Source organism: Teichococcus deserti (assembly GCF_001982615.1).
GTDB lineage: Bacteria > Pseudomonadota > Alphaproteobacteria > Acetobacterales > Acetobacteraceae > Pseudoroseomonas > Pseudoroseomonas deserti.
This window is the reverse complement of the sequence record NZ_MLCO01000031.1, coordinates 1-56,805: the sequence shown is the minus strand read 5'-3', so window position 1 is coordinate 56,805 and position 56,805 is coordinate 1. Positions and strand designations below refer to the sequence as shown.

48 protein-coding genes (1 of these 48 only partly in view) are annotated in these 56,805 nt (G+C 70.8%); 23 read left to right on the top strand and 25 right to left on the bottom strand.

The window, feature by feature from the left end:
• The 15 genes from BKE38_RS05085 to BKE38_RS05015 form a co-directional block, all read right to left on the bottom strand.
• On the bottom strand, positions 1-810 hold the 5' portion of the coding sequence (locus BKE38_RS05085) for a serine hydrolase domain-containing protein (protein WP_076956278.1). Its footprint begins 765 nt before the window's first position; only the first 810 of its 1,575 coding nucleotides appear in the window; it begins with the start codon at positions 808-810; the stop codon falls past the left edge of the window.
• 165 nt (positions 811-975) lie between these two features.
• Positions 976-2,121, bottom strand: coding sequence for a ribonucleotide-diphosphate reductase subunit beta (locus BKE38_RS05080; RefSeq protein WP_207553493.1), 1,146 nt, complete (start codon positions 2,119-2,121; stop codon positions 976-978).
• Between the two features lie 12 nt (positions 2,122-2,133).
• Positions 2,134-5,058, bottom strand: a complete 2,925-nt coding sequence (locus BKE38_RS05075) for a ribonucleoside-diphosphate reductase subunit alpha (protein WP_076956286.1) — start codon at positions 5,056-5,058, stop codon at positions 2,134-2,136.
• 357 nt (positions 5,059-5,415) lie between these two features.
• Positions 5,416-5,784 carry a winged helix-turn-helix domain-containing protein gene (locus BKE38_RS05070; protein ID WP_207553492.1) on the bottom strand — a complete coding sequence of 123 codons (369 nt, stop codon included), beginning with the start codon at positions 5,782-5,784 and terminating at the stop codon, positions 5,416-5,418.
• Between the two features lie 46 nt (positions 5,785-5,830).
• On the bottom strand, positions 5,831-6,898 hold the full coding sequence (locus tag BKE38_RS05065) for a sulfate/molybdate ABC transporter ATP-binding protein (protein WP_076956276.1): 1,068 nt from the start codon (positions 6,896-6,898) through the stop codon (positions 5,831-5,833).
• Positions 6,895-7,731: a sulfate ABC transporter permease subunit CysW gene (cysW, locus tag BKE38_RS05060; protein ID WP_076956275.1), complete on the bottom strand. Its 837-nt coding sequence runs from the start codon at positions 7,729-7,731 to the stop codon at positions 6,895-6,897. Before cysW ends, BKE38_RS05065 begins: the two co-directional genes overlap by 4 nt.
• Positions 7,728-8,537, bottom strand: a complete 810-nt coding sequence (cysT, locus tag BKE38_RS05055; RefSeq protein ID WP_076956274.1) for a sulfate ABC transporter permease subunit CysT — start codon at positions 8,535-8,537, stop codon at positions 7,728-7,730. The genes cysW and cysT overlap by 4 nt, the downstream gene beginning before the upstream one ends.
• A 7-nt stretch (positions 8,538-8,544) precedes the next feature.
• Positions 8,545-9,534, bottom strand: a complete 990-nt coding sequence (locus tag BKE38_RS05050; RefSeq protein ID WP_076956285.1) for a sulfate ABC transporter substrate-binding protein — start codon at positions 9,532-9,534, stop codon at positions 8,545-8,547.
• A gap of 198 nt (positions 9,535-9,732) precedes the next feature.
• Complete coding sequence (locus BKE38_RS05045) at positions 9,733-10,746, bottom strand: isopenicillin N synthase family dioxygenase (protein ID WP_076956273.1); 1,014 nt, start codon at positions 10,744-10,746, stop codon at positions 9,733-9,735.
• Between the two features lie 90 nt (positions 10,747-10,836).
• Complete coding sequence (locus BKE38_RS05040) at positions 10,837-12,153, bottom strand: O-acetylhomoserine aminocarboxypropyltransferase/cysteine synthase family protein (RefSeq protein ID WP_076956272.1); 1,317 nt, start codon at positions 12,151-12,153, stop codon at positions 10,837-10,839.
• 19 nt (positions 12,154-12,172) lie between these two features.
• A complete protein-coding gene (locus tag BKE38_RS05035) occupies positions 12,173-12,916 on the bottom strand; it encodes an ABC transporter ATP-binding protein (RefSeq protein WP_207553494.1) in 744 nt (247 codons plus the stop codon).
• 38 nt (positions 12,917-12,954) lie between these two features.
• The gene (locus BKE38_RS05030) at positions 12,955-13,950 is read right to left on the bottom strand and encodes an ABC transporter permease (RefSeq protein ID WP_076956270.1); all 996 of its coding nucleotides are present in this window, start codon (positions 13,948-13,950) and stop codon (positions 12,955-12,957) included.
• Positions 13,950-15,029, bottom strand: a complete 1,080-nt coding sequence (locus BKE38_RS05025; RefSeq protein ID WP_076956269.1) for an ABC transporter substrate-binding protein — start codon at positions 15,027-15,029, stop codon at positions 13,950-13,952. Before BKE38_RS05025 ends, BKE38_RS05030 begins: the two co-directional genes overlap by 1 nt.
• 203 nt (positions 15,030-15,232) lie before the next feature.
• Complete coding sequence (locus tag BKE38_RS05020; protein WP_076956268.1) at positions 15,233-16,669, bottom strand: NAD(P)-binding domain-containing protein; 1,437 nt, start codon at positions 16,667-16,669, stop codon at positions 15,233-15,235.
• A gap of 96 nt (positions 16,670-16,765) precedes the next feature.
• Positions 16,766-17,440, bottom strand: a complete 675-nt coding sequence (locus BKE38_RS05015) for an RraA family protein (protein ID WP_076956267.1) — start codon at positions 17,438-17,440, stop codon at positions 16,766-16,768.
• Between the two features lie 141 nt (positions 17,441-17,581).
• Here BKE38_RS05015 and BKE38_RS05010 point away from each other — a divergent pair, with 141 nt between their 5' ends.
• The gene (locus BKE38_RS05010; protein WP_076956266.1) at positions 17,582-18,295 is read left to right on the top strand and encodes an IclR family transcriptional regulator; all 714 of its coding nucleotides are present in this window, start codon (positions 17,582-17,584) and stop codon (positions 18,293-18,295) included.
• A 36-nt stretch (positions 18,296-18,331) separates the two neighbouring features.
• On the opposite strand, the gene BKE38_RS05005 is transcribed toward BKE38_RS05010, so the two are convergent.
• A complete protein-coding gene (locus BKE38_RS05005; protein ID WP_076956265.1) occupies positions 18,332-19,219 on the bottom strand; it encodes an NAD(P)-dependent oxidoreductase in 888 nt (295 codons plus the stop codon).
• A 16-nt stretch (positions 19,220-19,235) separates the two neighbouring features.
• Positions 19,236-20,822, bottom strand: a complete 1,587-nt coding sequence (locus tag BKE38_RS05000; protein ID WP_076956264.1) for an ABC transporter substrate-binding protein — start codon at positions 20,820-20,822, stop codon at positions 19,236-19,238.
• A gap of 191 nt (positions 20,823-21,013) precedes the next feature.
• Here BKE38_RS05000 and BKE38_RS04995 point away from each other — a divergent pair, with 191 nt between their 5' ends.
• The 4 genes from BKE38_RS04995 (at position 21,014) to ggt (ending at position 25,910) form a co-directional block, all read left to right on the top strand.
• Positions 21,014-21,700, top strand: coding sequence for a GntR family transcriptional regulator (locus BKE38_RS04995; protein ID WP_076956263.1), 687 nt, complete (start codon positions 21,014-21,016; stop codon positions 21,698-21,700).
• Positions 21,701-21,761: 61 nt separating this feature from the next.
• A complete protein-coding gene (locus tag BKE38_RS04990; protein ID WP_076956262.1) occupies positions 21,762-23,381 on the top strand; it encodes an ABC transporter substrate-binding protein in 1,620 nt (539 codons plus the stop codon).
• Between the two features lie 64 nt (positions 23,382-23,445).
• Positions 23,446-24,303: an alpha/beta hydrolase family protein gene (locus BKE38_RS04985; protein WP_076956261.1), complete on the top strand. Its 858-nt coding sequence runs from the start codon at positions 23,446-23,448 to the stop codon at positions 24,301-24,303.
• An 11-nt stretch (positions 24,304-24,314) separates the two neighbouring features.
• The gene (ggt, locus tag BKE38_RS04980; RefSeq protein WP_242662215.1) at positions 24,315-25,910 is read left to right on the top strand and encodes a gamma-glutamyltransferase; all 1,596 of its coding nucleotides are present in this window, start codon (positions 24,315-24,317) and stop codon (positions 25,908-25,910) included.
• A 251-nt stretch (positions 25,911-26,161) separates the two neighbouring features.
• On the opposite strand, the gene aptA is transcribed toward ggt, so the two are convergent.
• Positions 26,162-27,487 carry an omega-aminotransferase AptA gene (gene aptA / locus BKE38_RS04975; RefSeq protein ID WP_207553491.1) on the bottom strand — a complete coding sequence of 442 codons (1,326 nt, stop codon included), beginning with the start codon at positions 27,485-27,487 and terminating at the stop codon, positions 26,162-26,164.
• Positions 27,488-27,735: 248 nt separating this feature from the next.
• On the opposite strand from aptA, the gene BKE38_RS04970 reads away from it, so the two are divergent.
• From BKE38_RS04970 to BKE38_RS04940, 7 genes are all read left to right on the top strand, one after another.
• A complete protein-coding gene (locus tag BKE38_RS04970; RefSeq protein WP_242662212.1) occupies positions 27,736-28,866 on the top strand; it encodes a C45 family autoproteolytic acyltransferase/hydrolase in 1,131 nt (376 codons plus the stop codon).
• The gene (locus tag BKE38_RS04965) at positions 28,863-30,428 is read left to right on the top strand and encodes an ABC transporter substrate-binding protein (protein WP_083747302.1); all 1,566 of its coding nucleotides are present in this window, start codon (positions 28,863-28,865) and stop codon (positions 30,426-30,428) included. Before BKE38_RS04970 ends, BKE38_RS04965 begins: the two co-directional genes overlap by 4 nt.
• A gap of 21 nt (positions 30,429-30,449) precedes the next feature.
• The gene (locus tag BKE38_RS04960) at positions 30,450-31,397 is read left to right on the top strand and encodes an ABC transporter permease (protein WP_076956259.1); all 948 of its coding nucleotides are present in this window, start codon (positions 30,450-30,452) and stop codon (positions 31,395-31,397) included.
• A 7-nt stretch (positions 31,398-31,404) separates the two neighbouring features.
• Positions 31,405-32,217, top strand: coding sequence for an ABC transporter permease (locus BKE38_RS04955; RefSeq protein ID WP_076956258.1), 813 nt, complete (start codon positions 31,405-31,407; stop codon positions 32,215-32,217).
• Complete coding sequence (locus tag BKE38_RS04950) at positions 32,214-33,827, top strand: dipeptide ABC transporter ATP-binding protein (protein WP_242662210.1); 1,614 nt, start codon at positions 32,214-32,216, stop codon at positions 33,825-33,827. The genes BKE38_RS04955 and BKE38_RS04950 overlap by 4 nt, the downstream gene beginning before the upstream one ends.
• Before the next feature lie 51 nt (positions 33,828-33,878).
• On the top strand, positions 33,879-34,748 hold the full coding sequence (locus tag BKE38_RS04945) for a GntR family transcriptional regulator (protein WP_076956257.1): 870 nt from the start codon (positions 33,879-33,881) through the stop codon (positions 34,746-34,748).
• 87 nt (positions 34,749-34,835) lie between these two features.
• Positions 34,836-35,177 (top strand): hypothetical protein, encoded by a 342-nt coding sequence (locus tag BKE38_RS04940; protein ID WP_076956256.1) that lies wholly within the window; start codon positions 34,836-34,838, stop codon positions 35,175-35,177.
• 27 nt (positions 35,178-35,204) lie between these two features.
• Here the strand turns inward: BKE38_RS04940 and BKE38_RS04935 are convergent, their stop codons facing one another.
• Positions 35,205-35,414 carry a hypothetical protein gene (locus BKE38_RS04935; RefSeq protein WP_076956255.1) on the bottom strand — a complete coding sequence of 70 codons (210 nt, stop codon included), beginning with the start codon at positions 35,412-35,414 and terminating at the stop codon, positions 35,205-35,207.
• A 237-nt stretch (positions 35,415-35,651) separates the two neighbouring features.
• The gene (locus BKE38_RS04930) at positions 35,652-37,562 is read right to left on the bottom strand and encodes a putative bifunctional diguanylate cyclase/phosphodiesterase (protein ID WP_083747301.1); all 1,911 of its coding nucleotides are present in this window, start codon (positions 37,560-37,562) and stop codon (positions 35,652-35,654) included.
• Between the two features lie 195 nt (positions 37,563-37,757).
• Between BKE38_RS04930 and BKE38_RS04925 the strand changes: the two genes are divergently transcribed.
• Positions 37,758-38,450: a class I SAM-dependent methyltransferase gene (locus BKE38_RS04925; RefSeq protein WP_076956280.1), complete on the top strand. Its 693-nt coding sequence runs from the start codon at positions 37,758-37,760 to the stop codon at positions 38,448-38,450.
• Here the strand turns inward: BKE38_RS04925 and BKE38_RS04920 are convergent.
• The gene (locus tag BKE38_RS04920) at positions 38,447-40,066 is read right to left on the bottom strand and encodes a GGDEF domain-containing protein (RefSeq protein ID WP_165694112.1); all 1,620 of its coding nucleotides are present in this window, start codon (positions 40,064-40,066) and stop codon (positions 38,447-38,449) included. The genes BKE38_RS04925 and BKE38_RS04920 overlap by 4 nt on opposite strands.
• Positions 40,067-40,261: 195 nt before the next feature.
• On the opposite strand from BKE38_RS04920, the gene BKE38_RS04915 reads away from it, so the two are divergent.
• Both BKE38_RS04915 and BKE38_RS04910 read left to right on the top strand, forming a co-directional pair.
• On the top strand, positions 40,262-41,245 hold the full coding sequence (locus BKE38_RS04915; RefSeq protein ID WP_242662208.1) for a Bug family tripartite tricarboxylate transporter substrate binding protein: 984 nt from the start codon (positions 40,262-40,264) through the stop codon (positions 41,243-41,245).
• 47 nt (positions 41,246-41,292) lie between these two features.
• Positions 41,293-42,567 (top strand): hydroxymethylglutaryl-CoA reductase, degradative, encoded by a 1,275-nt coding sequence (locus BKE38_RS04910; RefSeq protein WP_076956252.1) that lies wholly within the window; start codon positions 41,293-41,295, stop codon positions 42,565-42,567.
• Here BKE38_RS04910 and BKE38_RS04905 read toward each other — a convergent pair.
• The 4 genes from BKE38_RS04905 to BKE38_RS04890 form a co-directional block, all read right to left on the bottom strand.
• Positions 42,564-43,955 carry an aminotransferase-like domain-containing protein gene (locus tag BKE38_RS04905; RefSeq protein ID WP_076956251.1) on the bottom strand — a complete coding sequence of 464 codons (1,392 nt, stop codon included), beginning with the start codon at positions 43,953-43,955 and terminating at the stop codon, positions 42,564-42,566. The two genes, BKE38_RS04910 and BKE38_RS04905, sit on opposite strands and share 4 nt — an antisense overlap.
• 9 nt (positions 43,956-43,964) lie before the next feature.
• Positions 43,965-44,627: a 3-oxoacid CoA-transferase subunit B gene (locus BKE38_RS04900; RefSeq protein ID WP_076956250.1), complete on the bottom strand. Its 663-nt coding sequence runs from the start codon at positions 44,625-44,627 to the stop codon at positions 43,965-43,967.
• Positions 44,624-45,301 (bottom strand): 3-oxoacid CoA-transferase subunit A, encoded by a 678-nt coding sequence (locus BKE38_RS04895; protein WP_076956249.1) that lies wholly within the window; start codon positions 45,299-45,301, stop codon positions 44,624-44,626. Before BKE38_RS04895 ends, BKE38_RS04900 begins: the two co-directional genes overlap by 4 nt.
• Positions 45,302-45,382: 81 nt before the next feature.
• Complete coding sequence (locus BKE38_RS04890; protein ID WP_076956248.1) at positions 45,383-45,817, bottom strand: PaaI family thioesterase; 435 nt, start codon at positions 45,815-45,817, stop codon at positions 45,383-45,385.
• A gap of 118 nt (positions 45,818-45,935) precedes the next feature.
• Between BKE38_RS04890 and BKE38_RS04885 the strand changes: the two genes are divergently transcribed.
• From BKE38_RS04885 to BKE38_RS04850, 8 genes are all read left to right on the top strand, one after another.
• On the top strand, positions 45,936-47,351 hold the full coding sequence (locus BKE38_RS04885; protein WP_076956247.1) for a protein adenylyltransferase SelO family protein: 1,416 nt from the start codon (positions 45,936-45,938) through the stop codon (positions 47,349-47,351).
• 97 nt (positions 47,352-47,448) lie between these two features.
• On the top strand, positions 47,449-48,462 hold the full coding sequence (locus BKE38_RS04880; protein ID WP_076956246.1) for a TRAP transporter substrate-binding protein: 1,014 nt from the start codon (positions 47,449-47,451) through the stop codon (positions 48,460-48,462).
• 62 nt (positions 48,463-48,524) lie between these two features.
• Entirely contained in the window at positions 48,525-50,516 is a 1,992-nt protein-coding gene (locus tag BKE38_RS04875) for a M3 family metallopeptidase (protein WP_076956245.1), read from the top strand.
• A 21-nt stretch (positions 50,517-50,537) separates the two neighbouring features.
• The gene (locus tag BKE38_RS04870) at positions 50,538-51,962 is read left to right on the top strand and encodes a M20 family metallopeptidase (RefSeq protein WP_076956244.1); all 1,425 of its coding nucleotides are present in this window, start codon (positions 50,538-50,540) and stop codon (positions 51,960-51,962) included.
• Positions 51,963-52,075: 113 nt separating this feature from the next.
• A complete protein-coding gene (locus tag BKE38_RS04865; RefSeq protein ID WP_076956243.1) occupies positions 52,076-53,662 on the top strand; it encodes an ABC transporter substrate-binding protein in 1,587 nt (528 codons plus the stop codon).
• A 151-nt stretch (positions 53,663-53,813) separates the two neighbouring features.
• Positions 53,814-55,241, top strand: coding sequence for an aldehyde dehydrogenase family protein (locus BKE38_RS04860; RefSeq protein WP_076956242.1), 1,428 nt, complete (start codon positions 53,814-53,816; stop codon positions 55,239-55,241).
• A gap of 156 nt (positions 55,242-55,397) precedes the next feature.
• Positions 55,398-55,958 (top strand): carboxymuconolactone decarboxylase family protein, encoded by a 561-nt coding sequence (locus BKE38_RS04855; RefSeq protein ID WP_076956241.1) that lies wholly within the window; start codon positions 55,398-55,400, stop codon positions 55,956-55,958.
• Entirely contained in the window at positions 55,945-56,754 is an 810-nt protein-coding gene (locus BKE38_RS04850) for an SDR family NAD(P)-dependent oxidoreductase (protein WP_076956240.1), read from the top strand. Before BKE38_RS04855 ends, BKE38_RS04850 begins: the two co-directional genes overlap by 14 nt.
• The last annotated feature ends 51 nt before the right edge of the window (positions 56,755-56,805 follow it).

Below are 56,805 nucleotides of genomic sequence, written 5' to 3'. Positions count from 1 at the left end.
GTCGCGGTCGTAGAGCGGGCGGAACCCCTCGGGCGTGCGGGCATGCAGGACGGCGCGGTCGGCGCGCGCCAGGAAATCGGCATGGCGGGAGCTGGTGGCGCCCATGCCGAGCGGCCGGTAGAGCGCGCTCTCCGCCAGGCTTTCCCAGTCCTGGCCGGCGGCTGCGGCGGCGGCCTCGGCGCCCAGCGTGAGGCCGAAATTGCTGTAGGCGTAGGAGGCGCGGAACGGCCGCAGCGGCAGCAGCCGCAGCCGCTCCAGGATGGCGCGGCGGCCGAAGCCCAGATCCTCCAGCTGGTCGCCGGCATAGGCGGGCAGGCCCGTGCGATGCGCCATGAAGTCGCCGATGCTGGCGCGGGCGGCGATCCCGGGGTCGGACAGCCGCAGCCAGGGCAGATGGCGCTGCGCCGGATCGTCCCAGGCGCAGCGGCCGGCGGCGACCTGGGTGGCGACGACGCTGGCGGCGAGCGGCTTGGACAGCGAGGCGATCTGGAAGACGGTCTCGGTCGTCACCGGCGCGGCCTGGTCGATGCGGCGCCGGCCGAAGCCGCGGGCGAAGCGCCGCTGGCCGCCGGCGACCACCGCCACCGCGACGCCGGGCACGCCGGCCGGCCCGCGGATCGCCTCGACATCCTCTGGCAGAGCGGCCAGCGCCCGCTCCAGCGCGTCCGGGACCAGCGGCGGCACGTCCTCGGGCGGGCTGTCGCCCAGGCGCAGCCGCGGGGATGCGGCGCCGCAGGCCGCCAGCAGACCGGTCCCCGCCAGGGCGCCGAGCGTCCGGCGACGAGCGGATCCGGGAAGGGGGCGGGCCATGGCAGGGCTTCCTCTCGCGGCAGGGGCGGATGGACTCGTTGCGAGACCGGAGGAAGCAGCATCGACCAGGGCGCCCGCCGGGTCGAGCGCCGGCGGCCAAGGTCACGATCACAGGAACGCCAGGGCCGGCACGGGGCGGCGCGCGGCCGCCCCGCAGCCGCGGCGTCAGTCCCAGCTCAGCGCGCCGCCATTCTGGTACTCGATGACGCGGGTCTCGAAGAAGTTCTTCTCCTTCTTCAGGTCCATCACCTCGGACATCCAGGGGAACGGGTTCTCCGCCTCCGGGAAGACCGGGGCGAGCGCCAGCTGGGCGCAGCGCCGGTTGGTGATGAAATGCATGTACTGCTCGCAGAGCGCGGCGTTCAGCCCGAGGAAGCCGCGCGGCATGGTGTCGCGGCCATAGGCCACCTCCAGCTCGCAGGCCTCGCGCAGCATGCCGCGCACCTCCTCCGCGAATTCGCGGGTCCAGAGCCCCGGATTCTCGGCGCGGATCTGGTTGATCACGTCGATGCCGAAGTTCAGGTGGATGCTCTCGTCGCGCAGGATGTACTGGTACTGCTCGGCGATGCCGACCATCCGCCCGCGCCGGCCCAGCGACAGGATCTGCGCGAAGCCGGTGTAGAACCACATGCCTTCGAAGACGACGTAGAAGGCGATGAGGTCGCGCAGGAAGGCGCGGTCGTTGTCCGGCGTGCCGGTGGCGAAGGCCGGATCCGACAGGTTCTGCGTGTATTTGAGCGCCCAGGCCGCCTTGGCGGTGATCGAGGGCACCTCGCGATACATGTTGAACAGCTCGCCCTCGTCGAGGCCGAGGCTTTCCACGATGTACTGGAAGGTGTGGGTGTGCACCGCCTCCTCGAAGGCCTGGCGCAGCAGGTACTGGCGGCATTCCGGGTTGGTCAGGTGGCGGTAGACGGCCAGCACGATGTTGTTGGCGACCAGGCTCTCGCTGGTGGCGAAGAAGCCAAGGTTGCGCTTGATCGCGCGGCGCTCCTCCTCGGTCAGCGCGTCGCGCGACTTCCACTGGGCGATATCCGCCTGCATGGAGATCTCGGTCGGCATCCAGTGGTTGTTGCAGGCCGAGAGATACTTCTCCCAGGCCCAGCGGTACTTCAGCGGCAGCAGCTGGTTCACGTCGGCGCGGCAATTGATCATCGCCTTGTCGTCGACCGAGACGCGGCCGCCGCTCTCGTCGATGGCGCCGAGGCCGGTGGCATCACCGGCTTCGAGCTTCTGCGCGGGCTGCGGCGCCGCGCCAGGGGCCGGCGCCACGGGCGCCGGATCGGACCAGTCGAGCATGTTGGTGTCCATCAGGTCCGTTCCTTACTGGCAGGCTTCGCAGGTGGGGTCGTCGAGCGAGCAGAAGTTTCCGACCTCGGTCGCCGGCACCGGCTTCGGCGCCGCGTTCACCACGGCGGAGGGGGCCGGCGGCGGCGGGGCCGCGACCACGGCGGCGGGCTGCGGCGCCGGCGCGGCGGCGGGCGCCACCTTCACCGCGTTCAGCTTGCCGTCCGAGGTCTTCAGCGTCGACTTCTCGACATGCGTCGCGCTCTGGGTGCGCAGGTAGTAGGTGGTCTTCAGCCCGCGCCGCCAGGCCAGGCGGTACAGCGCGTCCAGCTTGCGGCCGTTCGGATTGGCCAGGTACAGGTTCAGCGACTGCGCCTGGTCGATCCACTTCTGGCGGCGCGCCGCGGCCTCGACCAGCCAGGAGACATCGACCTCGAAGGCGGTGGCGTAGAGCGACTTCAGCTCTGCGGGGATGCGGTCGATGGCGCCCAGGCTGCCGTCGTAATACTTCAGGTCGGAGACCATGACGGGGTCCCAGAGCTCCAGCGCCTTCAGGTCGCGCACCAGGGACGGGTTCACCACCGTGAAGTCGCCCGACATGTTGGCCTTCACATAGAGGTTGCGGAAGGTCGGCTCGATCGACTGGGTGGCGCCGACGATGTTGGAGATCGTCGCCGTCGGCGCGATCGCCATCACGTTGGAGTTGCGCATGCCGATGGTCTTCACCCGCTCGCGCAGGCCGGTCCAGTCGAGGGCGGCGGAGCGATCCAGGTCCAGGCCGCCGCGCGCCTCGGCGACGAAGTCGACGCTGTCATGCGGCAGGATGCCCTGGCTCCACAGCGAGCCGGGGAAGGAGGCATAGGCGCCGCGCTCGGCCGCCAGCTCCACCGAGGCCTCGATGGCGTGGTAGCTGATCAGCTCCATGCTCTCATCGGCGAAGCGCACCGCCTCGTCGGAGGCCAGCGGCAGGCGCAGCGCATGCAGCGCGTCCTGGTAGCCCATCAGCCCCATGCCGACCGGGCGGTGGCGCAGGTTGGAGCGGCGGGCCTGCGGGATGGTGTAGAAATTGACGTCGATGACGTTGTCCAGCATCCGCATGGCGGTGCGGATGGTGCGCGCCAGCCGGTCGCGATCCAGACCCTTCTCCGTCACATGCTGGCCGAGGTTGATCGAGCCCAGGTTGCAGACCGCGACCTCGCTGTCAGACGTGTTCAGCGTGATCTCGGTGCAGAGGTTGGACGAGTGGACCACGCCGGCATGGCGCTGCGGCGAGCGCAGGTTGCACGGGTCCTTGAAGGTCATCCAGGGATGGCCGGTCTCGAACAGCATGGTCAGCATGCGGCGCCACAGCTCGAGCGCGCGCACCGTCTTGTGCACCTTGATCTCGCCGGCCCGGGCCTTGGCCTCGTAGCGCTCATAGGCTTCGCGGAAGGGGATGCCGTAGAGCTCGTGCAGGTCGGGCACCTCGTCCGGCGAGAACAGCGTCCATTCGCCATCGGCCTCGACGCGCTGCATGAACAGGTCCGGCACCCAGTTGGCGGTGTTCATGTCATGCGTGCGGCGGCGGTCGTCGCCGGTGTTCTTGCGCAGGTCGAGGAACTCCTCGACGTCGATATGCCAGGTCTCGAGATAGGCGCAGACCGCGCCCTTGCGCTTGCCGCCCTGGTTGACGGCGATCGCGGTGTCGTTCGCGACCTTCAGGAAGGGAACGATGCCCTGGCTCTGGCCATTGGTGCCGCGGATATGCGCGCCGAGGCCGCGCACCCGGGTCCAGGCATTGCCGATGCCGCCCGAATATTTCGCCAGCAGCGCATTGTCACGGATCGCGCCGAAGATGCCGTCCAGGTCGTCAGGCACGCTGGTCAGGAAGCAGGAAGAAAGCTGGGAATGCCGCGTGCCGCTGTTGAACAGGGTCGGCGTCGAGCACATGAAGTCGAAGGAGGAGATCAGGTCGTAGAACTCGATCGCCCGCGCCTCGCGGTCGATCTCGCGCAGCGCCAGCCCCATGGCGACGCGCATGAAGAAGGCCTGCGGCATCTCGAAGCGGATGCCCTGGGTCTGCTGCAGGTAGCGGTCGTAGAGCGTCTGGAAGCCGAGATACTGGAACTGCAGATCGCGTTCCGGCTTCAGCGCGGCGCCGAGGCGGGCCAGGTCGAACTGCGCCAGCTCGGGGTTCAGCAGCTGGTGCTCGATGCCGCGGGCGATATAGGCGCCGAAATACTCGGGGTAGCGCGCGGCCATCTCGGCCTGGCTGGTGGCGGGCGTGCCCTCGACGAAGACCAGCGCCTCGCGGCGCAGCTCGGCCAGCAGCAGGCGCGCGCTGACCTGGCTGTAGTTGGGCTCCTGCTCGATCAGCGTGCGGGCGGCCAGGATCGGCGCCTGGGCCAGCTCGTCCTCGCTGATGCCGTCATAGAGGTTGCGCCGGGTCTCGGCCAGCACCGGCTCGGGCGTCACATCGGACAGCCCCTCGCAGGCCTCGGCCACCGCGCGCGCCAGGGCCGCGGCGTCCAGCGGCCGCAGCACGCCGTCGCGGCCCTTGACCTGCAGCGCCGGCGCCGAGGGGGTGCTGACGGCCGCCACCGCCGCCCGCTCGCGCGCCCGGTCCTCGCGGTAGAGCACATAGGCGCGCGCCACCTTGTGGTGGCCGCCGCGCATCAGCGCCAGCTCGACCTGGTCCTGCACATCCTCGATGTGGAAGATCCGGTCGGCGCCGGTGTGGCGCGTCAGGCCGGCGACGATCTGTTCGGTCAGCCCCGCCACGATCTCATGGATGCGGTGCGAGGAGGCGGCGGACTGCCCCTCCACCGCCAGGAAGGCCTTGGTCAGCGCGATGCTGATCTTGCCCGGGTTGAAGGGGGCCGCCCGGCCGTCGCGGCGGATCACCTGCGCGCTCGCCGGCGCGGCGCCGGGCTTGCCGGCGGACGTGGCTTGGGGATCGGCGAGCGTGTCGTATGCGGACATGGCGGTGGCCTTCAACTGGGCTGCGGAGGGCATTTCGGACGACAGGTCCTGGCCGCGCGCGCCCAAGGGCGGCGGGGCCGGAAGCCGGTCGGGAGGGGCGTCACCTCCATGCCTCGGCCCCGAGAATGCCACCCCGAAAACACAATATCTAGGGGCCGGTTGCCCTGCTGACGCTACTTGTTGTGGATGACTTGGGGATAAAGCGGCGCAAGCCGCGGGTGGCGCAGGGGAAATGGGAAGCCCCCGAAGACTGCGCAACAACCCGTGCGCCCGGCCGGCTTGCCCGACTCGCAAGCCAGCGCGCCCGACGCGCGCAGCCTAGCAGCCTTGCGATCGCTCTCAATTGCCACGCGCGGCTCAGTCCTCTTCGGCGGCCGCTGGCAGGCGGGCCAGCAGCGCCGCGAGATGGGGCGCCGCGGCCGCCGCGGCGGCGGCCTCCAGCGCCCGGAACTGCGCCACCACCGCCTCGCCCAGTTCGGTCAGCCGGGCGCCGCCGCCCTTGCTGCCGCCGGTCGCCGTGGCGGCGACGGGGGCGCCGAAGGTGGTGTTCAGGTCCTCCACCAGCTCCCAGGCCCGGCGATAGGACATGCCCAGGCTGCGCGCCGCGGCCGAGATCGAGCCGTCGCGGGCGATCGCCTCCAGCAGCTGCACCTTGCCGGGTCCCAGCCGGCGCGCGCCCAGATCGACGCGCAGGCTCAATCGCGCCTCGGCCATTGCTTCCACCATCACCACCGTCCGGGGAGAGCTATAGTCGATTTTCTCGCGCAATGCCTCAGCCGGTGGCGAAAGGCGTATCGGCCAGGAAGACGCGGGCGGTCAGCGGGTCCAGCTGGCAGGTCTCCCCCGGCTCCAGCAGGCCCGGAGGGATCTCGGCTTCGATCAGCGCCGGCCCGACGGCGAAGACGGCCTGGACCCGGCCGCCTGCGGCCCGCGCCGAGCGCAGCACGGCATTGCCCGGCCCGGGCGTCGCCTGCCATTCATGGGTCCGCACGAACGCCTCGGCAGGCCCCTGCCCGGCTCCCGCGGCGGCCTCGCCCAGCAGCAGGGCGCGCGGCAGCGGGGCCAGGGGCAGGCCTTCGAAGATCAGCTCCTGGCTGGTCAGCCGGCCAGCGAAGCGTTGCGCCTGGCCGATGAAGCCGGCGACGAAGCCATTGGCCGGCTGGTCCAGGATGCGGGCCGGGGTGTCGAACTGCACGATGCGGCCGGCCTGCATGACGGCGACGCGGTCGGCCAGCTCCATGGCCTCGTCCTGGTCATGGGTGACGAAGAGGCTGGTCAGGCCGAGCTCGACATGCAGCGCCCGCAGCCAGTGGCGCAGCCCCTTGCGCACCTCGGCGTCCAAGGCGCCGAAGGGCTCGTCCAGCAGCAGCAGGCGCGGCTCGATGGCGAGCGCCCGGGCCAGCGCGACCCGCTGGCGCTGGCCGCCGGAGATCTGCTCGGGCAGGCGGCGCTCGAGCTCGGCGATCTGCATCCGCTCCAGCAGGCGGCGGACGCGGGCGGCGATCTCGGCCTCGGGCGGGCGGCTGGCGCGGGGGCGGACGCGCAGGCCGAAGGCGACGTTCTCGAAGACCGTCATATGGCGGAACAGCGCGTAGTGCTGGAAGACGAAGCCGATGCGGCGGTGCCGCGCCGGCACCTGGGCCATGTCCTGGCCGTCGATCCGCACCTCGCCCTGGTCGGGGAAGTCGAGCCCGGCCAGGATGCGCAGCAAGGTGGTCTTGCCCGAGCCCGAAGGGCCCAGCAGCGCCACGAATTCCCCGCCATCCACCTGCAGCGCGATGTCGCGCAGCGCCTGGGCGTTGTCGAAGCGGCGGCTGAGGCCGCGGAGCTCGAGGCTCATGCGGCGAGGCTTCCGCGCGGGCCGCCGCGTTCCAGCAGCGCCTTGGCCGCCAGCGTCACCAGGGCCAGCAGCGCCAGCAGCGCCGCCACCGCGAAGGCGCCGACGAACTGGTACTCGTTGTACAGGATCTCGATATGCAGCGGCATGGTGTTGGTCTCTCCCCGCACATGGCCGGAGACGACGGAGACCGCGCCGAATTCCCCCATGGCGCGGGCATTGCAGAGCAGCACGCCGGAGAGCAGCGCCCAGCGGATCTCCGGCAGGGTGACGCGGAAGAAGGTCTGCCAGCCGGAGGCGCCGAGGGTCGCGGCGGCTTCCTCGGCGCTGCGGCCCTGCTCCTGCATCAGCGGGATCAGGGTGCGGGCGACGAAGGGGAAGGTGACGAACAGCGTGGCCAGCACCAGCCCCGGCAGCGCGAAGACGATCTGCAGGTCATGCGCCTGCAGCCAGGGCCCGAACCAGCCATGCGCGCCGAACAGCAGCACCCAGACCAGGCCGGAGATCACCGGCGAGACGGAGAAGGGCAGCTCGATCAGCGCCAGCAGCAGGGCGCGGCCGGGGAAGTCGAACTTGGCGATGCACCAGGCGCCGGCCACCCCGCCGATGGTGTTCACCGGCACGGCGATGGCGGCGACCAGCAGGGTCAGCTCGATGGCGGCGATGGCGTCCGGGTCGGACAGCGCCTGCCAGACCGGGCCCCAGCCGCGGCGCAGCGCCTCGGTGAAGACGGCGGCCAGCGGCAGCACCAGGAACAGGCCGAGCAGCACCAGCGCCAGCACGCAGAGGACAATGCGGGCCCAGCGCGGCTCGGCGATGGCGGGGCGCGGGGTCATGCGCGGCGCCAGAAGCGGGTGGCCAGGTTCAGGGCCAGCAGCAACAGGAAGGACAGCGCCAGCATGGCCAGGCCGACGGCGGCGGCGCCGGCGTAGTCGAACTGCTCCAGCCGGACGACGATCAGAAGCGGGGCAATCTCGCTGACCATGGGCATGTTGCCGGCGATGAAGATGACGCTGCCATATTCGCCGATGGCGCGCGCCGAGGCCATGGCGAAGCCGGCCAGCAGCGCCGGGGCGAGCGCCGGCAGCACCACGCGCCGGATCACCTGGGCGCGGCTGGCGCCGAGGGTGGCGGCGGCTTCCTCGGCCTCCAGCGGCAGGTCGCGCAGCACCGGCTCGACGGTGCGGACGATGAAGGGGAGCCCCACGAAGGCCATGGCCAGGCCGACGCCCAGCGGCGTGTAGGCGACCTTGAGGCCGAGCGCCGCCAGCGGCTCGCCCAGCCAGCCATTCGGGGCGTAGAGCGCGGTCAGCGCCAGGCCGGCGACGGCGGTGGGCAAGGCGAAGGGCAGGTCGACCACCCCGTCCAGCAGGCGGCGGCCGGGGAAGCGGTAGCGGACCAGCACCCAGGCCACCAGCAGCCCGAGCGGCAGCATGGCCGCCGAGGCGGCAAGCGCGCCGAGGAAGGACAGGCGCAGCGCCGCCAGCACCCGCGGCTCGGCGAGCGACCTCCAGACGCCGAGCGGCCCGAGCTCCCAGGGGCGCAGCAGCAGGGCCAGCAGCGGCAGCAGCACCAGCCCGACCAGCCAGACCAGCGTCACGCCGAGGCTGGCGCCGAAGCCGGGCAAGGAGCGCTGCCGCATGCTTTGGCTAACGTCCGGGCTGGTAGAGGCGGTCGAACAGCCCGCCATCGTTGAAATGCGTCGCCTGGGCGGTCTTCCAGCCGCCGAAGGCCGGGTCGTCGATGGTGACCAGCTCCAGCTGCGGGAAGCGCGCCTTATGGGCCGCCAGCACGCCGGCATCGCGCGGGCGGTAGAAATGCTTGGCGGCCAGGGCCTGGCCTTCCGGGGCGTAGAGCGCCTGGAGATAGGCTTCGGCCGCGGCGCGGGTGCCGCGGCGGTCGACATTGCGGTCGACCACGGCGACCGGGGGCTCGGCCAGGATGGAGAGCGGCGGATAGACGATGTCGAACTTGTCGTTGCCGAATTCGGCGAAGGCCAGATGCGCCTCGTTCTCCCAGGCCAGCAGCACGTCGCCCTGGCCGCGCTGGACGAAGCTGGTGGTGGAGCCGCGCGCCCCGGTGTCGAGCACGGGGACGTTCTTGAACAGCGCCGCGATATAGGCCTGGGCGGTGTCCGGGCTGCCGCCGGGCTGGCGCAGCGCCCAGGCCCAGCCGGCCAGATAGTTCCAGCGCGCCCCGCCCGAGGTCTTGGGGTTGGGCGTGATCACCGCGACGCCGGGCTTGGCCAGGTCGCCCCAGTCGCGCAGGTTCTTCGGATTGCCCTTGCGGACCAGGAAGACGATGGTGCTGGTATAGGGCGCGCTGTTCTGCGGCAGGCGGGACTGCCAATTGGCGGCGATCAGCCCCTGCTCGGCGATGGCGTCGATGTCATAGGCCAGCGCCAGGGTGACGACATCGGCCTGCAGCCCGTCGATCACCGCCCGCGCCTGCCGCCCCGAGCCGCCATGCGAGGAGGAGGCGCGGATCGCCTGGCCGGACTGCGCCTTCCAGCGCTCGGCAAAGCCAGTGTTGAACTCGCGGTAGAATTCGCGGGTCGGGTCGTAGGAGACGTTCAGCAGCTGCCCGCCGCCCTGGGCGAAGGCGACGCCGGACGGCAGCAGGGCCGCCGCGCCGAGCATCAGGTCGCGCCGGCGCCAGGCGCGCGCGGCGGCGTGGATCGAAGCCTGTTCGTCGGAACCCGTCATGGGAAACCTCCTGGCAGAGGGAGCATCCGGCGCGGCGCGCCGGGATGCAACAGAAAGCGCCGTGTTCCCGTGGCCAAGCTTCGGCGGTGATGGTCTCCTGCTTCAACGCGAAGCCCGGCCAGTGGGCGCGGATCAGCCCAACAAATCGGCGTGGTAGCGCTGCGCCACGTCGGGATGCGAGCGCAGCCGGCCCTTCAGGTAGTTGGCGCCGACATTGCGGAACAGCGGGTTGTCCGGGTCGCTGGCCGGTCCCTGCGCCTCGGCGGCCAGCGCCGGCGGCAGGGCCAGCAGCGGGACCTCGGCATCGAGGCGGGCGCCGAGGAAGAAGGCGATGGAGAAGCGCTCGCGCCCGGCGGCCGGGCTGACGACGCGGTGGACGGTGGCCTTGAGGTAGCCGTTGGAGGCCAGCTCCAGCAGCTCGCCGATATTGACCACGAAGGTGCCGGGGCGGGGGACGGCGTCGATCCAGCCATCCTCGGTCTGCACCTGCAGCCCGCCGATCTCGTCCTGCAGCACGAAGGTCAGCAGCCCGCTGTCCTTGTGGGCGCCGACGCCCTGGTCGGGCTCGTCCGAGCTGCGGCCGGGGTAGCGGATGATCTTCATGGTCTGGTTGGGGCTGCCGGCATAGATGGCTTCCAGCGCCTGGCGGTCGCCCACCAGCGCCTCGGCGAAGGCGCCGACCAGGCGGATGGCGACCTCGGTCAGGCGGGCCTGCCATTCCAGCAGCGTGGGCCGCAGCGCCGGCAGGGCTTCGTCGGGCCAGAGGTTGGGGCCCCGCAGGCGGGACCAGGCGGGGCTGCCGGCCGTCTGTGGCAGTGGGTCGCGCTCGGCGTGGATGTCGAACTGCTCGCGCCAGTCGGGCTTGCCGCGGGTGAGCTCGAGGCCGGCGCGGTTGTAGCCGCGGAAATGCGGCGAGTGGATCATCTGGACCTTCAGCTTCTCTCCTTCGGGCAGATCGAAGAAGGCGCGCGAGAGGTCGCGCACCTGCTGGGCCAGTTCCTCGGGCACGCCGTGGCCGGCGAGGTAGAAGAAGCCGACCTCGCGCGCGGCGGTGCGGAGCTGATCCAGGAAGTCCTTGTGGTTCGGCCCGTCGAGCTGGCTGATGTCGAGGGTGGGAAGCGTCGCGAGGGTTGCTGTGGTCGACATCGTTGTTCCTGGCTTCTCTTTCACAGACTGACAGAAAAAAGATGGGCGCAAACCTGTACGTTTGCGGGCAGAATTCCTTCCCGCAGCCGTCTATTCTGCTGCCTGAGCTAGATGGCCTGCGGCGCTCAGGCCTCTTTCGATATCGGCCTTGATGTCGTCCGGGTGCTCGAGCCCGATCGACAGCCGCACATAGCCCGGCGTCACGCCGGTCAGCGCCTGCTCCTCGGCCGAGAGCTGGCTGTGGGTGGTGCTGGCCGGGTGGATGGCGAGCGAGCGGGCGTCGCCGATATTGGCCACGTGGTAGAGCAGTTCCAGCGCATCGATGAAGCGCTGGCCGGCCTCGCGCCCGCCAGCGAGCTCGATGCCGACCAGGCCGCCGAAGCCGCCCTGCAGGTATTTGTCCGCCCGGGCGCGCGCGGTGCCGGCCTGCAGCGAGGGATGGATGACGCGGGTCACTTCCGGCCGTTGCGCCAGCCATCGGGCGATGCCGGCCGCGGTCGCGCTGTGGCGGGCGATGCGCAGCGGCAGGGTCTCGATCCCCTGCAGGATCTGGAAGGCGTTGAAAGGCGAGAGCGGCGCGCCCAGGTCGCGCTGCACCGAGGCGCGGACGGCGACCGCATAAGGCGGCAGGCCACGCTTCGGCGCGTCGATGGTCCAGATGGCGCCGTGATAGCTGGCGTCGGGCGTGTTGAGGGCGGGCTGGCGTTCCGGGACCGCGCGCCAGTCGAAATTGCCGCCGTCGATCACCGCGCCGGCGATGCTGGTGCCGTGGCCTCCGATGAACTTCGTCGCCGAGTAGACCACGATCGCCGCGCCATGGTCGAAGGGGCGCGCCAGCAGGGGCGCGGCCGTGTTGTCCAGGATCAGCGGGATGCCGAGCGGCCGGCCGATGGCCGCGACCTCGGCGATCGGAAACACCACCAGCTTCGGGTTAGGGAGCGTCTCGCCGTAATAGGCGCGGGTGCGGTCGTCGGTGGCGCGGTGGAAGTTTTCCGGGTCGGACGGGTCGACGAAGCGGACCTCGATGCCCTGGCGCTTCAGGGTGTTGGCGAAAAGATTCCAGGTGCCGCCGTAGAGATCCGTCGAGGAGACGATGTTGTCGCCGGCCTGGGCCAGGGCCAGGATCGAGAAGGCGGAGGCCGCCTGGCCGGAGGCCAGCGCCAGCGCCGCCGCACCGCCTTCGAGCGCGGCCAGGCGCTGCTCCAGCACGTCGACCGTCGGGTTGCCGGTGCGGGAATAGATGAAGCCGGCCTGTTCCAGCGCGAAGAGGCTGCGGGCATGCTCGCTGCTGTCGAACTGGAAGGAGGTGGTCTGGTAGATCGGCACGGCGACGGCGCCATGGCCGGGCGCGGCGCGCCAGCCGGCATGCAGCGCCAGGGTCTCGGGATGCAGGGTCTTCTCGGTCATGGGCAGGGTTTCCTCGCGCTCAGTCGGCCAGGCCGAGCAGGCCCAGCGCCTCGCGGCGCAGCGCCACCAGCTCCGGGTCATCGCGGTGGCGGGGATAGGGGCGGTCGACGATGAGCTCGGCGGTGATGCGGGCCGGGCGGGGCGAGAAGATGATGACGCGCTGGGCCAGGATCAGCGCCTCCTCGACGTCATGCGTGACCAGGATGGCGGTGAGGCCCGAGCGCTGCCAGAGGCGCACCAGCTCGGCCTGCATGGACAGGCGGGTCAGGCTGTCGAGCTTGCCCAGCGGCTCGTCCAGCAGCAGCAGGCGCGGGTCGTTGACCAAAGCGCGGGCGAGCGCCACGCGCTGCGACATGCCGCCGGACAACTGGTGCGGATAGGCGGTCTCGAAGCCGGTCAGCCCGACCAGGTCGATCGCCTGCTGCACGCGATGGCCTTCGCGCTTCAGGATTCCCCGCGCCTCCAAGCCCAGGGCCACGTTCGCCTTCACGGTGCGCCAGGGGTAGAGGGTGGGGTCCTGGAAGACCAGCACGCGGGACGGGTCGGGCGCGTCGATCGGGGCGCCGTCGCCGGTCAGCGTGCCGCCGGTGGGCGCGTCCAGCCCGGCCAGCAGGCGCAGCAGGGTCGACTTGCCGCAGCCCGAGGGGCCGAGCAAGGCGACGAACTCGCCCGGTTTCACATTGAGAGAAACGTTGTCGAGCACCGGCAGCGGCTGGCCTTCGAGAAGAAAAGCCTGGCTGGCGTGGCGGACATCGACGGCCATGCCGGCGGCATCCTGGGTCGTCGCTGCGACGGCTGCGCTCACCACCGGACGGTCCCCTTCTGCCAGGCGAGCACGCGGTCGCGGCCCTTGAACAGCAGCGTCACCAGGGTCGAGCACATCAGCGCCATGACCAGCAGGGCCGCATACATGTTGCCATAGGCGGCCCAGCCCTGGGCCCATTGCAGGTACCAGCCCAGCCCCGCCTTCACGCCCAGCATCTCGGCCACGACGAGGACCGAGAAGGAGGCGCCGAGGCCCATGAAGAGGCCGACGAAGACCTGCGGCAGGGCGGCGGGGATGGCGACCTTGAGGACCAGGAAGGTCTGCGAGGCGCCCAGCGTCCGGGCGATGTCGTAATAGGCGCGGTTGACGCCGGCGACGCCGGACCAGGTCAGCACGGTGACCGGGAACCAGGTGGCCAGCGCGACCAGGAAGGTGCTGGCGCTGCCGCTGGAGGGGAAGGCGAAGAAGGCGATGGGCAGCCAGGCGGTGGCCGGCAGCGGCCCGACCAGGCGCAGCACCGGATGCACCCAGTAGCCGATGGCTTTGGACCAGCCGAGCGCCACCCCGGCGACGAAGCCGGCCGCGGCGCCGATGGCATAGCCGGTCAGCAGCAGCCAGAGCGAGCGGAGGACGCTTTCGCCGAGGCGCGGCCAGTCCTCCAGATAGACCTCCAGCAGCCCCTGGGGCGAGGCGAAGAAGGGCAGCGGCAGGATGGCCAGCTTGGCGGTCAGCAGCTCCCAGCCGATCAGGGCGAGGCCGAGCACGGTCAGCCAGGGGCCGAGGGTGCGCAGCCGCTGGCCGAGTTGCCCCAGCAGCGGCGCGGCGAGGCCGGCGACGACCAGGGAGGCGCCCAGCAGCAGGGCGAAGGCCGCCAGCTCCTGGGTGCGGCCGACCTCGATCTCGTCGGGGGCCAGGCTGGTGATGGCGGCGGCGGCGAGCCAGGCCAGGCCGGCGACGACCCCGCCGAACCAGGGCCCGGGGCGGGTGGAGGCAGCATCCCCCAACCCACCGGCGATGACGGCGCCGCTCATCAGACGCTCAGCACGTCGGCGGTGACGCGCTCGGCGAAGCGCTTGGGGTCGGTGTTGGCGCGCATGACGCCGACCGATTTCAGCTCCTCGGCATAGAGCTCGATCTCGCGGCGGATGTCGGTGCCGGCAGGGGTGTGGCCATGGGTGTGGCTCTGCAGCATGGCGATCAGGTCGTCGCGGCTGACGCGGCCGGGGGCATAGTCCATGAAGGCGTCGGCGGCGATCTTCGGGTCATGGGCGGAAAGCTGCTGCGCCTCGATCAGCGCGCGGGTCAGGGCGGCGGCCACCTGCGGCTCGTTCTTCACCAGGGAGCCCGAGACGCCGATGATGCAGCAGGCGCGCTGCGCCCATTCGCCGGTCAGGTTGCTGGCGACCTCGACGAACTGCTTGTCGCGGATCAGGGTCCAGGCGATCGGGTCGCCGGCGGCGAAGGCATGGGCCTCGCCGCGCTCGATGGCCAGGCCGAAGACATGCGCCGGGAAGACGCGCCAGGTGACGTCGCGGTCCGGGTCGATGCCACGCCGCTTCAGCAGCATGGAAAAGAAATTTTTGTCGGCGCCGGCCATGTCGCTGACGGCGATGGTCTTGCCGCGGATCGAGTTGATGTCGGTGGTCAGCTGGTTGGCCGCGGGCCCCGCCAGCCGCATGCAGCCGCCATGGGTGCCGCCGGTGATCTTGACGTCGAAGCCCATTTCCAGCGGCTTCAGCCAGCGCAGCGCCATGCCGACGCCGGCATCGGCCTTGCGGGTGGCGATGGCTTCCAGCAGCGCCTCGGTGGAGCCGCCAAAATTCACCAGCTCCACCTCGAGGCCATGCCGGGCCAGGATGCCGGAGCGGCGGGCGACCTCGATCGGCGAGGTGCAGATGGAGGTGGCGTTCCACGCCAGCGTCAGCTTCTTCGGCGCGGCGCCAGGGGCGGCCGTGGGCAGAGGTGTCAGGCATCGGCCCTGCTCGGCCAGCATGGCCTCGAAGGCACGGCGGTCGGCGCCGAGCGGCGCGAAGCCGGCGAGCGGCAGCGCGAGGCCAGCGGCGCCGAGGGCACCCAGGAGACGGCGGCGCGGCAGGACGGGGTCGGACATCGGGAACTCCTGACAGCTTCCCAGCCAGGGGTTTAACGTTGGCTGATCGTCTTATCAGGAATGCACGACTCTTTTCGAGTCAAACGGAAATGTGGCGAAAAACAGTTCTCTGCGCGGCGGGGTGGCGGGGGAGGATGCCCATGCTCCCCGCTGGCCATCGCGGAGAAAAACATCCCCGCGGAAATACCCGCGGCGCAGCGGGTTTAGAGGGCGAAGAAGGGGGTGCCCTTGAGTTCCGGCTCGTCGAAGGCCTCCAGCCGGGCGCGCATCACGTCGATATCCTCGGCGAAGATGGCCGCCGCGATCTGCCGCGCCAGCCGGCCCGCGCCGATCGAGACGCCCGGAACGTCGGAAGCGATGGCGCCGAGGCTCGCCATGGCGGCGTGGTTGAACAGGTGGATGCGCGACAGGCCGGGGGTCGCCGCCGGGTCGCGCGCGGTCAGCTCGAAGCCGGCGTCGAGCCAGGGGAAGCGGGCGATCTCGGCACGCTGCAGCCCGGGCGGCGGGGTGTAGCGGTCGGCCCAGAGGGCGATGTCGCCGGCGAAGGAGGCAAACTCGGCGATGCGGGCCATGTCGATGCTGAAGCCGGTGCCGAAGATCAGGAAATCCGCGGAGGCCGCCTGGCCATCGCCCACGGTGAGCGCGACGCCACCCCCCTGCCCCGCCACCGCGCCCCGCAGCGGCGTGCCAAGATGGACATGGAAGCCCGGCTGGTCGAGAACGCGGAGAATGCTTTCATGCGGCGGCGGCGACTGGACGTCGTGCATATAGGCCAGCAGGCGCCATTTCTCGGCCGCCGGCAGGGAGGGCCAGCCCTCGAAGAAGCCCTGGTTGGCCGAGCCACGGCCCTTGTTGACCTGGGGCAGCACGCGGCGGCGGATATAGAGGTCGACGCGCGCCGCCCCCGCCTCCAGCGCCGCCGCCGCATTGTCCCAGGAGGACGGGCCGGCGCCGATCACCGCGACGCGCTTCGCGCGCAGCGCCGCGAAGTCGATGACGTCGTTGCTGTGGGCGGCCAGCTTCGGGAACAGCGCCGGGTCGACGCCCGGCGGCAGGCTGGGCCCGCCGGTGCCGGCGCGGCCGCTGGCCATGACGAGGCGGCGGGTCGCGACCCGCCGGGTGCCGTAAGCGTCGCGCAGGGTGACGCCGACATGGTCCGCGGAAGGGTGGACGGCCAGCACCTCGACGCCATTGGCGACCGGCAGGCGCAGCGCGCGGCGGACCCAGGTGATGTAGTCCTGCCATTCGGCATTGAGGATCTTGTAGAGCGGGTCCCAGGCCTCGGCGCCGTGGGCCGCCTCGAACCAGGCGCGGAAAGTCAGGGAGGGGATGCCGAGGTCGATGCCCGGCAGGTGCTTCGGGCTGCGGAGCGTCCGCATCCGCGCGGTGGTGACCCAGGGGCCTTCCAGGCCTTCGGGGGCGCGGTCCAGTACCTGGATGTTGCGGATGCCCTTGAAGGTCAGGGCGGCGGCGGCGGCCACGCCATACATGCCGGCGCCGATCACCAGCACGTCGGGCATCGGCGCGCCGTCGGGGCCGTGGCGCTCGGCGGGCCAGGCGGCGGCGGGCAGGGTCAGGCGCTGCAGGTCGCGGGCCAGGTCCGTCTCGAGCGTCGCCAGCCCGGCTTGCTGCCTGTCCATGATGCCCTTCCATGCGCTGCGTTGCAGCACGAGACTAGGCGCGGATCGGCGGCAGGAGAAGCCGGGGGGAAGGCGCCCTCCCCCCGACGATCGGCGTCAGAGACCTTCGCAGCCGTTCCGGCGCAGCGCGGCGTCGACCCAGGCCGTGTCGTTGCTGTCATCGGCGATGGCGGCGATGGTCTTCTGCTCGGCGGCGTTCTTGGCCAGCGTCGCGGCCTCGAGCGCGGCCACGTCGTCGAAGGGGACGCAGAGCAGGCCGTCCTCGTCGCCGACGATCAGGTCGCCAGGCTCGATCACCATGCCGTCGAGGGCGATGGTGACGTTGATCTCGCCCGGACCGTCCTTGTAGGGGCCGCGATGGGTGACGCCGGCGGCATAGACCGGGAAATCCTGGGCGCGGATGGCGCCGCTGTCGCGGATGGCGCCGTTGATGACGATGCCGCCGAGGTTCTTCTTGACCATCTGGGCCAGCATCAGCTCGCCGATCAGGGCGTTGGTCAGGTCGCCGCCGGCATCGACGACGATGACGTCGCCGGGCTGCGCCAGGCCGATGGCCTTGTGGATCATCAGGTTGTCGCCGGGGCGGGTCTTCACCGTCAGGGCCGGGCCGGAGAGCACGCCACCCGAATGCATCGGGCGCAGGCGCGGGCCGCCGGCGGTCATGCGGGACATGCAGTCGCTGATATTGGCCACCGGCAGCGCACGGAAGCGCTCGGCCGTCGCGGCATCGACCTGGCGCGCGCGGGGCAGGATGCGGAAACCGATGGGCATGGCTTTGTCTCTCCGTTCGAAAGCGGCCGGCAGTCTCGCGCCAAAGCGCCGGGCTGGACAGGGGGGCAGGCTGGATAAAACGCAACGCCATTTCGGGGTCGTGCTTGCGGGGAGCCAGCCGGGCCAGTAACTCTCGCGACCATGAAACGAAGCGCAGACCAGGCGCCGGCACTGGAGGGGGTGGCCTCGGCCGAGCGCACGCTCACCCTGCTGAGCGCCTTCCGCAAGGGCGACGGGGCGGTGAGCCTGGCCGAGCTGTCGGCCCGCACCGGGTTGGTGAAGAGCACGATCATGCGGCTGGCGGTGTCGCTGGAGGCGCATGGCTATCTCGGCCGGCTGCCGGACGGCAGCTACCGGCTGGAGGCGGAGCTGCTGCGGCTGGGCGCGATCTACCAGCAGTCCTTCCGGCTGGAGGCACATGTGATGCCGGTGCTGGAGCGGCTGGTGGCGGCGACCGGAGAAAGTGCCGCCTTCTACATCCGGCGCGGCGAGCAGCGGCTGTGCCTGTTCCGCGTCGATTCCCCGCAGCGCTTGCGGCTGCATGTGCGGGCTGGGGATCTGCTGCCGATGGATACCTCGGCCATCGCGCAGGTGCTGCGACTTTTTTCTTCTGTCGAGCTGGCGGGCGAGGCCGAGGCGACGCGGTTTCCGCTTTACACCTCGGGGGCGCATGATCCGCATGCGGCGGGGATGGCGGCGCCGGTCTTCGGTGCCGAGGATGTTTTTGTGGGCGCCTTGACCTTGAGTGGCCCGGTGACGCGCTTCACGCGCGAGGCGGCGGCTGTCGCGGGCCCGGTGCTGCTGGAGATGGCGCGGGGGCTGTCGCGCGGCCTGGGCAGCCGCCTCGCTTTCTGACGTGGGGGTCCGGGGGCATTCAATGCCCCCGGAATCTTACCTGCTTTTGCTTTCGATGGCCTGAAGCGCCGTCTCCAGATCTTCCGGCACCTTGCCTTCGAAATGCGTCTTCAGGTCCAGGCTTTCGACCCAGCGGAGCCGCGCTTCGGTCCCCCGGGTGACCATCGGCTCGACCCCCGCATCGGCGAGCGCTTCTGCCGCCATCGCCACTTCCTCCGCGCGGCGCCTGGCGTGGATGACGCCGGTGGTGAGCATCCCCGCCGCCAGCTCGTCCAGCGGCTTCTGCAGGGTCCTGGCGGCCGAGGCCATCACCGTGTCCGCCAGCCCGTAGTAGCGGGCGCCGAGCAGCATTTCGTCGAGCAGCGCCTCGATGCCCTTGATGAGGACCGAGCGCATGATCTTGATGCCGGAGGCGGTGCCGAGCGGGCCTTCGACGGGGTCGATGCGCATGCCCCAGGGGGTCAGCGCCTCCGCCACGGCACGGGCGGCCGGGCCGCTGGACAGGATGGGCAGGGCCAGCCCGTCCTTCGGCGTGCCCATGATGGAGGCATCGGCGAGCAGCGCGCCGGTGCCCGCCAGGATCCGTTCCACCGCCTGCTTCACCTTGGGGGTGGCGGAGGCGACGTCGGCGTAGATCTGCCCCCTCCTCAGATGCGGGGCGAAGGCTTCGGCGCTGGCGACGGAGGAGGATCCGGGGGTCACGCCCAGGATGATGTCGACCCGGGCGACGAGGGCCGCCGGGCTGTCCACCAGGGTGACGCCGGCCGCAGCGGCTCGCTGCTGGATCAGCGCCGCGTAAGGCCCGTCGAAGGCGCCGTTGTCGTAGCTCAGCACCTCGACCAGCCCGTTGGCGCGCAGCCCGGCGCCGAGCGTGCTGCCGATCTCGCCATAGCCCACCAGGCCGACGCGGATCTGGTTGCGCATGTTGCCTTGATCCTTGTCAGACACGCCGGACGTTCCAGAACTTGACGAAGCCGTCGAGCACGCCGTCGATGTTGCGGCGCCAGGCCATGGGCTGGAAGATCTGGCCGGTCGGCAGGAAGGTGGCGTCGCGCCAGGCCTGCAGCTGGATCTCGGCGGCCAGCTTCTGCTGCGCGGCCAGGTCGCGCTCCTCCAGCCAGGCGTCGCGCAGGCGCTCGGCCTCGGGGCTTTCCGGCCAGCCGTACCAGCCCTGCAGCCCGTTGGCGCGGGCGACGCTGGTGACCGCCGGGTCGAGGATGTTCAGGCCCGAGACCATCGAGGGGAAGATGCTCCAGCCGCCCTTCTCCACCGGCTCGCGCGAGTTGCGGCGCTGGAACAGGGTGCCGCTGTCGACCGCCTGCACCTCGACGTTCAGGCCGAGGCGCTTGAACAGGTCGATGCCGAGCTGGCCGAGCGGCGCGCTGACCGGATGGTCCATCGGCAGCATGAAGGCGATCTTCTGGCCCTTATACCCCGATTCCGCGATCTCCTTCTTGGCGCGGGCCAGGTCGGTGGGGCCGAAGAGCTCATCCAGGCCGGCATTGTTGGCCATCGGCGTGCCGGGGCAGAACATGCCCAGCTTGACGTGCCAGGTGTCGGGATCGCTGCTGTAGGACTGCATGAATTCCGACTGGTCGACGGCGCGCAGCACGGCGCGGCGCAGCGCCACATTGTCGAAGGGCGGCTGGATGCAGTTGAAGCGCAGGATCGGCGTCAGCCCCTGGCGGTCCTTCACCTCGACGCGGACATTGCGGTCGCGCTTCAGCAGCGGCGCCAGGTCGGGGGACGGCGTCTCCCACCAGTCGATCTCGCCCACCCGCAGCGCGGCGGAGGCCGAGGAAGGATCGGGCATGGTGATCCATTCGACGCGGTCGAAATGCGCGACCTTGGGCCCCGCGGTGCCGCCAACCTGGCCGTCGCCCCGCGGCTGGTAGCCTTCGAAGCGGGCATAGGCCGCCTTCGCACCCGCCAGGTGTTCGCGCTCGAGGAAGCGGAAGGGGCCGCTGCCGATGATCTCGGTCACCTGCCGCGCCGGGTCGGTCTTGGCCAGACGCTCCGGCATGATGGCGCACATGCTGGGCGAGGCCTTGGCCAGCGCCGCCGGCAGCAGCGGGAAGGGTTTTTTCAACCGGAACTGGATGGTGGTGTCGTCGGGGGCGGAGAGCTCCGCCGTCGCCGCGGTCAGCGCCTGGCCGAAGGAATCGCGCGACGCCCAGCGCTGGATGCTGGCCACGCAATCCCGCGCGGTGACCTTGCTGCCGTCATGGAACATCAACCCCGGGCGCAGCGTCAGCTTCCACAGCTTGCCGTCATCCTCGACAACATGGCCGGCGACCATCTGCGGCTGCGGCTTGAACTCGGCATCCAGGCCATAGAGCGTGTCATAGACCAGGAAGGCATGGTTGCGCGTCGGCGTCGCAGTGGTGGCCACCGGATCGAGCAGCGACAGGTCGACGAAGGGGACGAAACGCAGCACGCGCTCGGACTGGGCCCGCACCAGGGAGGGGCGGGCCAGGGGCAGCAGAAGCCCCGCCGGCACCGCCGCCAGCAATTGCCGACGCCGCATCTTTGTCAGTTTCCTTCCCAGCTTTTCCCCTCCCAGCGCCTCTCGGCGCGGTCGGGGCGTTCCTATTTCGGAATTCCGTTTCGATTTAGCCGGCCAAGCGCGCCGGATGTCAACCGCCCGCCGCCACGCCTGCAGGGCTTGGCGCGGCGGGGTCCCAGGCTCTACCAGTCCTGCAGACCGAGGAGCCTTGCATGACCGACCCCGCCGTCCTCGCCGAGCCTGCGCCGCTGCCGACAGTGCTGCCCGACCCGGTGCGCGCGCTGGAGACGGCCATCGCCGAGGATATCCATGCCGGCCTGCTGGCCCCCGGCATGTGGCTGAAGCAGATCCTGCTGCAGGAGCGCTACGGCCATTCCCGCGGCGATGTCCGCCGCGTGCTGGACCGGCTGGTGGCGCAGCGCCTGGTCGAGCATGTGCCCAACTACGGCTACCGCGTGCACCAGCTGGACCCGCGCCGGCTGGAGGAGCTGCGCCAGGTCCGGCTGATCCTCGAGGTCGCCGCCGCCGAGATGGTCGCCCTGCCCGCCACGCCCGAGCAGCTGGCCCGGCTGCGGGCGCTGGCGCAGGAATTCTCCGACGCCGCCGAAAACCGCTCGATCCTGGACCAGAACGAGGCCAATCTGGCCTTCCATGCCGGGCTGCTGGAGCTCTGCCCGAACCGGGAGCTGGCCCGCCAGGTGATGGAGACAAGGCTGCGCATGCCCGCCGCCCCCCTCAGCCAATGGGGCCGCCAGGGCTGGGTGGCGGAATCGGCGCGGCAGCACCATGCCATGGTCGATGCCCTGGCCGAGGCCGACGCCGCCCGCTACCGCGCGCTGGTGCGGGCGCATATCCGCTCGCCCTCCCCCACTGCCCCTCGCCGCGCGAAGCCGGATTGACACCAAAATTGGCACCAGTTTTGATGCATCCCGGCCGGGCGTCCCGGCGGAGGACCAAGACATGCCCGGCTTCACCCCCACCCGCCGCTTCCTGACCCGGGCGACGCTCGGCGCCGCGCTGGCCGGCACCACTTGGCTGGAGGCCGCCCTGGCCCAGGGGGCTTCCGGCCAGACCCTGCCTGGCGGCGGCAAGCGCCTGCGCATCGGCATGGCGGCGCCCAACACCACGCTGGACCCGCATTTCCAGAGCAACGCGCCGAACAACGCCGTCGCCAGCCATATCTTCGACGCGCTGGTGACCAACGACCCGGCCTCCCGCTCCCTCCCCGGCCTCGCCGAAAGCTGGACCGCCGAGAGCGACACCCGCTGGGTCCTCAAGCTCCGCCAGGGCGTCACCTTCACCGACGGGTCCCCCTTCACCGCGGAAGACGCGATGGTTTCGCTGCGCCGGGCCAACGACCTGCCCAGCACCGCCTCCTTCCGCACCTACACGCGCAGCATCAAGACGATGACCGCGCCTGACCCGCATACCCTGGTCATCGAGACCGACGGGCCCGACCCGCTGCTGCCGAATTCGCTCAGCCGCATCCGCATCATCCGCGCTTCGGCCAAGGACGCGACCACGCCGCAGTTCAACGACGGCAGCGGCGCCATCGGCACCGGCCCCTTCGTCCTGAAGCAATACACCCCGGGCAGCCGCATCCTGCTGGCGCGCAACCCGACATGGTGGGGCGGCCAGCTTCCCTGGGAAGAAGTTCTGCTTGTGCCGGCCACCGATGATGGCGGCCGCCTGGCCTCGCTGCTCTCCGGCGATTTCGACATCATCGAGGCCGTGCCCTCCCAGAGCACCGGCCGCGTCAAGGAGAACCCGCGCTTCCAGCTGATCCGCGGCATCTCCAGCCGCGTCGTCTATCTGTCGATGGACCAGCACCGCGACGTCACCCCCTTCATCACCGACCGCGCCGGCAAGCCGCTGGCGAAGAACCCGCTGAAGGATGCCCGCGTCCGCCAGGCGCTGAGCCTCGCCATCAGCCGCCAGGCCATCGCCGATCGCGTCATGGAGGGCGACGCCGTCCCCGCCTCCCAGCTGCTGCCGAAGGGCGCCGCCGGCACCTCCGACGCGCTGGCCGTCCCCGCCTACGACCCCAACCGCGCCAAGGCCCTGCTGGCCGAGGCCGGCTATGCGGAAGGCTTCCGCATGACCATCCACGGGCCGAACGACCGCTACATCAACGACGCCAAGATCGTGCAGGCCGTGGCGCAGATGTTCACCCGCATCGGCATCGAGACCACGGCCGACGTCATGCCCTGGTCGGTCTATGCCGCCCGCTCCTCCCGCAGCGAGTTCAGCTTCAACCTGGGCGCCTGGGGCGTGAACACCGGCGAGACCTCCAACCCGCTGAAGGCGCTGCTGGCCACCCGCGACGCCAAGGCCGGCATGGGCGCCTCGAACAACGGGCAATACTCGAACCCCGAGCTCGACAAGCGGCTGCAGGAAGCGCTGCGCACCATGGACGACGCGGCCCGCAACAAGCTGCTGGCCGAGGCCTCGGAAATCGCCTTCCGCGACTTCGCCATCCTGCCGCTGCACCATGAGGTGTCGGTCTGGGCGGGGCGGCAGGGGATCACCTACGCCACGCGGGCGGATCAGTACACGCTGGCGGTGGGCGTCGGCGGCTAAGCAAGCAAGGCTGGGGAGAAGGTATTCTCCCCAGACCCCTCATCTATTTCTGGAAATTGTCCGCATGACCGACGCTCCCGCGACAGCCGAAGCCACGGCACGCGCCAAGGCCATCTATGACCTCGGCCCCACCGTCATCTTCTCCTGCAAGGCCGATCCCCGCTTCCAATACTGCCTCTACGTGCCGCCCCAGGTCGGCCGCGGCACCAAGGTCGATCTGTTGGTCGCGGTGCACGGCACCGGGCGCACCTCCTTCCTCGACTTCCGCGACGGCTTCTCGGAATTCGGCAAGTGGAACGACGTCGCCATCCTCTGCCCGATCTTTCCCGTCGGCGTCCGCGGCGACGGTGCCCGCAGCGGCTACAAATACATGGCTGAGGGCGATATCCGCTACGACCTGCTCGTCCTCGAGATGGTCAAGGAAGTCGCCGAGAAATACGGCCAGGACTGGTCGACCTTCGCCATGTTCGGCTTCTCCGGCGGCGGCCACTTCACCCACCGCTTCGCCATCATGCACCCGAAGAAGCTCTGGGCCGCCTGCATCGGCGCGCCGGGCTCGGTGACGCTGCTCGATCCCGACCGCGACTGGTGGGTCGGCATCCGCAACATCGGCGAGAAGTTCGGCATCACCTTCGACGGCGAGGCGCTGAAGAAAGTCCCCGTGCAGATGGTCGTCGGCGACGCCGATCTCGAGACCTGGGAAATCACCCACAAGCCCGGCGGCACCTATTGGATGGAAGGCGCCAACGACGCCGGCAAGACCCGTCCCGATCGGTTGAAGACCCTGGCGGCCTCCTTCGAGAAAGCCGGCGTCACGGTGCAGCTCGACCTGGTGCCCGGCGTCTCGCATGACCGCATCAAGGTGCTGGACCGGGTGAAGGATTTCCTCGCCGGCGTCCTCGCCACCAAGCGGGGCCGCTGACCATGGGCGGCATGATCGTCGCGCCTCAGCCGGAAGCGGTGGAAGCCGGCGCGCTGGTGCTCAAGCGGGGCGGCAACGCGGTCGATGCCGGCATCGCCGCCGCCTTCGTCCAGGGCGTCGTCGACCCGCTGATGTGCGGCATCGGCGGCTTCGGCTCCATGCAGGTCTTCATGCCCAAGCGCGGCCTGCACGAGGTGCTGGAATTCTACGCCCGCGCCCCCCTGGCGGCCACGCCCGACATGTGGACCGACAAGCTGCTCGGCCAGTCGCGCGACGGCTTCGCCTTCCTGCTCGAAGGCGGCATCAGCGAGCAGGGCCACCTTGCCGTCTGCACCCCCGGCAACGTCAAGGGCTATGCCGAGGCGCTGACCCGCTACGGCACGCTCGACTGGGCCGAGGCCATGGCGCCCGCCATCGCCCAGGCGAAGCGCGGCGTCATGGTGCGCCCGCACATGCATTGGTTCTGGAGCCAGGACCAGGGCGGCAGCGGCCAGGTCAACACCGCCGACAAGCTGCGCCTGACGCCCACCGGCCGCGAGGTCTTCTTCCGCCCCGACGGCAGCGTCAAGCGCCCCGGCGACAAGATCCACAACCCCGACCACACCCGCAGCCTGGAGCGCCTGGCCGCCGAGGGCGCCCACAGCTTCTACCACGGCGCCCTGGCCGAGGAGATGGCCGCCGACTTCCAGGCCGCCGGCGGCCTGCTGCGCAAGGAAGACTTCGCCGCCTACGAGCTGTCCGTCGTGCAGCCGCTCTGGGGCGCGTATCGCGGCCACCGCATCTCCACCAGCCCGCCGCCGGCCAGCGGCATGCTGATGCTGCAGATCCTGCACATCCTGGAAAACTTCGAGCTCGGCCGCCTCGACCACAACAGCGCCGAGCACATCGCCCTCCTCGCCGAGGCGATGAAGCGCATGACCATCGACAAGGACCGCCACATGGGCGACCCCGCCTATGTCGATGTCCCCGTCGAGCGCCTGATCTCCCGCGACTATTGTGCAGGCCTCGCCGCCTCGATCCGCGCCGGCGAGCGCGCCACGGTGAAGCGCCTCGACAGGTCGCAGCGCGAGACCACCCATATCTCGGTGGTCGACGATGCCGGCAACGCCGTCGCCCTGACCCACACCCTGGGCAGCCCGTCGGGCGCGATCAGCCCCGGCCTGGGCTTCATCTACAACGGCACCATGAGCCGTTTCGACCCCCGCCCCGGCCGCGCCGCCTCCATCGCGCCCGGCAAGCGCCGCGCCAGCTCGGCGGCGCCGACCATCGTCTTCGACGGCGACCGCCCCAAGATCGTCATCGGCGCCCCTGGCGGCAGCTACATCGCCCCCGCGGTCGCCCAGGGCATCATGAACGTCATCGACTTCGGCATGTCGATGCTGGAAGCCGTCGCCGCCCCGCGCATCGTGGCGGTCTCGGACAGCATCGACGTCGCCAACCGCGTGCCCCACTACGTCACCGACGAGCTCGCCGCCCAGGGCTACGACATCAAGCGCAGCTGGCAGAGCTACGCCTTCGCCGCGCTGCACGGGATCCTGATCCAGGATAGCAAGTTCTCGGGCGGCGCCGATCCGCAGCGGGACGGAATGGCTCTTTGGGTCAAGTGAAAGGCAGGGGCAGACCAGGGGGAATGAATTCCCCCTGGACCCCCTTCTTCTTTCTGCGGTGACTGCCGTGTCCACGTGGAGACGGTACGTGAAACGGCCAATGCACAGCGCGACCTTTGAGGTCGCGCTGTTTTCGTATGATGCGTCCCGCCGTGATGCCCTGGTGCCGCTGGTGTTGAGGCGGCTGGGCGTTCAACGGCCGTTAGGACAGAAAAAAGATGGGGGTTTGGGGGAATTCATTCCCCCAACCTTCAGACTTCCCCTGCGCACTTCCTGATCGTCGACACGATCTGATCGATCTGGCTGTCTTCGATGGCCAGCGGCGGCGACAGGACCAGCGCCTCCCCGACCGCGCGGATCAGCACGCCGTCATCGAAGCAGCGGGCCGCGATGGCTTTCGCCGCCGCGGGGCTGCCGAACTCGATGGCGCCGAGCAGGCCGATGTTGCGGATATCGGTCACGCCCTGGGCGTCGCGCAGGCTGTGCAGGGCGGCTTCCCAGCGCGGCGCGGTCTCGGCGGCGCGCTGGAACAGGCCTTCTTCCTGATAGACCTCCAGCGTGGCCAGGCCGGCGGCGGCGGCGAGCGGGTGACCCGAATAGGTGTAGCCGTGCATGAACTCGCTGGTGGTCTCGGGCTGGCTGTAGAGGCCCTCGGCCACGCGGTCGTTGATCAGCACGCCGCCCATCGGCACGGCGCCGTTGGTCATGCCCTTGGCGCAGCAGATCAGGTCCGGCATGACGCCCAGCGCCTGGCTGCCGAAGGCGGCGCCGAGCCGGCCGAAACCCGTGACCACCTCGTCGAAGATCAGCAGCAGGACGTGGCGGTCGCAGATGGCGCGCAAGCGTTCCAGATAGCCCTGGGGCGGGACGAGCACGCCGGTGGAGCCGGCCACCGGCTCGACGATCACCGCGGCGATGGTGCTGGGATCCTGGGCGTAGAGAATGCCTTCCAGCGCGTCGGCGAAGGCTTCGCCGCCATGCTCGGGGCGGCCGCGGCTGAAGGCGTTCTGCCGCGGATCGTGGGTGTGCGGCAGGTGGCTGACGCCGGGCAGCAGCGGGCCGAAATGCTTGCGCTGGCTGCCGATGCCGGCGACCGACAGGCCGCCGAAGCCGACGCCGTGATAGCTGCGCTGACGGCCGACCAGCTTGGTCCGCTGGCCCTGGCCCTGCACGGCGTGGAAGGCCAGCGCCAGCTTCAGCGCGGTGTCCACCGCCTCCGACCCGGAGCCGGCGAAGAAGACGCGGTTGAAGCCCTCCGGCGCCGCTTCGGTCAGGCAGTTGGCGTATTCGAAAGCCGCCGGGTGGCCGAGCCCGAAGGAGGAGGCGAAGTCCAGCTGCCCGGCCTGGGCGCGGACGGCCTCGACGATCTTCGGGTGGCAATGGCCGGCATTGACGCACCACAACCCGGCGATGGCGTCGAGGATGCGGCGGCCATCGGGCGCGACGTAATGCATGCCCTGGGCTTGCGTGACGAAGCGCGGGTCGCGCTTCCAGGCGCGGTTCGGCGTGAAGGGCATCCAGAAGGCGTCGAGGGCATTGGGCGGCGCGGCGAAGCGCGCCTCGGGGGCGTCCATCATCGGATTCCTGGCTGGTGGTGGCCGGGGCGGTCTGTGTTGCGTTGCACAAAATGCAGGATGGGTGGCAGGATGGTGCGGCCGAGCCGGCGCGCATTCTTCGCCAATCCGTCAGCCCTGCGTTGGAGGAAAAAGAAGGCGACGGGCATGATCCTGCTTGCGCTTCCCCGGTCGATGCGGTTCGATGCTTGCACTTTGGACGGTCAAAGTCCATCCAGATCCAGCCACCCAGACAGGGGGACGTCCGCGCCTTGGAACCCTTTCCGCTCATTGACCTCACCGGCACCGCCGAGCAGCGCGGCCGTCTCTATGGCCGCCAGGCGGCCGAGCGCATCCGCCGCAGCATCGGCCACTACACGGCGCAGCTGACCGGATCGGGGCAGAGCCAGGCGCAGATCCGCGCCTGGGCGCTGGACTTCGTCCCCCGCATCGAGGCCTTCGACGCCGATTACGTCGTCGAGATGCGCGGCATCGCCGAGGGCGCCGATGTCGCCTTCGAGGATATCGTGCTGATCAATGCGCGGACCGAGGTGCTGCAGCTGGGCAAGCGCCGCGCCGCCGCCGAGGCCATCGCCAAGCGCGATCCCGATGGCTGCACCGGCGTGGTGGTGCTGCCGGAGGCGTCTACCGACGGGTCGCTGATCCATGCGCAGAACTGGGACTGGAAGTCGGAATGCGCCGAGACCGGCGTGGTGCTGCGCATCCGCCGCGACGACGGCCCTGACATTCTGACCTTTGTCGAGGCCGGTGGCCTGGCCCGCGCTGGGTTGAATTCCGCCGGCGTCGCGGTGACGGCCAACTATCTCGAGAGCGACAGGGATTATCGCGACATGGGCGTCCCCCTGTCGCTGATCCGCCGCAAGGTATTGGAGAAAGAGTTCGTCGCGCAGGCCTTCCACGCCGTCTACACGACGCGGAAATCGGCCTCGAACAACATCATCGTCAGTCAGGCCGGCGGTATCGCCATCGACTTCGAATGCGCGCCCGACGAAAGCTTCCAGGTGCATGCCGAGCGCGGGCTGATCGTCCATGCCAACCACTGGCAGAGCCCGGTCGCCCTGGGCAAGCTGCAGGACACCGGAATCAATACGACGCCTGACAGCCTCTACCGCGACATGCGGGTGCGCGAGCTGCTGCAGGCCGGCGGCCGCAAGCTGGGCGTCGAGGACGTCAAGCAGGCGCTGTTCGACGACTACCAGGCGCCCTGGTCGGTCTGCCGCCCGCCGCGGCTGAATTCGGCCGGCAATCTCTCGGCCACCGTCGCCATGCTGGTGATGCAGCCGGCCAAGGGCATCCTCGAGATCGCGCCGCTGCCGGCGCTGAACCGCCACTTCACCCGCTACGATCTTTTCGACACCGCCACCGCGAGGGCCGCCGAATGATCCGCTGCACCATCGCCAGCCTGGCCATCGCCGGGCTCGCCGCCACCACCGCGCTGGCGCAGCAGCCGGCGCGCGGCGACTATATGCTGCGGGCCTCGCTGAATTCCGACATCCGCAGCACCCAGCCCGGCGGCAACCGCGACTTCAACACCGACAGCGTCATGCTGCATGTGGTCGAAGGCCTGGTCGCGCTGTCCGAGAAGATCGCCGTGGTGCCGATGCTGGCGGAGAAGGTCGATCTCTCCGAGGATGGCCGCACCTACCGCTTCACCATCCGAGACGGTGTCAGCTTCCACAACGGCGCGCCGCTGACCTCGGCCGAGGTGCTGTGGAGCCTGAAGCGCTATCTGGACCCGGCGACGCAATGGCGCTGCCTGCCCGACGTCAATGGCAGCTCGGGCCTGGCCAAGATCACCGACGTGGCGGCGCCCGACGCCCGCACCGTCACCATCACGCTGGAGCAGCCGGCGGCCCTCTTCCTGTCGATCCTGGCGCGGCCTGACTGCGGCTCGACGGGGATCATGCACCCCTCCTCGGTCGGCGCGGACGGCGCCTGGGCCAAGCCGATCGGCACCGGGCCTTACAGCCTGGGCGAGTGGCGTCGTGGCCAATACATCGAGCTGGAACGCTTCGACCGCTATGCGTCGCTGCCCGGCGCGCGCGACGGCTTTGCGGGTGGCAAGCAGGCCTATGCCGCGCGCCTCCGCTTCGTCGTCATCCCGGATTCCTCCGCCACCAAGGCGGCGCTCCTCGCCGGCAATATCGACGTGCAGGGCGACGTTCCCTCGCCCGAGCTGCCCGACCTGCGCGCGCGCTCTGGGATCATCGTTCAGGCCGCGCCCAGCATGGGCATGACGGCGCTGCTGATGCAGACGCGCGACCCGCTGCTGAAGGATGTGCGCATCCGCCGCGCCCTCGCCTTGGCGATCGACGTGCCAGAGCTGGTCTCCAGCATGATCGGCAGCGACGCGCCGTCGAACCCTTCGCCGGTGCCCAGCGCCAGCGCCTTCCATTCCGAGGCGCAGAACGCCCGGCCGGCGCGCGACGTGGCGGCGGCGAAGCGCCTGCTGGCCGAGGCCGGCTATCGCGGCCAGACCATCCGCATGATCACCAACCGCCGCTATCCGAACGTCTATGACGCGGCGGTCGCCACCCAGGCCATGGCCAGCGAGGCCGGCATCAAGATCGAGCTCGAGGTGCTGGACTGGGCGACGCAGCTCGACCGCTACACCCGCGGCGACTACCAGATGATGTCCTTCATCTATTCGTCGCGGCTGGAGCCGTCGCTCTCCTACGAGATGATCTCCGGCCCGAAGGACACCCAGGCGCGCAAGGTCTGGGAGACGCCGGAAGCACTCGCCCTGATCCAGCGCTCGATGCGCGTCACCGACGCGGCGGAACGCCAGGGCATCTTCGAGGAGCTGTTCCGCCGCTTCATGGCCGAGGTGCCGGCCATCCCGCTCTACAACCAGCCCGACTATGTGGCGACGCGGGCGGGGATCAACGGCGTGCAGCCCTGGGCCTCGGGGCAGACGCGCCTCTGGGGCGTCTGGCGCCAGTAAGCGCGACGGGAGGACGGCGACATGACCCCGCTCTACGCGCTGAAGCGCCTGGCGCTGGCGCTGCCGACGCTGCTGCTGGTGGCGGTCGCCGTCTTCGGCCTGCTGCGGCTGGTGCCCGGCGACCCGGCGCAGCTGATGCTCGGCGACGCCGCCGACGCCACGCAGCTGGCAGAGCTCCGCCGCAGCATGGGGCTGGAAGGCCCGCTCTGGCTGCAATTCGCCACCTGGCTCGGCCATGCGCTGCAGGGCAATCTGGGCGTCTCGCTGGCCAATGGCGAGGCGGTGCTGCCGCTGATCCTCGACCGGTTCCAGGTGACGGCGGCGATCGTGCTGCTGGCGGTGCTGCTGGCCGGGATGATCGCCGTGCCGCTGGGCACCATCGCCGCCTGGAAGCAGAATTCTTTTCTCGACCTTTCGGTCGTCGGCGGCGCGACCCTGCTGCTGTCGATCCCCAGCTTCTGGCTCGGGCTGCTGCTGCTGATCCTGTTCGGGCTGAACCTCGGCTGGGTCCCGGTCGTCGGCTACGTCACGTTTGGAGAGAATCCCTGGCAGGCGGCGCTCTATATCGTGCTGCCGGTGCTGACCTTGATGCTGATCGAGACCGGCGTGCTGACCCGCATGGCGCGCAGCGCCGCGATCGACGTGCTGCGCCTCGAATATGTCGCCCATGCCCGCTCCAAGGGCCTGTCGGAGGCCGCGGTGCTCGGGCGCCACGTGCTGCCCAACGCCTTCGCGCCGACGCTCACCCTGCTCGGCATCGTGCTGGGCAACCTGCTCGGCGGCATCGCGGTGATCGAGACCGTCTTCACCCTGCCCGGCCTCGGCCGGCTGCTGGTCGACGGCATCTATGCCCGCGACTATCCGGTCGTGCAGGGCACCATGCTCTTCGTCGCCACCATCTACGTGCTGGTCAATCTGCTGGTGGACCTGCTCTACCCGCTGTTCGACCCGCGCGTCACGGCCGAGTGACCCCGCCATGCGCTTCCGCCTGAACGCCGTCATCGGCGGGCTGCTGATGACCCTGCTGCTGGCCACCGCCCTGCTGTCGACGGTCTGGACCCCCTTCAACCCGCTCGGCGTCGCGCTGCGCGCCCGGCTGCAGGCGCCTTCCGCGCTGCACTGGCTCGGCACCGACGAGGTCGGGCGCGACGTGGTCAGCCGGCTGATGGCGGGCGCCGGCACCTCCTGCCTGGTGGCGCTGCTGACCGTCGCAGTGGCCGTCACGCTCGGCACCGCCATCGGCCTGGTCGCCGGCTTCGCCCGCGGCTGGACGGACCGGCTGCTGATGCTGGTCAACGACGCGCTGCTGGCCTTTCCCGGCATCCTGCTGGCGCTCGGCCTGCTGGCGGTGCTCGGCGCCAGCCAATGGGGCATCGTCGCGGCGCTGGGCCTGGCCTATGCGCCGACCGTCGCCCGCATCGTGCGCGGCTCGGTGCTGTCGATCCGCGAGCGCGAATTCGTCGAGGCCTCCCGCGCCATCGGCAATTCGGAGCTCTACACGCTGTGGCGGCATGTGCTGCCCGGCACCGCCTCGCCGCTGATCGTGCTGGCCACCAGCATGTTCGGCTGGGCGATCCTGGCGGAAAGCGCGCTGTCCTTCCTCGGCCTCGGCGTGCCGCCGCCGGCGCCGACCTGGGGCAACATGCTGGCCGCCGCCCGCCCCTATCTGGAAACCGCCACCTGGCTGAGCCTGAGCCCCGGCGCCTGCATCGCGCTGGCCTTGCTCGGCGTGAACATGCTGGGCGACGCGCTGCGCGACCGGCTCGACCCGCGCGGGAGGCCGCAATGAGCATGACCCTGGACCGTCCCGCCGCCGCCAGCCTGGCGCCGCTGCTTGCCGTCGAGGGCCTGCGCGTCCAGGCCGGGAACAACGTCGCCGTCGCCGATGTTTCTTTCAGTGTCGCCCCGGGAGAAATCCTGGCGCTGGTGGGCGAAAGCGGCTCCGGCAAGACGGCCACGGGGCGCGCCATCCTCGGCCTGCTGCCGCCGGGGCTGGAGCGCAGCGCCGGCCGCATCCGCCTGGGCGAGGAAGACCTGACCGCCATCCCCCCGGCCAGGCTGCGCCAGCTGCGCGGCGGCGCCATCGGCATGGTGTTCCAGGAACCCATGGTGTCCTTGAATCCCGCCATGACGATCGGCAAGCAGCTGGGGGAAGCCCTGGCGCTGCACAGCGATCTTTCCGCCGCCGAGCTGCATGCGGCCAAGATCGCCATGCTGAAGCGGGTGCAGATCCCCGATCCCGAGGGCTGCCTTCGCGCCTATCCGCATGAATTCTCCGGCGGCATGCGCCAGCGCATCATGCTGGCCGCGGTGATGCTGCCCAAGCCGCGCCTGCTGATCGCCGACGAGCCCACCACGGCGCTGGACAACCTGGTCCAGGCCGAGATCCTCGACCTGATGGTGGAGCTGGCCCGCGACAACGGCACCGCGGTGCTGCTGGTCACCCACAATCTCGGCCTGGTCGCCCGCTATGCCGACCGCGCGCTGGTCATGCAGCAGGGCCGCGTGGTCGAGGAAGGCCCGGCCCGCCGCCTGCTGACCGCGCCGCGCGAGGCCTATACCCGCCTGCTGGTCGAGGCCATGCCGCAGCGCTCCCCCCGCCCGCCGCGCCCGGTGGGCGAGACCCTGCTGGAGGCGCGCGGGCTGGTGGTCGACTATCCCGGCCGCGCCCGGCTGTTCCGCCGCGCGGCGGCGAAGCGGGCGGTGCAGGGCGTCGACCTGGCCATCGCCCGCGGCGAGACCGTGGCCCTGGTCGGCGGCAGCGGCTCCGGCAAGACCACGCTGGGGCGGGCCATGCTGCGGCTGGTGCAGCCCAGCGGCGGCCAGCTTTTTTTCAATGGCGCCGACATCACCACCCGGAAGGATGGGCCGTATCGCGAATTCCGGCTGGCCTGCCAGATCGTCTTCCAGGACCCCTATTCCTCCCTCGATCCGCGCATGCGGGTGGGCGAGATCGTCGCCGAGCCGCTGCGCCATGAGCCGGGGCTCTCCGGCGCCCAGCGCGCCGCCCGGGTCGCCGAGACCTTCGAGGCCGTCGGGTTGCCCGGCATGGACCAGCGCCTGCCGCACCAGCTCTCCGGCGGGCAGCGGCAGCGCGTGGCCATCGCCCGCGCCATCGTCCGCCGGCCGGCGCTGGTGGTCGCCGACGAGCCCGTTTCGGCCCTGGACATGACCGTCCAGAAACAGATCCTGGCGCTGATCCGGCAGCTGCAGGCCGAGCGCGGCTTCGCCTGCCTGTTCATCTCGCACGATCTTGGGGCGGTCGCCGAGGTCGCCGACCGCGTCGTCGTCCTGCAGCAGGGCCGCATCGTCGAGCAGGGCAGCCGTGACGCGATCTTCGACACGCCGCAGCATCCCTATACCCGCGCCCTGCTGGACGCGACGCCGCGCATCGACTGACACCGCTTTGCGCTTTTCTCCGCCGCCTCCCTCCGCTATGGCGCCCCCCGCATGACCGCCACCCCCCTGCAGCGCGAGCTGGCGCGCAACATCCTGGATCTGCTGCGCGACCGCGGCGCCGCCGCCGGCGAGCGGATCAGCCGCGCGGCCCTGGCCGAGGCGCTGGGCGTCTCCCGCACCCCGGTCAACGGTGCCGTCGCCCTGCTGGAGGCGCTGGGGGCGGTGGCCACCGAGGGCCGTGCCCTGCTGCTGGTCGACCCGGCCGCCGAGCTGCCGCCCGAGGGCCATGCGGAGAAGAGCGGCGTCGACCGGCTGCTGGTGGCCATCGCCCAGGGGCGCTCCGACGGCACCGTGCCCGACGAGGTCTCCGAGCGGCAGCTGGCGCAGCAATTCGCCGCCCCGCGTGGCGCCGTGGCCCAGGCCCTGGCGCAGCTGGCCGAGGCCGGGGTCGCCAGCCGCAACCGCGGCCATGGCTGGCGCTTCACCGCCGGCTTCGCCTCGCGGGCCGAGCGCGCCGCCTCCTACCGCTTCCGCATGCTGATCGAGCCACCGGCACTGCTGGAGCCGCAATTCGCCCTGCCCGCCGCCTTCGCCGCGCGGATGCGGGCCGAGCACCGCCGCTTCCTGCAGAAGCCCTGGCAGGATGACGATGCGGTGGCCCTCTACCGGATCAATGCGGCCTTCCACGAAGGCCTGGCCGACGCCTCCGGCAACCGCTTCATCGCCGCCGCGGTCGCGCAGCAGAACCGGGTGCGGCTGCTGTCCAACTATTCCTGGCGGGTGGGCGCCGCGCGCGTGGCGGTGACGGTGCGCGAGCACCTGGCCATCCTCGACGCGCTGGAGGGCGGCGATCAGGAACGAGCGGCGCTGCTGATGCGGCTGCACCTGGCCGACGCCCTGGCGCTGCGCGACGAAAGCTGAGGCAGCCAGGGGGCTGAGGCACAGATCCACGGAACCCGCCGCCGCGCGCGGGGTTCTCCTGGATGTCACAGCAGGAAAGGACAGCCGATGCCCGAGCCATGGCCACGCCGCGGCTGGCGGGCCGGGCTTCTGCTCGGCCTGGCCGCCGGCGCCTTCGCACCCGGTGCCGCGGGGCAGACGGTGCCGGAGCGGCCGGTGCCGGAGCGGCCGATGCCGGAGCGGCCGATACCGCCGGCCACGCCCTCACCCACCCTGCCGCCACCCGAGCGGGGGCTGATCCGCCCGCCCGGCAATGTCGATCCCGGCCTGAGCCGGCCGGCGCCGGTGCCCGATCCGGGCACCACGCTGGTCATCCCGCCGCCCCCGGGCAGCCTGCCGTCGCCGGGGACGCCGCCATTGCGGCCATCCCTGCCCGCGCAGCCGCGCTGAGCCGGATGGCCGCGGGGTCGGCGCCCTTCAGGTCTGACCCCTGGGATCGCCGTCGCGCGCGGCCTCGCGCGGCGTCTCGCCAAGCGCCTGGCCGACCTTGCTGAGCATCCGCTGCAGCCCGGGCAGGCGCTCGGTGCTGGCGGGCGGATGCTCGGTGCCCAGGGTGTTGGAAATATGCTGGCGGCGGGCCTCTTCGGCCGACTGCTTCAGCATGCGCAGCTGATCCATGTCGGACATGGTGTTTTTCCTCCTTTGTTGGTGGCGCGAGCGCCCCCCGGCGCGCCAGGGCCCACCAAGGGGCGGCAGCATGCGCAGGCCCGGCCCGTCAGGGCAAGGCCGGGCGCGCCCGCCCACCGCAGGGCTGCCGCGACGGCAACGGGGGCGGCCCGCGCGGGTTGCAGCCGCCCGTTTCAGGGCGATGACCGCGACTTAACCTAAGTGAATCCTTTTGTTGCAGACAGCGATGTCGGCAAGCTAGCCGGGAACCGGCAGGGCGAGCGCCTCGCCCAGATCATGCTGCGGCCGACCGAGCAGATAGCCCTGCGCATAGTCGCTGCCGAGCTGCCGCGCCAGCGCCCAGTCCTCGCTCTGCTCGACGCCTTCGACGACGCTCGGCAGGTCGAAGGCGCGGGCAATCTGCAGCAGCGAGGCCAGCACCGGCCCGCGCTGCGCCGCGGTCAGCCGCAGCACCGAGCGGTCCAGCTTCAGCAGGTCGAAGCGGATGTCGCGCAGCGCCGCCAGATTGGCGAAGCCGGCGCCGAAATCGTCCAGCGCCAGCGAGACGCCCATGGCGCGCAGCTTGCGCACCTTCTCGGCCGCCGAGGGAAAGCGCGACAGCAGCATCTGCTCGGTCAGCTCCAGCATCAGCCGCTCGGCCGGCAGGCCGGTGTCGCGCAGAATGCCGGCGACCAGCGGCACCAGCTCCGGCTGACTGAACTGCACCGGCGAGATGTTCACCGACAGCCGCCAACTGCCGCCCGCGCGTGCCGCGGCGCCGCAGGCCTGACGCAGCACCCAGGCGCCGATCGGCACGATCAGCCCGGTCTCCTCCGCCACCGGGATGAAGACATCCGCGGCGACCGGCCCGCGGCCGGGGCTGTGCCAGCGCAGCAGCGTCTCGATCGCTGCGACCGAGCCGTCGGCGCAGCGGCGGATCGGCTGGTAGACCAGGGCCAGGGCATTTTCAGCGATGGCCTGCTGCAGCTCGGCCGGCAGGGTCGCCAGGCCGCGCAGCTGCTGCAGCACCGGGGGCGCGGCCGGGCTCGGCGGCGGCGGCAGGCCGGCCTGGCTGGGCGGGCCGTAGAGCCGCGCGCCGCTGCCGCCGCCATGCTTGGCGGCGTAGAGCGCCAGATCGGCGCAGCGCAGCAGCGCGTCCGCCCCCTGGCCATGCTCGGGCAGCAGGGCAATGCCGATGGAGACGCCGATGCGCAGCGGCGTGCCGTCCTCCAGCGCATAGGGGGCGACGAGCGCCTGGACCAGGGACTGGGCGAGCGCCATGGCCTCCCCGGCATCGGCGCCGGCGAGCACCAGGGCGAATTCGTCGCCGCCCAGCCGGCTGGCGATGTCGCCCGGGCGCAGCGCCGCGTTCAGCCGCCCGGCCACCAGGCAGAGCAGCGCGTCGCCCGCGGCATGGCCCTGCACGTCGTTCACCGTCTTGAAGCCGTCGAGGTCGAGCAGCAGCACCGCCGCGCGCTCCCCCTCCAGCCGGGTCGCCGGATCCAGCCGGCGGGTCAGCGAGCGGCGGTTGGGCAGGCCGGTGAGGGTGTCGTGCAGCGCCTGGTAGTTCAGCGCCTGCAGCGCCTCGATCTCCACCGTGCGGTCGCGCGAGGCGCCGCGGAAGCCGATCACCGTCCCGTCTGCGCCGTGGATCGGCACGCCGTTGACCAGGAAATGCGCGATGCTGCCATCGGCCCGGCGCAGGCTGTAGCGGAAGTCGCGGAACGGCTCGCCGGCGGCGTTGCTGGCGATCTGCTTCACCCAGATCTCGGGCGGGGTGACCGGATCCTTGGCGGCGAGGTCGGCGACGGAATCGCCGATCTTCACCCCCTCCACCCCGTTATGGTCGGAGACGATGGTGAAGCGGCCGCTGGCATCAACCTCCCAGACCAGGTCGTTGGAGCATTCGACCACGTCCTGCGCCCGCTTCAGCGCCTGGTTGAGCTGCAGGTTCAAGGCCGTCAGCCGCTCCACCTGGGCATGGCGGGAGGCGCGCAGCCGCCAGGCCAGCAGCCCGAGCAGCCCGGCCTGGGCCAGCAGCAGCCAAATCTGCCGCGCCGCCTCGCCCCAGCTGTCCCCGGCGGCCGGCCAGGCGAGCCCGAGCCCGCCCAGCACCAGCACCCCCTGCAACAGGATCAGCACGGGAACGGAGAGCTCGCGAAGGCGCATGGCGGCAGGACCGGCAAGAAGGACCGCTGGAGACTGCGCGATCTTCCTTGAAGGGTGGTTAAGGGTGGGGGCGGTTCCAGGCCGGAGGCGCTGCTGGCGCATGGCGGCGCCCCTGGGCTGAAGGATGCCGGGCTGGACGCCCCCGGCGATCGGGCCTCCAATCCGCCGCACCACACCTTCCGCGCGAGTCCGCCGATGTCCCAGCCCGCCGAGCCGCTTTCCATCCCCTCCTGGTATCGCGACGCCACCGCCGACAGCCGCATGACCCCCGGCCATGACCCGGTCTGGCGGCAGATGATCGCGCATATCCCGGAGCAGGATCTCTCGGCCGCGACGGTGCTCGACTATGGCTGCGGCCAGGGCGGGCTGCTGCGGCTGCTGCACGGGCTGCGGCCGTTCCGCGCCGGGCTCGGCGTCGACGTGGCGCGGGAGGCGGTGGCCCGCGCCCAGGAGCTTTCAACCGGCCTGCCGCTGGCCTTCGCCACGCCCGCGGCCCTGGCCGAGCAGCCGGCACGCTTCGACCTCGCCCTCAGCCACGAGGTCATCTACCTGCTGCCCGACCTGGCCGCCCATGCGGCGGAGATCCGCGCGGCGCTGCGGCCGGGCGGCATCTATTACGCGGTCACCGGCTGCCACACCGGCAGTCCGCTCTGGCCGCGCTGGCGCGGGCTGGTGGCCGAGATCACCAACACCCCGCCGCAGGACCATTCGCTCGACGACTTCTACCAGGCCTTCGCCGAGGCCGGCTTCGAGGTCTCGGCCAAGCAGTTCCGCTTCGAGGGCTTCGTGCCGCTGAAATTCGGCGCCTGGACCAAGAACGTCGAGGAAGCGCTGCGCTACGTCGCCGAGACCAAGACGATGTTCCGCTTCCGCCTGCCGCGCGACTAGCGGACCGATGAGCGTCCCGCTGGCGAGAACAGCGTGCCGCCGGCCTGCACCCGGTTGCGGCCGGCGCGCTTGGCGGCATAGAGCCGCGCATCAGCCTCGGCCAACGCCTGCTGCAGCGGCATGGCGGGGTCGGCGCAGAAAAAGACGCCGGCGCTGACGGTGCCCTGCACCAGCCGGCCGCCGACGGCGACGGGGCTGGCGGCCAGCAGCCCGGCAATGCGCCGCGCCACTTCCACCGCCGTCGCTTCCTCCAGCTGCAGCAACAGGGAAAACTCCTCGCCGCCCAGCCGCCCGGCCAGGTCGCCGGCGCGCAGGTTCTGCCGGCACAGCGCGGCGAAATGGCGCAGCATGGCGTCGCCGGCGGCATGGCCGTGCTGGTCGTTGATCGCCTTGAAATGGTCGAGGTCGAAGGCCACCAGGCTATAGGCCTGGCCCTGCTTCCGCACCGCCTCGGCACCGTCGAGGAAGCTGCGGCGATTGGCCAGGCCGGTCAGCGGGTCGGTGCGCGCCAGCTCCGCCAATTGCCCCTGCAGCACGGCGCCGCGCGTCACCTCCCCCTGCAGCGCGCGGCTCAGCCCCCAGAAGCGGCGCGCCAGCAGCAGCGCCGCCAGCAGCAGCAGGCTGAGCCCGGCGATGGCGGCATAGATCCAGGGGCCAGGGCGCGGCGCCTCGGCCTCGAAGACCAGCCCGTCCAGCGACAGCTCCTCCGGCACCAGCCCGGCGCCGGCCATGGCCTCGGCGATCCCGCGCCAGCGGGCGGGGTTGCTGTAGCCCAGCGCGACGATCTCCGGCAGCATCAGCCGCCGCGTCTCGCCCGCCTCGAATTCCAGCTTGCGGCGGCTGGCGCCCGGGGCGTAGTCGGCCAGGATCAGGTCGATCGCCGCTTCCGGATTGTCCAGCGCCCAGGCCCAGCCGCGCAGCGTGGCGTCGCGCATGGCCCGCACCAGGTCGGGCCGGGCGCGGGCGAAATCGGCATGGACGAACAGCGTGTCGCCATAGAAGTCGATGCCGGATTCACGCGGGTTCCACAGCTGGTAGGGATGCCGCGCCTGGATCAGGTCGAAGGGCGCGTCGGTGGAATAGGCGGTCATGGCATCGAGCCCGCCCTGCCCCAGCCGCAGCGGGCTGTCGGGATAGGGCAGCAGCGTCATCGCCTGCGGCTTCAGCCCGGCGCGGTGCAGGAAGACCAGGCATTCGGCGGCATGCGCCTCCAGCGCCAGGCCGCGGCCGGCGAGGTCACGCGGCGATCGCAGATCGGCGCCGCGCCGCGCCAGCAGCACGAAGGGCGAATGCTGCATCAGCGGCGCCACCACGGTGACCGGCCGACCGGCGGCGAAATCCTGCAGCAGCGCCGCATTGCCGATGCCGAATTGCGCGCGGCCGTCGAGCACGGCGCTGACCGGATTGCGCTCGGCGCTGCCCTGCAGCAGCGTCACCTCCAGCCCGGCCTCGCGGTAATAGCCGCGGGCGATGGCGGCGTAGAAGCCGGCGCCCTGGAACTGATGCGTCCAGCGCAACTGCAGGCTGACGCGTTCCTGCGCCGCGGCGGGCCACGCGGCCAGCAGGCCGAGCAGGCAGAGAACCAGACATCCCAGACCGCCCCGCCATCCGCCCAAGCCCGGCCTCCGACTTCGTTGCCCGATCGATAGCATAGCCGAGGCGTGGCCGGCGCGAAGCCTCGGCCATTCTCGCAGGCCACCGACTGTCCCACTGAAAAACCGCGGAACTGTCCCTTTTCGCGCCGCTGCACACGGGACAGTGATAGCGCTGCACGACAAAAACAAACCGACAAAACACCTCGGGAGACGTCCATGCTGCACCGCCGCCCCCTGCTCGGCTGCGTCCTCGCTGCGCCCGCGATCCTGCTGCACCGCACCGCCGCCGCGCAGGCGCCCGATTCCTGGCCGAGCCGCGCCATCACCCTGGTCGAGGGCTATCCACCCGGCGGCGTCACCGACCTGGCGTCGCGCGCCGTCGCCGAGCCGATGTCGCGCGAGCTCGGCCAGACCGTGGTGGTGGAGAACCGCCCGGGCGCCGCCACCTCGGTCGCCGCCACCTATGCCGCCCGCGCCCGGCCCGACGGCTACACGCTGGTGATGGGCACCACGACGCTGGCGATCAACCCGACGCTGCAGCCCGGCCTGACGCCGAAGGAGCCGGTGAAGGAGCTGGAGGCCATCGGCATGGTCTTTCAGACGCCCTTCATCCTGCATATCCATCCCGGCCTGGCGGTGAACAACGTCGCCGAGCTGATCGCCTTCGCCAAGGCCAATCCGGGCAAGCTTCTTTTCGGCTCGCCGGGCACCGGCTCGGTCAGCCATCTGTGCCTGGAGCTGTTCCGGGCGCGGGCCGGCATCGACATCGTCCATGTTCCCTATCGCGGCGGCGCGCCGGCAGCGCTGGACCTGCGCCAGGGCCGCATCCATGCCGTCTTCCAGGCGATCCAGGAGGCGGCGACGACGCTGTCCGACGGCGGCACCAAGGGGCTGGCCGTCACCGCCACCGCCCCCATCGCCAACTACCCGGCGCTGCCGCCGGTGGCGCAGACCCTGCCGGGCTTCGAGGTGTTCTTCTGGCAGGGCCTTTTCGCCCCCGCCCAGACCCCGGCGCCGGTGCTGGCGCGGGCCGGCCGCGCGCTGAAATCCGCCACCGACGACGCTGGCCTGCGCAGCCGCCTGGCCGAGCAGGGCGTGCAGCTGGTCAGCGGCGACGCGGCCACGACCAAGCAGCGGCTGGTCGACGACACCCAGAAATGGGGCGACCTGATCCGCGCCGCGAATATCCGCCTGGAGTGACCGCGCCCCGCCTCGCCACCGCCGCTCCTCTGCTGTCTGGAAGAACAATGTCGATCAGCAATCTGACGTCCCGCATCAGCGGGTTCCACCGCATGTCCGCCGAGGAGCGGCGCGAGGCCGTCGCCGCCTTCGCCGGGCTGGACGGCGCCGCCACCGCCCAGCTGGCGCGCGACGGCAACATCGACCCGCATCTGGCCGAGCATATGATCGAGAACGTGGTCTCGAGCATCGCCATCCCGGTCGGCGTCGCCACCAACCTGCGCATCGACGGCGAAGACGTGCTGGTGCCGATGGCGACCGAGGAAAGCTCGGTGGTCGCCGCCGTCTGCAATTCGGCGCGGCAATGCTATGACCGCGGCGGCTTCACCACCTCGATGTCCGGCGGCGAGATGATCGCCCAGGTGCAGCTGCTGGGCGTCGCCGACCCGGAAAGCGCGCGGCTGCGCATCCTGGAGCGGCGGGCCGAGATCGGCGCGCTCTGCGACGCCTGCGACCCGATGCTGGTGCGCCTCGGCGGCGGCTTCCGCGACCTCGAGGTGCGCATCCTGCCGAGCCGCGGCGGCACCATGGTCATCGTCCATCTGATCGTCGACACCCGCGACGCCATGGGCGCCAACACGGTCAACACCATGGCCGAGACGCTGGCCCCGCGACTGGCCGAATGGAGCGGCGGCCGCTCTCTCCTTCGCATTCTCTCCAACCTGGCCGACCGCCGCCTGGCCCGCGCCCGCGCCGTCTGGCCGGTGGAGGCGATCGGCGGCGAGGCGGTGCGCGACGGCATGCTGGCCGCCTACCACTTCGCCGAGGCCGATCCCTATCGCGCCGCCACCCACAACAAAGGCATCATGAACGGCGTCTCGGCGGTGGTGCTGGCCACCGGCAACGACACCCGCGCGGTCGAGGCCGGCGCCCATGCCTATGCCGCGCGCGCCGGCCGCTACACCAGCCTGACGCATTGGGAGATGACGGCGGAGGGCGAGCTGGCCGGCATGATCGAGCTGCCGATGCCGGTGGGCCTGGTAGGCGGCGCCACCAAGATCCACCCCACCGCCCAGGCCTGCCTGAAGATCCTGGGCGTCAAGACCGCCGAGCGCCTGGCCCGCATCATCGCCGCCGTCGGCCTCGCGCAGAATTTCGGCGCGATGAAGGCGCTGGCCACCGTCGGCATCCAGCAGGGCCATATGGCGCTGCATGCGCATAACGTGGCCATCGCCGCCGGCGCGGTGGGGGAGGAGGTCGGCCGCGTCGCCGCCATCCTGGTCGAGCGCCGCCAGGTCCGCCAGGACGCGGCGACCGAGGTGCTGGCGCAGCTGCGCGGCTAACGCGCTCCGAACTGCCCGCGCATGAACTGCAGGAAGCGCGGATCGGCGGCATGGGCGACGTTGCAGCGCAGCGCTGCGACGGCGCCCTCCCGCTCGATGCGGAAGACGCTGCCAGGGGCGAGGAAGATGCTTTCCGACGCCGCGGCACGACACAACGCGGCCTCGTCGACGCCGCCGGGCAACTCGATCCATAGATAAAAACCGCCGCCGGGGGGCGCGCGGGCGGCGAGGCCGATGGCGGACAGGTCGGCGACGGCGCGCTCGGTCGCGGCGGCGACGCGGCGCTGCAGCCGCGCCAGGTGGCGGCGGTAATGCCCGGCGGCGATCAGCCCGCAGACCAGCCGCTCGGCATATTGCGAGGTGGCGACGACGGTCAGCAGCTTCAGGTCGGCCAGCGTCGCCGCCAGCCCCGGCGGCGCCGCGACGAAGCCCACCCTGAGCGACGCCGACAGTGTCTTGGAAAAGGTGCCGACATAGAGAACCCGCCGCAACCCATCCAGCGCCGCGAGGCGCGGCAGGGCGGCGGGCAGGATGTCGGCGAAGGCATCGTCCTCGACGATCAGGAAGCCGGCGCGCTCGGCGGCCTGCAGCAGGGCATGCGCCACGGGGAGCGAAAGCCCGCCGCCGGTCGGGTTGTGCGCCAGCGACTGGGTGAACAAGGCGCGTGGCCGGCAACCCGCGAGAACCCGTTCCAGCGCGGCCAGGTCGGGCCCTTCCGGCCCGCGCGGGATGCCGATGATCCGCGCCTTGGCCAGGCTGAGCTTGGCGAAGAGCGGGTAGTAGCCGGGATCGTCGACCAGCACCGTGTCGCCCGGCTCGACCAGCTGGCGGATGATCAGGTCCAGCGCATGGTTCGCCCCCTGGGTCAGCAGCAGCCGGTCCGGCGGGCAGGCGATGCCGCGCTCGGCCAGCGTCAGCGACAGCCGCTCGCGCAGCGGCGCGTAGCCCCAGGCGCTGCCATAGTCATGCGCCTGGCCCGGCGCCTCGCCGGCGGCCTGGCGCGGCAGGCGGAAATGCGCGGCGAGCTCCGAGCGTTCCATCCAGGCCGGCGGCGGGCGGCCATCGCCGGGGCGGACGGCATAATGCGCCTCGCCCTGCTCGCGCAGCAGCGAGACCAGGTCGAGCGCCTCGGCGAGATGCGGCTTGGCCTGCGGGGTGGCGACGACCGGCTGCGACGTGACGAAAAAGCCTGAACCGCGGCGGGCTTCCAGGCATCCGGCGGCGACCAGCCGGTCATAGGCCTCGGCCATGGTGTTCTTCGACACGCCCTGGTCGCGCGCCGCCTGACGGACGGAAGCGATGCGCTCCCCGGCGCGCAGCGTCCCTGCCGCGATCGATCCCGACAGCCGCGCCACGATGCGCGCGACGCGGCTGCCTTCGGCTGCCATGGGCGCGCGTCAGCCCTCCAGCGGCCGCATCGCGCCGGGGCGCAGCGGCGCCTCGGTCTGGGCGCGCAGCGCGTCGAGGCTGAGGCCCGGCAGGATTTCCTCGACCTCCAGCCCGTCCGCGGTGACGGCGATGACGGCGAGGTTGGAGAAAATCCGCTTCACCACGCCGCGGGCGGTCAGCGGATAGGTGCAGTCGCGTACGATCCGCGCATGCCCGTGCCGCGAGGTATGCTCCATCATCACCCAGATCTCCCGGGCGCCCACCGCCAGATCCATCGCGCCGCCGACCGCGGGGACGCCCTCGCCGATGCCGGTCGACCAGTTCGCCAGGTCGCCCCTCTCCGACACCTGGAAGGCACCGAGCACAGAAATGTCGAGATGCCCGCCCCGCATCATCGCGAAGCTCAGCGAGGAATCGAAGAAGGAACCGCCGGTGCGCAGCGTCACCGGCTGCTTGCCCGCATTGATCAGGTCCCAGTTCTCCTCGCCCGCCGGCGGCCGCGGTCCCATGTTCAGGATGCCGTTCTCGCTGTGCAGGAAGATCTCGCGGCCGGCGGGGATGTGGTCGGGGATCTGGTCGGGCAGCCCGATGCCCAGATTGACGAAGGCGCCGTCCGGAATGGCGCGGGCGATGCGGCGGGCCAGCTGCTCGCGGGTCAAGGGCGTGCTCATCGCGGCGCCCCCTTCAGCACCACGCGGTCGACGAAGATGCCCGGCGTCACCACCGCTTCCGGATCGATCGCGCCCGGCTCGACGAATTCCTCGACCTCGGCCACCACCAGCTCCGCCGCCGTCGCCATCACCGGCGCAAAGTTCCGCGCGGCCATGTTGTAGGTCAGGTTGCCCAGGCGATCCGCCTGCCGCGCCCGCAGCAGCGCCACATCGGCCCGGATCGGCTTCTCCAGCACATGCTCGCGCCCGTCGATCATGCGGGTCTCCTTGCCCTCGGCCAGCGCGGTGCCGGCGCCCACCGGCGTGTAGAACCCGCCGAGGCCCGCGCCGCCGCAGCGGATGCGCTCGACCAGCGTGCCCTGCGGCACCAGCTCCAGCTCGATCTTCCCGGCCAGATACAGCTCGGAAAAGCTCGCCGTCGTGTTCAGCTTGGACTTGGGATAGGAGCAGACCAGCTTGCGCACCTGTCCCGCCGCCAGCCACAGGCTCAGATCCGGCTCGGCGCTGCCGCCGTTGTTGGCGATGACCGTCAGGTCCTTCAGCCCTGCCGCATGCACCGCCGCCACCAGGCCCAGCGGCGTGCCCGCGCCGCCAAAGCCGCCCAGCAAGATCGTCGCGCCGTCGCCGATCCCGGCAATGGCCTGCGCAAAATCCGCGACACGCCTGTCCAGCATGACCAGAACGCCCCTCCCAAGGCTGCGGCTGTTTCGCCTGTTTCAGAAAGGTCAGGGGGAAGTATTCCCCCGAACCCCCATCTATTTTTGATTAGAAGATCTGATCACCTTCCACACGCCATCCGCCGCCAGGACAGTCTCGCCACGGACAGACAGAACACCGCGGACGAAGACCACCGACCGTGCGACACGAAGAACCTCGCCCCGCGCCTCGATGAAGTCGCCCGGCCGCGCCGCGGCGATGAACTGCGTGTTCAGCTGCATCGTCACCGCCGGCTGCCGCCCCGTCGCCTCCCACACGGTCAGGCCCAGCGCGTTGTCGATCAAGGTCATCAGCATCCCGCCATGCACGATGCCATGCACATTGGCATGCTGCGGCCCGGCCAGCAGGCCATAGGCCCATCCCTCGCTGTCGCGCCTGGCCCAGAGCGGCCCGACCAGGTCGGTGAAACCCCCCGCCTCCCGCTCCGACCACCCCGCCGTGACCGGATCGAATTCCGCCGTCCCAAGCGCCATGCGCAATTCCGCTCCGCAGAATATCGTTCCAGTCGTTGTAGCTGAGTATGGACCCCTCCCCCCCAAGGTCAAGCAGCCGGCGCTTTACGCGCCCAGCGGGCGCGCCTAACTGGAAGGAATGCCCTTCGATGCACGCTTCCGCCCGGCCATCCGCCACGCCCAGCTCGGCGATGATTTCTTCGACGTGGTCGCCGCGGCCGAGTTCCCGCAGCACCGCATCCGCTTCCGCAACCAGCCCTGGGCGGCGGCGCTCGGGCTCGGCGGCCTGACCGAGGCCGAATGGACCGACCATTTCGGCCGCTTCCGGCCCCTGCTCGGCAGCTTCGAGCAGCCGCTGGCGCTGCGCTACCACGGCCACCAGTTCCGCAGCTTCAACCCGCAGCTCGGCGACGGCCGCGGTTTTCTGTTCGCTCAGCTGGAGGAAGAGGGCGGGCGGCTTCTGGACCTCGGCACCAAGGGGACTGGAACAACCCCCTGGTCGCGCGGCGCCGATGGCCGCCTGACCCTGAAGGGCGGCGTGCGCGAGGTGCTGGCCGCGCAATTGCTGGAGGCCCAGGGCGTCGACACCTCGAAGCCCTTCAGCCTGGTCGAGACCGGGGAGAACCTGGTGCGCCAGGACGAGCCCTCCCCCACCCGCAGCGCCGTGCTGGTGCGGCTGAACCATTCGCATGTCCGCATCGGCAGCTTTCAGCGCCTGGCCTTCAACCGCGACACCGCCGGCGTGCAGCGGCTGATGGAATACTGCCTGGACAACTACCTGCCCGAGGCCGCCGGCCGCGACGCCACCGCTTTCCTGGAAGCCGTGATGCGCCGGGTGGCCCGGACCGGCGCGCAATGGATGGCCGCCGGCTTCGTCCATGGCGTGCTGAACACCGACAACATCAACATCACCGGCGAGAGCTTCGACTACGGCCCCTGGCGCTTCCTGCCGACCTACGACCCGAACTTCACCGCCGCCTATTTCGACTATAACGGCCTCTACGCCTATGGCCGCCAGCCGCAGACCCTGCTGTGGAACCTGGCGCGGCTGGCCGAATGCCTCCTGCCACTCTCCAGCATGGACGCGCTGCAGGGCACGCTGGAAGGCTTCGCCCCCGCCTTCGAGGCCGCCTGGACCGAGGCCTGGCTGCAGCGCCTGGGCCTGCGCAGCCTGGGGCAGGAGGCCGACACCCAGCTCTGCGTCCTCTGGGAGAGCTTCCTGGGCGAAAGCCAGGCGCCCTTCGAGCAGGCGGTCTTCGACTGGCAGGGGGGTCTCGCCAGTGGCGTCCGCGCGGCCGCCAGCCCCTCGGCCGCGCATTACGCGACCCCGGCCTTCGCCGCCTTCAAGGAGCGGCTGGAGGACTTCCGCGCCGTCGACACCACCCGGCTGGAGCACCCCTATTTCCACCGCGCCATCCCCGCCGCCCGCCTGCTGATCGACGAGCTCGAGGCGCTCTGGGCCCCGATCGCCGAATCCGACGACTGGTCGCTCTTCGAGGCCAAGCTGGCGGCCATTGCCGAGCTCGGTCAGGCCATGGGCACCAGCCGGGGCTGAGCTTTCCCCCTTGGAGTGTCGCCGCGCCGGGCGCAGTCTGGCGCGGCGCGCGACCCGGGACCGTCCAAAAACCCCGGGCGACCAGGGAAACGACCGGATGACTGACTTGCTGACCCGCCGCCATCTCGGCGCGGCCTCGCTGGGCCTGGCCCTGGCGCTGCCGGCGCTGCGCCGCCCCCTGGCGGCCGAGACCGTGCTGCGCCTCTCCACCAACCTGCCCCCCAGCCACCCGCTGAACCAGCGGCTGCTGGAGGCCGCGGCCACCATCGGAAGCCGCAGCGATGGCAAGCTGGAGCTGCGGCTGTTCCCGGCCAACCAGCTCGGCGCCGACACCGACGTGCTGAGCCAGCTGCGCTCCGGCGCGGTGCAGATGATGACGCTGTCGGGGCTGATCCTCTCGACCCTGGTGCCGGTGGCCTCGCTGAACGGCGTCGGCTTCGCCTTCCCCGACTATCCGACCGTCTGGCGCGCCATGGACGGGGCGCTGGGCGCCTTCCTGCGCGGCGAGATCGCCAAGGCCGGGCTGACGCCGATGACCCGCATCTGGGACAACGGCTTTCGCCAGATCACCTCGGCCGCCAAGCCGGTGGAAAAGCCCGAGGACCTGGCCAACTTCAAGATCCGCGTGCCCGTCAGCCCGCTCTGGACCTCGCTGTTCCGGGCCTTCGGCGCGGCGCCCGCCTCGATCAACTTCGCCGAGACCTATTCGGCGCTGCAGACCCGCCTGGTCGACGGCCAGGAAAACCCGCTGCCCGTCATCGAGACCGCCCGCCTCTATGAGGTCCAGAAATTCTGCGCCATGACCAACCACATGTGGGACGGCTTCTGGCTGCTGGCCAACCGCCGCGCCTTCGCAGGCCTCACGACCGGCCAGCAGGAGATGGTGCAGCAGGAGCTCGACGCCGCCGCGCTGCGCGAGCGCGAGGACCTGGCGACCCTCTCCACCGCGCTGGAGGGCACGCTGGCCGCCCGCGGCCTGCGCTTCAACGCCCCCGACCCCGCGCCCTTCCGCCAGAAGCTGCAGCAGGCCGGCTTCTACGAGCAGTGGAAGACCCGCTACGGCGCCGAGGCCTGGGGCCAGCTCGAGGCCGCGGTCGGCAAGCTGGGCTAGTGGACAAGGCTGGCGGGGCGGGGGATTGCTACTCCCCCCGCCGCCAGCCCGAGGAGCGTCCCATGGCCGACAACCCCTTCTTCGAGACCTGGGACAGCGCTGCCGGCCTGCCGCCCTTCCCGCGGCTGCGCCCCGAGCATTTCCCGCCGGCCCTGACCGCGGCGCTGGCCGCCCACAAGGCCGAGATCGCCGCCATCCTGGCCAGTCGCGATCCGGCCGATTTCGCCAACACGCTGGAGCCGCTGGAGCGCGCCGGCCGCCAGCTCAGCCTGGTCTCGCGCTGCCTGGACACCCTGGCCAGCAACCTGGGCGACCCGGCGATCGAGGCGCTGGAGCTGGAATGGTCGCCGGTGCTGGCCGAGCACGACGCCGCCATCACCGGTGATTCTTTTCTGTACGCCCGGCTGATGGCGGTGCCCGAGGACGGGCGGGAAGAGGACCAGCGCCGCCTGCTGGCGCAGCATCGCCGGCAGATGCGCCGCGCCGGCGCCGGGCTGGACGCCCCCGGCCGCGCCCGGATGCTGGCCATCGCCGGCGAGGCCAGCCGGCTGGAGACCGAATTCGCCCAGAACGTGACGCGCGCCGAGCGCGACTGGACGCTGTCCCTGTCGGCCACCGATCTCGACGGCCTGTCCGACGACTTCCGCGCCGCGCTGCAGGCCGCCGCGGACGAACGCGGGGAACAGGGCTGGCTGGTCACCCTGTCGCGCAGCGTCATGGAGCAGTTCCTGGCGCAATCCACCCGGCGCGACCTGCGCCAGGCGGTGCACCAGGCCTGGTCGGTCCGCGCCGCGGAGGCCAACGCCCCCCTGGTGCCGCGCCTGCTGGCGCTGCGGGCCGAGCGTGCCCGGCTGCTGGGTTTCTCGAACCACGCGGAATACGCACTCGACGGCTCCATGGCCGGCAGCCCCAAGGCCGCAATGGCGCTGCTGGAAAAGCTGTGGGAGGCCGGCCGCGCCCGCGCCCTGGTCGAGGAGGCCGACCTGCAGGCCCTGGCCGATGCCGACGGTCTCGGCGGGACGATCGCCGCCTGGGACTGGGCCTTCTATGCCGAGCGGCTGCGCCAGCAGCGCCACGGCATCGACGAGGCCGCCCTCAAGCCCTATCTGCCGCTGCCCCGCGTGCTGGAGGCCGCCTTCGACACCGCGCATCGCCTGTTCGGCGTCACCTTCGTCGAGCGAGACGACCTGCCCGCCTGGCACGTCGATGCGCGCAGCTTTGAAGTGAAGTCCGGGGCGGAAACGCTCGGTCTTTTCGTGATGGACAACTATGCCCGGCCCGGCAAGCGCTCCGGCGCCTGGATGTCCAGCCTGTCGGATGCGGCCGCGCTGACCGGCGCCCGCGCCGTGGTCACCAACGACAACAACATCGCCCGCGGCAACCCGACCCTGCTCAGCTGGGACGATGCGCGCACCGTCTTCCATGAGCTCGGCCATGCGTTGCACGGGCTGATCAGCACGGTGCGCTACCCCTCGCAATCCGGCACCAATGTCGAGCACGACTTCGTCGAGTTCCCCTCCCAGGTGCTGGAGAACTGGCTGGCGACGCCGGCCGTGCTCGACCGCCATGCCCGCCATGTCGAGACGGGCGCGCCGATCCCCGCCGCGCTGCGCGACGCCGTGCTCGGCGCCCGCACCTTCAACCAGGGTTTTTTCACGACGGCCCTGGTGGGCTCGGCGCTGCTCGACATGGCGCTGCACAGCCTGGACGATCCCTCGACGCTCGACCCCGCCGCGTTTGAGGCTGCCTTCCTGGCCGACAGAAAGATGCCGGAGGCCGTCGGGCTGCGGCATCGCACGCTGCATTTCAGCCATCTCTTCGGCGGCTCCATGTATGCCGCCGGCTACTACGCTTATCTCTGGGCGGAAGTGCTGGATGCGGACGGGTTCGCGGCCTTCGAAGAGTCCGGCGACGTCTTCGATCCGCGCCTGTCGCAGAAATTACGAGAAATCTACGCCGCCGGCGGATCGCGCGATCCCATGGCGCTCTATCTGGACTTCCGCGGCCGCCCGCCGCAGGAAGACGCCCTGCTGCGTGCCCGCGGCCTGATCTGACCACCGGAGAGACACGTCATCATGCAGAACACCCCCGATATCTGGGCACTGGTCGAGGCCAAGCGCGAGGCCATGGTGGCGCTGGCCGACCGCGTCTGGGAGACGCCCGAGGTGCTCTACACCGAGGCCCGTTCCTCGGCCGCGCATGTCGAGGAGCTGCAGCGCCAGGGCTTCGCCGTGCGCCAGGGCGTCGCCGACATCCCCAGCGCCATCGTCGCCGAGGCCGGCGATGAAGGCCCGGTCATCGCCATCCTCGGCGAATATGACGCGCTGCCGGGGCTGAGCCAGACCGCCGGCATCGCCGAGCACCGCCCGGTCGAGGGCCAGGGCGGCGCCGGCCATGGCTGCGGCCACAACCTGCTGGGCGCCGGCGCCATGCTGGCCGCGACCGCGGTGAAGGACTGGCTGGCGGCGCAGGGCATCAAGGGCCGTGTCCGCTACTATGGCTGCCCGGCCGAAGAGGGCGGCGCCGGCAAGACCTTCATGGTGCGCGCCGGCCTGTTCGACGATGTCGACCTGGCTATCACCTGGCACCCGGATTCCTTCGCCGGCGTCGCCCCCGCCATCGCATTGGCAAACACCCGCGTCGACTTCACCTTCACCGGCCGCTCCAGCCATGCCGCTGCGGCGCCGCATCTGGGCCGCTCGGCGCTGGATGCGGTGGAGCTGATGAATGTCGGCGTCAACTACATGCGCGAGCACATGAACAGCGAGGCGCGGGTCCATTACGCCGTGCTCGACGCCGGCGGCATCGCGCCGAACGTCGTGCAGGGCCGCGCCAAGGTGCGCTATGCCGTGCGCAACACCGATCTCGCCGGCATGCGCGCGCTGGTCGAGCGGGTGCGCAAGATCGCCGAGGGCGCCGCGCTGATGACCGAGACCAAGGTCGAGATGCGCATCGTCGCCGCCTTCTCCAACCTGGTCGGCAACAAGGTGCTGGAGCAGGCGATGCAGGCCGAGTTCGACCGGCTGGGCGCGCCGGAATTCGACGCCGCCGACCGGGACTATGCCAACCAGATCCGCGCGACGCTGGATCCGGAGGACATCCGCGCCGCCTTCCGCGGCGCCGGCCTGCCTTTCGACGGCGACATGGCGCTGTGCAGCACCGTCGTGCCGCTGGACGCGCCGCGCAAGCCGATGGTGGGCTCGACCGACGTCGGCGACGTCTCCTGGGTGGTGCCGACGGTGCAGGCGCATGGCGCGACCTGCGCCGTGGGCACGCCCTTCCATTCCTGGCAGCTGACCGCCCAGGGCAAGAGCCCGCATGCGCATAAGGGCATGGTGCATGCCGCCAAGGTGATGGCCGCCACCGCCGTCGCCGCGCTGCAGGACCAGGGGCTGATCACCCGCGCCAAGGCGGAGCTGGCCGAGCGGCTGCAGGGCCAGACCTATGCCAGCCCGATCCCGGCCGAGATCCCGCCGCCGCTCGACATGGCCAAGGGCTGACGCCGCGCCGCGGGGCTTTCCTGAGCGCCGCCGCGCGGTGCATGCTGGGCGTAACGCGGGGCGGACCAACGAGTCCGCCCCCACGGGAAAAAAGCCGGTCGAGGGAGTGTGCCATGGAGCGCCGTGCCTTCCTTGCCTCCACCGCTGCCGCATTGGCGGCACCCCGCCTGGCCGCCGCGCAGAGCGGCCCCGGCAGCCGCGTGCTGCGCTTCGTCCCCGAAAGCGACGCGACCGTGCTGGACCCGGTCTGGACCACGGCGACGGTCACCCGCAACCATGGCTACCTGGTCTTCGACACGCTCTATGGCCAGGCCGATGACTTCTCCGTCCAGCCGCAGATGGTCGAAGGCCATGTCGTCGAGGAGGATGGGCTGCGCTGGACCCTGACGCTCCGCGAAGGCCTGCGCTTCCATGACGGCGAGCCGGTGCGCGGCGTCGACTGCATCGCCAGCATCCGCCGCATCGCCGCCCGCGACGCCTTCACCGCGGCGCTGATGGCGGCGACGGAAGAACTGTCGGCGCCGACCGACCGCACCATCGTCTTCCGGCTGAAGAAAAGATTCCCGCTGCTGCCGAATGCGCTCGGCAAGACCGGCACCTCGATGCCCGCGATCATGCCGGAGCGGCTGGCGAAGACCGACCCCGGCACGCGGGTGACCGAGATGGTCGGCTCCGGCCCCTTCCGGTATCTCGCGCGCGAGCATGTCGACGGCGCCTTCTCCGCCTATGGCCGGTTCGAGGGCTACAAGCCGCGCGAGGGCGGCCCGGCCAGCTTCACCGCGGGCCCCAAGACCGTGCATTTCGACCGCATCGAGTGGCGCATCATCCCCGACCCGGCGACGGCGGCGGGCGCGCTGATGAATGGCGAGGTCGACTGGTGGCAGCAGGCGGCCATCGACCTGATGCCGATGCTGTCCCGCGGCAACCGCTTCTCGTCGATGGTGCAGGATGTGAGCGGCAATCTTGGCACGCTGCGCTTCAACCACCTGCTGCCGCCTTTCGACAATGCGGCGATCCGCCGCGCGCTGCTCGGCGCCATCAGCCAGGCCGATTGCATGCAGGCCATCGCCGGCAACGATGCCAGCCTCTGGAAGGACGGCGTCGGCCCCTTCCCGCCCGGCACGCCGCTGGCCAACAGCGCCGGCCTCGAGGTGATCAGCGGCAGGCGCGACTATGACAAGGTGAAGCGCGACCTGGCCGCCGCCGGCTACAAGGGCGAGCCGGTGGTGATGATGGTCGCCGGCGACTACCCGGCGCAGAGCGCCATGGGGCTGGTGGCCGCCGATGCGCTGAAGCGCGGCGGGCTGAATGTCGACCTGCAGGTGCTGGACTGGGGCACGGTGGTGCAGCGCCGCGCCAAGAAGGATGCACCGCAAGCCGGAGGCTGGAACCTTTTCATCACCTTCCTGACGGGGACCAACAATTTCGACCCGGCCAGCCATCTCGGGCTGCGCGGCAATGGCGCCGGCGCCTGGTTTGGCTGGCCGACTTTGCCGCGGCTGGAGGCGCTGCGCCAGGACTGGTTCGACGCGCCGGACCTGGCCGCCCAGAAGCAGGTGGGCGAGGCGATCCAGCGGCAGTTCTGGGAGGATGTTCCCTATCTGCCGCTCGGCGTCTACTACCAGCCCACCATCTTCTCCAGGCGGCTGACCGGGCTGCGCAGCGGCTTTCCGCAGTTCTATGACGTTCGGTGGAGCTGACGCCGCCCGCGGTTGACCGTCATATCCAGCACGGAATAACGTGGCCAGTCTGTTGACCGTTCCCGGGCTTGCCGGCCCGGCGCCGGGAGCGCACAACTGATAATGGAACGCAGTCGCAAATGGCGACGGCGCCGCGCTGGAGGAACACGGCATGAACAACCTGAAATTCTACATCGACGGCGCCTGGGTCGACCCGATCACGCCGAAGACGCTGGATGTGATCGATCCCTCCACCGAGGAGGCCTATACCCAGATCTCCATGGGCAGCGCCGCCGATATCGACCGCGCCGTCGCCGCGGCCAAGGCGGCCTTCCCGGCCTTCGCCGCCACCAGCCGCGCCGAGCGCGTGGCCCTGCTGAAGCGCGTCGTCGAGATCTATGAGCGCCGCTACGAGGAATTCGTCCAGGCGATCAGCCAGGAGATGGGCGCGCCCGTCTCGCTCGCCCGCGACGCCCAGGCGGCAATGGGCCCGGGCCATCTGCGCGAGCTGATCCGCGTGCTCGAGACCTATGAGTTCGAGGAGATGCGCGGCAGCACCATGATCGTGCGCGAGCCGATCGGCGTCTGCGGCCTGATCACCCCCTGGAACTGGCCGATCAACCAGATCGCCTGCAAGGTGGGCCCCGCGCTCGCCGCCGGCTGCACCATGGTGCTGAAGCCCTCCGAGATCGCGCCGATCGACGCACTGCTGATTGCCGAGGTGCTGCACGAGGCCGGCGTGCCGAAGGGCGTGTTCAACCTGGTCAATGGCGACGGCCCGACGGCCGGTGCGGCGCTGTCGGCGCATCCGGATGTGGACATGATGTCCTTCACCGGCTCGACCCGCGCCGGCATCCAGGTGGCGAAGGCCGCGGCCGACACCGTCAAGCGCGTCAGCCAGGAGCTCGGCGGCAAGTCGGCGAACATCCTCCTGGCCGATGTCGATTTCCAGAAGGCGGTGACCAAGGGCATTGCCGGCTGCTTCGGCAATAGCGGCCAGTCCTGCAATGCCCCTACGCGCATGTTCGTCCCGTCTTCCAAGATGGATGACGTCAAGAAGATCGCGAAGGCCGCTGCCGAGACCTACAAGGTCGGCGACCCGCGTGCCGCCGACACCAAGCTCGGCCCGGTGGTCAGCCAGATCCAGTTCGACAAGATCCAGGACCTGATCCAGTCCGGCATCGACGAAGGCGCCGAGCTGCTGACCGGCGGCACCGGCCGGCCGGAGGGGCTGAACCGCGGCTATTTCATCCGCCCCACCGTCTTCGCCAACGTGAAGCCCTCGATGCGCATCGCCCGCGAGGAGATTTTTGGGCCAGTCCTCGCCATCCTGCCCTATGAGACGGTGGATGAGGTGGTCGCCATGGCCAACGACACCGTCTATGGCCTGTCCTCCTACGTGCAGTCGGCCGACCTGGCGGCGGCGCGCAAGGTGGCGGCGCAGATGCGCGCCGGCGACGTTCGCATCAACTACCCGGCCTGGGACTGGGGCGCGCCCTTCGGCGGCTACAAGCAGTCGGGCAATGGCCGCGAATACAGCGCCTTCGGCCTGGAGGAGTTCCTCGAGACCAAGGCGATCATCGGCTACGCGGCCGCCTGACCGTCCGGGCGGCGCAGGGGGCCGCGGCGGGGCATCCTGCCGCGGCCCTTTTTCCTGGGGCCGCCCTGCGGTCGTTGACGCGTGGCGAGGCTTGGTGTTCCGTGGATCGCAACGCCGCGCGGCACGCGACGCGGCGAGATCGTGAGGAACACGCCCTTGGCCCGCATCGCCTATGCCGATCCGGATCGGCCCGAGACGCGCCCGCTCGTCGACCGCATCGTGCGGGAGCGCGGCTCCGTCCTGCATCTCTATGCCATGCTGCTGCACAGCGCGCCGGTGGCCGAAGGCTGGCTGCGCTACCTGACCGCCATCCGCCATGAATGCGCGCTGCCGGGCAAGCTGCGCGAGATGGTGATCATGCGCATCGCCCATCTGAACGCCGCGCCCTACGAGGCCGCGCAGCATGCGCCGATCGCGCTGAAGGAAGGGCTTAGCCAGGACCAGGTCGAGGCGCTGGTCGACTGGCGCGCGCAATCGGCCCTGTTCGACGCCACCGAGCAGGCGGTGCTGGCCTATTGCGACGCCATGACCCAGCATGTGCACGTTCCCGAAGGCGTCTTCGAGGCGCTGCGCCCGCGGCTGGAGCCGCGGCTGCTGGTGGAGCTGACGGCAACCATCGGCGCCTACAACATGGTCTCCCGCTTCCTCGAGGCGCTGGGGATCGATGCCGCCGACCCGCTGGCGCAGCCGAAGGCCGCCCCCGATGGGAAGGCTTGAGGGCAAGGTCGCCATCGTCACCGGCTGCGGCTCGCAGGGGCCGGGCTGGGGCAATGGCAAGGCGATCGCGGTGACCTTCGCGCGGCAGGGCGCCTCGGTCTATGGCGTCGAGCGCAACCGCGCCGCGGCGGAGGAAACCGCGCAGCTGATCGGGGCCGAGGGCAAGGACTTCGCTTTCGGCATCGGCGATGTCACCGACAAGCCCAGCGTCGAGGCGCTGGTCGCCGATTGCGTCGCGCGCTTCGGCCGCGTCGATGTGCTGGTCAACAATGTCGGCCTGTCGCGCCCCGGCGACCCCGCGACGATGAGCGAGGAAGACTGGGACGCGCAGATCGACATCAACCTGAAGAGCGCCTTCCTCTGCTGCAAGGCGGTGCTGCCGCTGATGGAAGCGCAGGGCGCCGGCGCCATCGTCTCGATCGCCTCCACCGCGGCGATCCGCTACACCGGCAAGCCGCAGGCCGGCTATGCCGCCGCCAAGGCCGGGCTTGTGCAGTTCAGCCGCGTCGTCGCCGTCGACTATGCCCGCCGCGGCGTGCGGCTGAACTGCGTGCTGCCGGGGCTGATGAACACGCCGCTGGTCGAGAAGCTGGCAGAAGACTTTGCCAGCCGCGAGACGGGGATGGATCGCGACGCCTTCTTCCAGCGCCGCCACGACCAGGTGCCGATCGGCCGCATGGGCGAGGCCTGGGACGTGGCCAATGCCGCGCTGTTCCTGGCCTCGGACGAGGCGAAATACATCACCGGCACGGAGCTGCTGGTGGATGGCGGGCTATGCGCCGCGGTGCGCGGTTGAGGGAGAGCGTTGGATGCTACGGCTGGACGGCAAGGTTGCGCTGGTGACGGT

Bases quoted from the DNA above. Each gene is read 5' to 3' on its own strand.
- BKE38_RS04990 (WP_076956262.1), top strand. From the start codon at position 21,762: ATGCCCGGCTTCACCCCCACCCGCCGCTTCCTGACCCGGGCGACGCTC.
- BKE38_RS04890 (WP_076956248.1), bottom strand. From the start codon at position 45,817: ATGGCGCTTGGGACGGCGGAATTCGATCCGGTCACGGCGGGGTGGTCG.
- BKE38_RS05025 (WP_076956269.1), bottom strand. From the start codon at position 15,029: ATGTCCGACCCCGTCCTGCCGCGCCGCCGTCTCCTGGGTGCCCTCGGC.
- BKE38_RS04865 (WP_076956243.1), top strand. From the start codon at position 52,076: ATGGAGCGCCGTGCCTTCCTTGCCTCCACCGCTGCCGCATTGGCGGCA.
- BKE38_RS04940 (WP_076956256.1), top strand. From the start codon at position 34,836: ATGCCCGAGCCATGGCCACGCCGCGGCTGGCGGGCCGGGCTTCTGCTC.
- BKE38_RS04960 (WP_076956259.1), top strand. From the start codon at position 30,450: ATGACCCCGCTCTACGCGCTGAAGCGCCTGGCGCTGGCGCTGCCGACG.
- BKE38_RS04910 (WP_076956252.1), top strand. From the start codon at position 41,293: ATGTCGATCAGCAATCTGACGTCCCGCATCAGCGGGTTCCACCGCATG.
- BKE38_RS04995 (WP_076956263.1), top strand. From the start codon at position 21,014: ATGACCGACCCCGCCGTCCTCGCCGAGCCTGCGCCGCTGCCGACAGTG.
- BKE38_RS05070 (WP_207553492.1), bottom strand. From the start codon at position 5,784: ATGGTGGAAGCAATGGCCGAGGCGCGATTGAGCCTGCGCGTCGATCTG.
- BKE38_RS05035 (WP_207553494.1), bottom strand. From the start codon at position 12,916: ATGGCCGTCGATGTCCGCCACGCCAGCCAGGCTTTTCTTCTCGAAGGC.
- BKE38_RS04955 (WP_076956258.1), top strand. From the start codon at position 31,405: ATGCGCTTCCGCCTGAACGCCGTCATCGGCGGGCTGCTGATGACCCTG.
- BKE38_RS04880 (WP_076956246.1), top strand. From the start codon at position 47,449: ATGACTGACTTGCTGACCCGCCGCCATCTCGGCGCGGCCTCGCTGGGC.
- BKE38_RS05045 (WP_076956273.1), bottom strand. From the start codon at position 10,746: ATGTCGACCACAGCAACCCTCGCGACGCTTCCCACCCTCGACATCAGC.
- BKE38_RS04985 (WP_076956261.1), top strand. From the start codon at position 23,446: ATGACCGACGCTCCCGCGACAGCCGAAGCCACGGCACGCGCCAAGGCC.
- BKE38_RS04875 (WP_076956245.1), top strand. From the start codon at position 48,525: ATGGCCGACAACCCCTTCTTCGAGACCTGGGACAGCGCTGCCGGCCTG.
- aptA (WP_207553491.1), bottom strand. From the start codon at position 27,487: ATGATGGACGCCCCCGAGGCGCGCTTCGCCGCGCCGCCCAATGCCCTC.
- BKE38_RS04925 (WP_076956280.1), top strand. From the start codon at position 37,758: ATGTCCCAGCCCGCCGAGCCGCTTTCCATCCCCTCCTGGTATCGCGAC.
- BKE38_RS05050 (WP_076956285.1), bottom strand. From the start codon at position 9,534: ATGCTCGGCGCGGCGGCCCTGCTGCCGTCCGGCGTCGCCTTCGCCCAG.
- BKE38_RS04885 (WP_076956247.1), top strand. From the start codon at position 45,936: ATGCCCTTCGATGCACGCTTCCGCCCGGCCATCCGCCACGCCCAGCTC.
- ggt (WP_242662215.1), top strand. From the start codon at position 24,315: ATGATCGTCGCGCCTCAGCCGGAAGCGGTGGAAGCCGGCGCGCTGGTG.
- BKE38_RS04895 (WP_076956249.1), bottom strand. From the start codon at position 45,301: ATGCTGGACAGGCGTGTCGCGGATTTTGCGCAGGCCATTGCCGGGATC.
- BKE38_RS04905 (WP_076956251.1), bottom strand. From the start codon at position 43,955: ATGGCAGCCGAAGGCAGCCGCGTCGCGCGCATCGTGGCGCGGCTGTCG.
- BKE38_RS05020 (WP_076956268.1), bottom strand. From the start codon at position 16,669: ATGGACAGGCAGCAAGCCGGGCTGGCGACGCTCGAGACGGACCTGGCC.
- BKE38_RS04915 (WP_242662208.1), top strand. From the start codon at position 40,262: ATGCTGCACCGCCGCCCCCTGCTCGGCTGCGTCCTCGCTGCGCCCGCG.
- BKE38_RS05015 (WP_076956267.1), bottom strand. From the start codon at position 17,440: ATGCCCATCGGTTTCCGCATCCTGCCCCGCGCGCGCCAGGTCGATGCC.
- BKE38_RS04945 (WP_076956257.1), top strand. From the start codon at position 33,879: ATGACCGCCACCCCCCTGCAGCGCGAGCTGGCGCGCAACATCCTGGAT.
- cysT (WP_076956274.1), bottom strand. From the start codon at position 8,537: ATGCGGCAGCGCTCCTTGCCCGGCTTCGGCGCCAGCCTCGGCGTGACG.
- BKE38_RS04850 (WP_076956240.1), top strand. From the start codon at position 55,945: ATGGGAAGGCTTGAGGGCAAGGTCGCCATCGTCACCGGCTGCGGCTCG.
- BKE38_RS05065 (WP_076956276.1), bottom strand. From the start codon at position 6,898: ATGAGCCTCGAGCTCCGCGGCCTCAGCCGCCGCTTCGACAACGCCCAG.
- BKE38_RS04965 (WP_083747302.1), top strand. From the start codon at position 28,863: ATGATCCGCTGCACCATCGCCAGCCTGGCCATCGCCGGGCTCGCCGCC.
- cysW (WP_076956275.1), bottom strand. From the start codon at position 7,731: ATGACCCCGCGCCCCGCCATCGCCGAGCCGCGCTGGGCCCGCATTGTC.
- BKE38_RS04860 (WP_076956242.1), top strand. From the start codon at position 53,814: ATGAACAACCTGAAATTCTACATCGACGGCGCCTGGGTCGACCCGATC.
- BKE38_RS04950 (WP_242662210.1), top strand. From the start codon at position 32,214: ATGAGCATGACCCTGGACCGTCCCGCCGCCGCCAGCCTGGCGCCGCTG.
- BKE38_RS04870 (WP_076956244.1), top strand. From the start codon at position 50,538: ATGCAGAACACCCCCGATATCTGGGCACTGGTCGAGGCCAAGCGCGAG.
- BKE38_RS04930 (WP_083747301.1), bottom strand. From the start codon at position 37,562: ATGCGCCTTCGCGAGCTCTCCGTTCCCGTGCTGATCCTGTTGCAGGGG.
- BKE38_RS05080 (WP_207553493.1), bottom strand. From the start codon at position 2,121: ATGGACACCAACATGCTCGACTGGTCCGATCCGGCGCCCGTGGCGCCG.
- BKE38_RS05010 (WP_076956266.1), top strand. From the start codon at position 17,582: ATGAAACGAAGCGCAGACCAGGCGCCGGCACTGGAGGGGGTGGCCTCG.
- BKE38_RS05075 (WP_076956286.1), bottom strand. From the start codon at position 5,058: ATGTCCGCATACGACACGCTCGCCGATCCCCAAGCCACGTCCGCCGGC.
- BKE38_RS05000 (WP_076956264.1), bottom strand. From the start codon at position 20,822: ATGCGGCGTCGGCAATTGCTGGCGGCGGTGCCGGCGGGGCTTCTGCTG.
- BKE38_RS04935 (WP_076956255.1), bottom strand. From the start codon at position 35,414: ATGTCCGACATGGATCAGCTGCGCATGCTGAAGCAGTCGGCCGAAGAG.
- BKE38_RS04900 (WP_076956250.1), bottom strand. From the start codon at position 44,627: ATGAGCACGCCCTTGACCCGCGAGCAGCTGGCCCGCCGCATCGCCCGC.
- BKE38_RS05040 (WP_076956272.1), bottom strand. From the start codon at position 12,153: ATGACCGAGAAGACCCTGCATCCCGAGACCCTGGCGCTGCATGCCGGC.
- BKE38_RS05030 (WP_076956270.1), bottom strand. From the start codon at position 13,950: ATGAGCGGCGCCGTCATCGCCGGTGGGTTGGGGGATGCTGCCTCCACC.
- BKE38_RS05005 (WP_076956265.1), bottom strand. From the start codon at position 19,219: ATGCGCAACCAGATCCGCGTCGGCCTGGTGGGCTATGGCGAGATCGGC.